Raw genomic sequence first — 57,671 nt, 5'->3', positions numbered from 1 at the left:
TCACCGTCCTGCTCTTCTCGATGCTCTTCTGCGCCGCGAGGAGCGAGGCGTACATCTCCTTCTTCGGGACGACGAAGCCCATCGTCCACCGCTCCTTGGCCACGCGCGCGTCCGGCCCGGCCCAGCCGTTCACCGGCGCGAGCCGCTGGAGGGCGATGATGTACGTCTCGCCCGATATCACCATCTCCCGGTAGTCGACTTTATCATCGTTCGGAAGGACGATGCCAGACACCCCCGAGTCCTCGCTGTCCTTGAAGAACCGCTGCAGCATGCCGACGCCGGAGTTCTGACCGGCGCCCGCGTCCGTGCGCAGCCGCAGCGTCTTTGCGCCGAGCTCGTTGACCGCGAAGACGTTCCCGTCCGCCTGCGCCAGGAAGGCGAAGCCCGCGGTGGCCAGCTTGACGTCCTTGATCGAGGCGATGAGCTGCGCGAGCGTAAGGTCGAGCCCGACCGACCCCACCAAAGCTTTGCGGTCCTTCGCCCAGAGCGGATGGAACGCCGTCATCACGATGCCGCCGCCCGCCGCGTCGTCGTACGGCGCCGTGACCGTGGTCTGATCCGGGTGCGCGCTCAGCCCGGCGGGGTCCTTCGCCCACTCGTTCCAGCTCTCGGCCATGCCGGGGAAGAAGAACTTGTACCACCCCTGGTCGTTGTGCCCCGGATACAGCTTGTCGAAGGTCGACGCCATGTCCGTGTACGGCGTCAGCCGCACATACGGCTTGTCCTCAGGACCGATGTAATAGATCTGAAGCTTGTCGGCGCCGTACTTGCCGAACGAAGGCAGGATGAGATCCAGAAACGCGGTCTCGTTGACGGCCCGCTGGACCTCGGGCAGGATCGTCCCGTCCTTCCCCAGGTAGCCCCAGACGCTGACGACGCTCGGCTCGCTCGGATCGTTCTGGTACCAGTTCCCCTTCGGGTTGAACTTCATCTGATCGCGGAAATACGGGAAGTCGGCGGCCGTCCGCAGGAACGGGGCGACGTCCTCCTCGCGATCGATCACGGTCTGCAAGACGCCGGCGAGGGTCTGGAGGTCCCTGTACGCCTCGCCGAGCCTGAGGTTGACGTGAGTGGCCTTGTCCTCCAGGTGATTGGTGAGGTACTCGCGGTTCGCCGAGTTGAGGCCGGCCTCGATCTCCGCGGCGGCCTCGCTGCTCAGCCGGTGGATGCCTTGCCGCCCGACGACGACGTTCCACACGGCACCGAGCAGGACGCTCACGCCCGTCACGAAGATGATCTTGGTGCTGAACTTCCTGAACCTGAAGAGCAGGCTTTGAGGCCGCTGTTCGCCAGAGTTCCGAGGTTGAACGCTCACGGCTGGCAATCTCCTAACGGCACGGCCCTGGGCCACTCGATCGGCATCACGACGCGGCGGAGCATGACGACCCGGCCTCCCCTCACATGACCCGCATCGGCTTGCGGCCCGAGCCGGCGTAGATCGGCCACGAGGCGAGGCCGTGCGGGTGCGTGATGGCCGCCATGTGAGCGCGCAGCCCGGTGCTCAGCTCGGCGTGGTAGTCCGGCGGGGCGCCGGCGGTCCGGGCCATGTTGGCGGTCACCGAGATCCAGCACTCGACGACGCGCGCGAAGTCGAAGCAGTCCGTGTTCATGTTGTTGATGTCGATCAGGTTGACGCGGATGTCCTCGAGGCCGGCCTCCCCCAGGATCTGCCGCGTCTTTATCCCCGTATCGAGATCCATCCCGATCGACCTGCCGAGCTCGACGAACCGCTTGTAGGTCGCACGGATGAGGTCCTGCTCCGGATAGCCGTACGCGCACGACAGGAGCTCGTTCGTGATGTAGATCCGGCCGCCCGGCTTGCAGATGCGGTAGAGCTCCTGCATGATGCGCTCGGGCTGCGGAAAGACCTGGAGAGACAGACGGCAAGACACGAAGTCGAACGAGTTGTCCGGCAGGAGCAGCGCCGCGGCGTCCCCGTACTGATACTCGACGTTCTCCAGCCCGAGCCGCCGTATGTGGTCCTGCGCGTAGCGGAGCGCGGGCCGGGAGTGATCGACCCCGGTGACGTGCTCCGGCTTGAACTCCTTCTGGAGCAAGATCGCGAAGTCGCCGAAGCCGCACGCGATATCGGCGATCTTCATCCCCGGGTAGAGGCCGTGGTTCATCAGCCCCGTCTTCTCGTGCTCCCAGATGATGCGCTCCTGGAGGCGGAGGACGTCGATGAACTCGGCATCTTCGAGCATTCCCTGGCTCGGGTAGAACGCGACGTCGTAGATCTCGACGGAGACGCTCGAGTAGATCTCCGCGATGACCTGAAACTTGCGGATCGCCCAGGGGATGACGCTGGAGATGATCAGCCTGATCTTGAGGTTGGGACGCGCCTCGACGGCCCAACGGACAAACCTGTTGATCTCCAGGAATGCCACGTTGTTCATGTACTTGAGCCGCTTGAAGTCCAGGCAGAGCTCGCCGCTCGCGTTCTTGGCCGCGGTCTCCAGCGTGCCGCGGATGGCCCTCATCTGATCGGCACCGAACGGCCGCAGCATGCCCGAGAGCGCAACCTCCTGGTCGGTCTGGTCGACGCGCATGCTGAAGGTCACCTGCGAGCGCCACGAAGGGAGGCCGCTCGCAGACGAGGGCGGTACGGCGGATTCGCGACCGATCGGAGCTGTCATAGTTCTTCTACCTCAGTGAACGGGAACTGAATCGCCAGAAGGAGCCAGTCCCCGCTCGTGGGTTCGGAGATACTGAGCTTCGAGCCGTAGACGACCGCGAGTTCGAGCAGCCCGAGCGCCTGAGCGTCATCATCCGGAACGTCGTGCTCGAGCTGCTCTCGATACCAGGCCATCGGGTCCGGCTGATTGGCCAGCTGGACGGCGTGGTTGTAGAACTTGGCGCTCTGCTCGTTGATCGGGACCTCCGCCTCGACGAGGATATGGTTCTGCTTCTTGCGGAACCGCATCTTGATCTCGCCGGTGGAGCCGTGATTCCGGTATATCGCTTCCAGCAATTCGTTGAAGAACGTCGAGAGCAAGGTCGCGTGGCGCTCGGGGTCATCCTCATTGGCGCTCGCGTACCTCGCGAGGAAATTGGCTAGCTGATGACAGTGGTTCCACCGTTTACTGAAGCCACCGACCGAGAAGTTCGCGGAAATGACCATGCCGTCCGCCGGTAACGCGGGCGGCGGTCGCAAGGTCGGAGCTATGTCGGCCTGCTTGGAAACGGACATCAAAGCCTCGGGGGTTGGTTGACAAGTGAGGCACGAACGAGGTTACCCGGGTTCGGGGTGCCCCGTCGAGTGCATCGCGAGGTTTCCAGCGAGCGCCATCCGGGCCTTCACGCGGCAGAAACGTCAGCGACCGCCCGGGCGGTTGCACCAGGCATGCCACCGCGCGGTAGACTTTCTGTAATACAGCTCGCATTTATCGAAGATCACTGGTCTCATGACCAGGTGAACCGATGTAGGGCGCCGGCTGCTGGCCGACGGCTCCGTTCGGTCGTTTCGCGCATATCCGGGTGAAACGGGCTCCGCTTGCCTCAGCACGCGATGTTCGTGGGTCACCACGACAGGCAGACATTTTGTCCACAGAGCACCCGCGCCGGCGGCGCCATTTGTAATTCGCTACACATGTGCTCCCCGCTCGCCTCGGCGGGGCGCACAGTCGTTGACCATCAGACCATTTGGAGCAGCAGAAGAGAGGTAATCGAAAGTGCGTCGCTGCTGTCAACCCCTTCCTGCGCGCGGCGGAGGTGCGCTCAGGCATCGTGTGGTCCAGCGAGTCGCCGCGGGAGTGCGAGGAGATCCGTGCGCCCACCTACCACGTGGCCCATCGCGCGCCGGAGCCGAGTGCGTCTCTCGGGCGCGGATTCGGTATGCGGCCCTCTCGCGCGGGAGTCGGCGTCTCGAGGCAGCGCCGCGACGAGCCCCACGCCGGGCGAGCGCTCGCGGCTGGCGCCGGGTGTCGTCAGGCGTCCGGGAGCGCTTCGCAACATTGATGGTCCCGCAGCCCTCGTCCTGCTGCTGGGCGCCGCTCGACCGAGCGCCCTCACCTTCGCCGCGAGCGGCGCGAGCAGCCCAAAAAGGCGCGCGAGGTCGGACATCGCAACGATTGAGCTTGACAATCATCCATGCAGGCCGCGTGTGTTCACCGTCGCGCTGTCCGGCGCGGCAGCGCGCCGCCTCCCGAGCGCGGCGCGCAGCGCGCGCCTGACCGCTGGCCCGCGCCGCGCAGCGCCGCTGTGGCGCACGCGACCGGCGCCTCGGCGTCACCGCGGCGGAGCGCCGCGCCGCTCGATGGCGTCGAGCTCGTCCATCACCGCCTTCACGCGCGGATCCGTGGGATCGACGGCGCGCGCCTTCTCGTACGCTGCGCGCGCGTCCTTCAGCTGGCCCGACTGCGCAAGGGCGTTGCCCAGGTTGATCCAGGCGCTCCCGAGCTTGTCGTCGAGCTTGAGCGCCTCGCGGTAGAGCGCGGTCGCCTTCTGCAGGTCGCCGCGGAGGTGGTACGCATACCCGAGGTTCGATCGGTAGGTGGCGCGCGCCGGGTCGCGCGCCACAGCCGCCTCGAGGTGCGGAACGGCGCGCGCGGGATCGTTCGCGGCGAGGAGCGCCGTCCCGAGGTCGTTCTGCAGGCGCGCGTCCGCCGGCGAGAGCCTCGCGGCGCGCTCGTAAGCGCGGATCGCGTCGGCCGTCCTCCCCGCGGCCAGGAGCGCTGTCCCGAGGTTCGCCTGCCGCTCCGCGTCCCCGGGGGCGAGCTCCGCCGCCCGCGTCAGCTCACGGACAGCGTCTTGCAGGTTGCCGAGCGCGAGGTGCGCGACGCCGAGCGCGGAGTGCGCCTCGGCGTCGCTCGGGGCGAGCTCCGCGGCACGTGTCAGCTCACCGAGCGCCGCGTCGGCCCGGCCGAGGACAAGGAGTGTGCGGCCGAGCTCGAGGTGCGCGAGCGCGTGGTCAGGCTCGAGCGTCACCGCACGCTTCAGCTCAGGGAGCGCGGCGAGCAGCGTCCTGTCGCCCGGCGCCCCGTTGTAGTCGGTGGACACGCCTGCCCTGGCGATCGCCGCGCGCTGGGCGCCGACGATCGCCGCCGCGTCCTTCTTGTCGAGCTGCGCGGCCGCGCGATAGGCCCTCTCGGCAGCGGCGAAATCGCCGCTCGCATAGGCGGCGTCGCCCTCTTCGAGCTTCCTGTCCGCCGGCGTGCCGGTGCCGCGCGCGACGCGCGGAGGAGGGCTCGCCGCCGCTGCCTCGCTGGTGGACGGCGCGTCGAGCGGGACGCCCGAGCCGACCGGCGCGCCCGGGGCAGCGCCGCTCCCAGGAGGCGGCGCGGGCGCCGCGTGCTCCGTCGGATCGAGCCGGGAAGGCGGCGCAGGGGCCTCGGCCAATGGTCGCGGCGCCGGCGAGCGCGACGCTGGCGCCGCCGGGGCGCAACCGGCGAGCGCGAGCAGGACGCCGAGCCGGCGGATCGCTCCGCAGGCGCTCACAGCTTGTACGGGGTCATCGCGTGCTCCTTGCCGTCGTACCGGAGCAGCACAGGCTTGTTATCCATCTTCGTCGCCACGCCGACCGGCCGCTTCCAGCACCGGACGAGCGCCACGAGCGTCTCGCGCGCGTAGTCGGCGCGGAGGTCGAAGCCGCCGTGCACGTGCTCGAGCAGGAGCTCTCCCCGGTTGCCGTAGTTGGCGTCGACGACACGGATGTACGGGTCGCCGAAGTTCGTCAGCTGGAAGAGGAGCTTCTCCTTCACCTCCTTGAACTCGCGGCTCTCGATCTCGAACCTGTCGTTCCGCCCCGAGAAGCCGAACGTGTACATCTTCTGCTCGATCACGAACTCCGGCGTCAGGAACTCGTCGATGAAGGTCACGTCGTTGTAGAGCGCGCGCACCTGGAAGATCTTCTCGCGGCCGAGGCCGAGCCGCATGTCCCAGGTGCGCTTCGCGTCGAGGTCCGCGCACTCCTCCCACTCGCGGCCGAAGCGGCCCTTGTTCCATCGCTCCTCGATGTAGCGATAGAGCTCCACGCCGACCTTGTAGGGGTTGAAGCGCCCCGGCGCCGTCGCCATGACACCGGCGTTGTTCTCGGCGTAATCGATGATCTCTGACGCATCGAGGACCTTCTCGGTCATCATCTTCGAGTGCCAGTACGAGGCCCACCCCTCGTTCATGATCTTCGTCTGGCGCTGGGGGACGAAGTAGTAGGTCTCCTCGCGGATGATCTCGAGCACGTCGCGCTCCCACCGATCGAGCGGCGCGTGGTCGAGCAGGAACTTGAGCACGTCGCGCTCCGGGCGCTCCGGCACCTTGCGCTCCGGCTTCTTCTGGTCCTGCCGCTTCTTCCGCTGCGCCGCGAGGATCTCCTCCGGGTTGATGAAGGAGTCCATGTACTCCTTGGCCCGGAGCTTGTAGGTGTCCATCGGCTCCTCCGTGGGCTCCTCGTCCTCCTTGGCCACAGGACGGCCGCTGAAGGGGGCCCACGGGTCGATCAGGTTCTCGAGCGAGAGGCAGTGGTCGACGAACGCCTCGACCTTGTTGATGCCATAGCGCTCGATGTGCCGCGACACGCGCGCGCCGTGGTTCGCCATCTTGTCGATCCACTTGCGGTCCGGATCGTAGGCATCGCTCCTCCGCACCGGGTCGAGGATCGGGCCGCGATGGTCGAGATCGGTGGACCGGAAGCAGAAGTTGTTCTTGAAGAAGTCGACGTGCGCGTACACGTGCGCCATGACGAGCTTCTGGTCGGTGAGCGAGTTGCCCTCGAGGAGGTAGGCGTACGAAGGGTTGTTGTTGATGACCATCTCGTAGATCTTCGAGAGGCCATACTCGTAGCTCTTCGAGAGCTGCTCGTACTCCATGCCGAACCGCCAGTGCGGGTAGCGGCTCGGGAAGCCGCCGTACGCGGCGATCTCGTTCATCTGGTCGTACGTCAGCATCTCGAAGATGACGGGGAAGAAGTCGAGCCCGTAGTCCCGGGCGATCTTCTCGATGCGCTCCTTCTCGGTGCGCAGGTAGCGGGGAAGCGCGGTGTTCAGGGCGAACTTGCTCATACCGCTCTACTTCCCCTTCCCCAGGAAATCCTTGATGCTGCCCACGATGGCGTCCTTGTCCCTGATCTCGCTCACCACAACCCGATCGTCGTGCGAGAAGTGCTCTTTCAGATCCTTGATGAACTGGCCCGAGCCGTACGGGCTCTCGACCTGCCCGTAGGCGAACATGTTGACCCGCGGCAGGATCTGGGTCTTGAGCACGTCCACGCAGGAGAGCGTGTCGTCCATCGACCAGTTGTCGCCGTCGGAGAAGTGGAACGGATAGATGTTCCACTCGTCCGGCGGGTAGTCGTTGTCGATGATCTGCGAGCACAGCTTGTAGGCGCTCGAGATCATCGTGCCGCCGGACTCGCGCGTGTGGAAGAACGTGTCCCGGTCGACCTCGCGGGCGATCGCGTCGTGGATGATGAAGCGCGACTCGAGGCCCTTGTACTGGCGGGTCAGCCACGCATCGATCCAGAACGACTCGATGCGCACGATCTCCTTCTGCTCGTCGCCCATCGACCCGGAGACGTCCATCATGTAGATGATGACCGCGTTCGCGACGGGCTCGGTGATCGTCTTCCACGAGCGGTACCGCTTGTCGTCCGGGACGGGGACGACGACGGGCGCCGCCGGGCGGAACGTCCCGCTCGCGATCATCCGCTTCAGCGCCTCGCGGTACGTCCGCTTGAAGTGGCGCAGCGACTCGGGGCCCACCCTGCGGATGCCGGAGTAGCGATCGTGGGCGTTCGAGATCTTGCTCTTTCCCTTGTCCTGGATGTCGGGCAGCTCGAGCTCCTCGCCGAGGATGCCGGCGAGCTCCTCGAGCGTGACGTCGACCTCGAGGAGGTGGTCCCCCTCGCCGCTGCCCGCCTGCCCCTGGCCGGGCTGCTTGTCGTCCGAGCCCCCCACGGGATCGCCGGGGTTGCCGTCGCCCTGCCCCACGCCGCCGCGTTGCTTGTCGCCGAAGCGGAAGCGCGGGATGTCGATCTGAGGGATGGGAATCGAGACGAGGTCCTTCCCCTTTCGTCCGATGAGCTCGCCCTGCGAGATGTACTTGCGCAGGTTCTCGCGGATGCGGCCGCGAACGATCTGACGGAAGCGCCCGTGATCCTGGTCGATCTTCAACGACACGCTCGCGAGTGTAGCATCGGAAGCCGCCTCGGGTCCGCACGTTCGGCGGGCCGCCGAGGTCTCCCGCCCCGGCGGCGCCGCTTCCCCGCTTCCGTTCGACATCTCCATCTCCACTTCCCCACGTCCTCGCCGTTGCCCCACCGCCACGCCCGCCCGTCGTGAACTGCCCCCGTGTTAGCCTCCGCGCCGTGCTTTTCCGAGCGCGCTCCCTCCTCGTGTTCCTCGTGCTCGTGGTCCTCGCGGCGCTGGCCCTCGGGTGTGGCTCCCGAGAGCAGCTCGTCGGGCTGCCCGATCTCGCGGGCGCAGGGGGCGCCCCCGACGCGCCGCCCCCGGACCCGCCGGTGTGCCGGGAGGACGGGCTCCCCTGCCAGGGCGCGGCGGACTGTTGCAGCGCCGCGTGCACGCGGGGGATCTGCGGCGGCGACAGCTGCGCGCGGGACGGCGCGCGGTGCGCCGCCCCGGGCGACTGCTGCGCCGGCCTGTGCACCGGCGGGCTCTGCGGGCAGGGCTGCTCGGCCGACGGGGCGCCGTGCCAGAGCGCGGCGGCGTGCTGCGCCGGGGTCTGCATGGGCGGGGCGTGCAGGCGGGGCTGCTTCCGGGACGGGAGCGCGTGCGAGTCCGCGGGACAGTGCTGCTCGCTGAGCTGCGTGGAGGGCGCATGTCGCGCGCCGTGCATCCCGAACGGCGCGCGCTGCAGCGCGGGCGACGCGTGCTGCAGCGGCGCCTGCGTCGCGGGCGTCTGCGCCGAGGCGTGCGCGCCCGACGGCTCCGTGTGCGGCCAGAGCGCGGACTGCTGCACCGGGCGCTGCAACGCGGGCATCTGCGGCGGGTGCAGCTCGGACGGGGTCGCGTGCGGCTCGGCCGATGCGTGCTGCTCCGGCGTCTGCGCGCAGGGCGTGTGCGGGGGCGCGGCGTGCTCGCACGCGCCCTGCGAGATCGGCGCGCCGCTCGCCGCGGACTGCGGCGGGTGCGCGGCCGAGCTCTGCCGGTTCGACCCGTTCTGCTGCACCACCAGCTGGGACGAGATCTGCGTCGGCGAGGTCCCCAGGCTCTGCGGGCTCGTCTGCGTCGAGTGCGCCGCAGACGGCAGCCGCTGCGCGTCCGGCGAGGCGTGCTGCAGCGGCGCGTGCGAGGACGGCGTCTGCCGGCCCCCGTGCGCGCGCGACGGCCAGCCGTGCGCGGACTCCGGCGAGTGCTGCAACGGCGGCTGCCAGAACGGCCTCTGCGGCGGCCCCGCTTGCCCATCGGACGGGACGGGCTGCGGAGGATGCGTGGCCGAGCGCTGCTGCGCTCAGCTGAGCCAGTGCCTGCTCAGCCCCACCTGCGCGGACGACGTCGCGTGTTTCTTCGGCTGCCTCGACGAGGGCAGCGGCCCCGCCGTCTGCGGGTTCCAGTGCATCCACAGCCCGGAGACGTTGCAGCTGCTGCGCTGCGTGGGCAGGAGCTGCGGCGGCGGCACCTGCTTCTGACGCGCGGCGCGGGGCGCGAGGGCGGCGCGAGCGGAGCGGGTCTCGCGCGGGCGTGCGGCTCGCCGCGCCCGCGGGTCTGGAGCGCGGATTTGCCGAGCGCCTGACGCGCAATAGGCGCTTCCGCCGGGGTTGGCTACAGCGGATCCTGATTTCGATTCCGGTGCTTCCCGCCGACTTTCCGACCGGGAAAGAGGGAAGGCTGTGGCACCATGAGTCCACGAGCGAGCTCATGTCGAGAGAGCTCGGGGGGAGGGCGCAATGCCGAGAGGCGAGACATCGAAGGATACGTCCAAGCAGAGGAAGCGGGTCCAGAGCGGCGAGCGCGAGCAAGCTGCGCCCGCGATATCCCAGGGCGAGGCGGGTCGGAAGGCTCCGCGCAGGCGGACGAAGTCCGCTGCCGGCGCCCGGATGGCCGCTGCGCCGACCCGGCGGGTGACCCGGGCGAAGAAGGGAGCGAGCAAGGCAGGAGCGAGCGCCGCGGCGCGGCCGGGCACGGCGCGGAGCACCGCGGCGGCGGAGAAGAAGACCAGCAGCGCGCCGAGGAAGGCGACCGCCGGACAGACGAGCCGGCAGCAGAGCGGCGCGGCCAAGAGGGCGGCCACGACGAGGAAGCGGACCGCCACCGGTAGCGCGGCGGGGCGCGGCCGGAGCGCGGCCGGCGCGACGCCGGCCGGCGGGCGCAAGACGACGCGCGCCGCGGGCGCGACGCCGGCCGGCGGGCGCAAGACGACGCGCGCCTCGGGCGCGAAGCGCGCGGCGCCGCAGCGCGCAGCAGCGATGAGGAAGCCGTCGGCCAGCGCCCGCGTCGGGCGCGGAGCCGCGCGGCGAACGAAGGCGGCGCAGCCGGGCGCGCAGAGGGCGGGGCAGAAGCGCGCGACCGCCGGCAAGCGGTCGGCGGCCAGCTGAGCTGCAGCGTCGGGCGCGCCGCTCGCCGCGGAGCGCCCAGTCGCACCTTTCCCATCACATCCCATCCCATCCCATCCCAAGAGGGCGCCGGCAGATGCTCGGCCGTCGAGCCTCCGCGCGAGGCCCCCACTTCCTCCGGGCGCAGCGGCACGCCAGCCACCCTCGCGGCCAACGGGAGAGGTGGGCGCGCGCCCGCTCCGCCGCGCTGGCGACGAACGCTCCCGGAGCGCAGCGTCGTGCGCTGCAGCGCGGCTGACGCGCACGACGCCGCGCCCGGGCGCTGCAGCGCGGCTGACGCGCACGACGCCGCGCCCGCGCGCGATCAGGGCGGTGACGGCAAGGGCTCGCCGACCATGAGGACCACCCAGGTGGCGGCCAGGAAGGGATACGGCGCCCCGCCGAGGCCTGGCATCGTCGACCGCGCGCGCCGCGCGCAGAGCGGGCAGCCCGCGTCGCCGCGCCGGCTGAACAGGTCCCGGCGCGAGGACGGCGGCGGCGGCGCAGGACAGACCTGAACTTCATCGCCCTCCATCACCCCGCGCATCCCCCCCATCTCGCCCTGCAGCGGAAGCGCCTCCGTGCGCCCCGTCTCCTGCGACGCCCCGCGCAACCGCGGAGCACGACCGCCCTCGCGAAGCCAACGCTCGATGGTCCGACATGCAGCCGCTGGCTTAGGGCGATGCTGGACCATCGTAGGAATGTTCCTTCTGCCGAGCCGAAGACCAGCGACCCACGCTCCGGATATAACCCCGCACTGCGGGCGAGATTCATCCTAGCAGGATCCCCGGACCATGCATGGATGACATTCCGTATCTGCGTGGTGCTTCCCACCGCGACAGCGTCTTGTCTCGGCTGTCGTCATGATTGTCGTCTTCGTACGCCTCCGTCTGCTCAATCGATATCTCCGAGGCGTACGCTGAGCGCAGCGCGGCGAGATGGTTGCGCAGCGCGGCAGCGTGTCCCGCCGTCGGCGCGCGCGATGGATCACAGAGGCTCCCCGGCTCGTGGTCTCCCGCGATCAGGCGAGGCGGATAGCAACAGGACATCCCGGAGAGGAACGAAGGCGAACCCCGATGGCCCGCGGCGCTCGCCGGATCGAGCGGAGAGGACGCTCTCCGCCCATCATCAAGGATCGTTTGCGGGGCAGCTCGGGATGGAGACGACGTAGTTCAGGAGAATACCGACATGCGTCGTTCAGCGCCGGCGGGGCTCCGGAGCCGGCGCGCGGGCGCCGGCGGCGCGGTCGACGCGAGCGAGGCGGGTCACTGCGGGATGGGGATCGGCGGCGGCTCGTCGTCGGGCACGATGCAGGACGACAGGTCGAACAGCATGAAGAGCAGCGCCTTCTCCTGAGCGCTCAGCTCCTCCGTGGAGCACCCCTCCGGGAAGGGCGGGCCCGTGAGGTCCGCCGCAGAGACATGGATGTCCGTGAATACGAGACGCCCGCACTGCTGATCTTCTGGGACGTCGACGGGCGTGTTGAATGTGAAGTACTGGACCCCGGCCGGCTCGGGCTCGTTGTAATAGATCCACCGGGTCGAGATGTCCTCGGTCACGTCGCTCACCGTATGCTGCGCGCCGTTGATCACGATCTCGCCGGGCACCTCCGACGCGCCGACATTGACGAGCCACTCCGCGAGGGCTTGCCCCTTCGGGAGCGTGGTGTCCACGAGCGCCGTGAGAGGGCTCTCCGGGTCCGTGACGTCGTTGTCCCAGACCGCCGTGTCCGGGAACGGCGCCGGCCCCCGCTTCAGCCAGACGTTGTGCCAGTGGGACGCGAACACGCGCCCGCCGAGCGAGGTATAATCGAACATGGCCTGGCGCGCGGGCCCGGGTTTGTCTTCCACGTACGGGTCGCCCTCGCAGGCGAGGATCACCATGTCGTACTGGCTCAGGGCGTCGACGGTCCCCCAGAGGCTCGTGGCCGGCGTGAACTCCACGCCTTGATTCAGGCGATCCGCATAGCGCGTCGTCACCTCGTGATCGACGTCCCCGCGGCCGGCGAACAGGTTGATCCGCCCGGTTCCGGTCTCCGGCGTGAACTCGCTCTCATCGATCCCGAGTTTGTGCAGCAAGCACTCGAGCGGATCGGCGCCGCCCGTCGTGAGCGCGATCTTCGGTATGTGCCCCTCCGATTGGTTGCGCGGCAACCGGATGATCCCGGCGTCCGTCTCGGTGTCCTCGCATCGCTCGACCACGGGGAGCGTCATCTCGCGGCGCCATTTGCCCACCTGCACGACGAGCGGGATGTTCTCGCCGACCGGCACGTCCTCCAGGACGAACTTTCCTTCCGTATCGGTCAGCGCCGTCACGAGGGGTGAGCCGGAGAGCGTCGCGCTGCACTGATCGCAGGTCGCACCGTCGGGGATGGGCTCAAGCGGCGCATTGGGGACGTAGACGATCACGTTGTAGAGCGGCAGTTTGCCCGAGGGGTCGTACACGGTGCCGCTCACCGTGGTCTTCGCCCCGTTCTCGCATTCGACCTGCTGGCATTCGAGGCCCTCGCAGTCGCCTTCGCCTCCGACACCGCCCCCGCTGGCGATCGCCGGGAAGCCGCCGAAGCCACCGCCAAATCCACCGCCAATTCCACCCCCACCGCCAGGCCCCGCGCCGCCGGATGCTACAGGCGCCGTGCCCCCGGTATCTCCGCAGGAGCAGCCAGCCATGACGCCCGGTGCTACAGCGATCGCAGCCATCAAGACTCCCGCCTTGCCCGACCAAGTCACCATTTCGAGCCTCCCGGCGACGCGAGCAAAGGTGCTCTGCTGCCGCCCAGTCTCTATCGTATGCCAGACTGTAGAAATCGGGAAGTATGTCCAGCAAAGAGCAGGAATGGAGCGATGGGTTATTAGGGCGAGCCCTGATACCTCTGACTACCGCGTCCGCGAAGGACATGCGTGTCGCGCGGTCGGACGGCCTGGACAGTGAATCTCCGTGCGTCCGACATGGTGCGTGACGCAATGACAAGAAGGATTGACGGATCGATGATTCGTGACGAGCGCGTTTCTCTCTGGCGACGCGCTCCGCGCAATTGCGCCGCGAGCGAGGTCCCGCGACGAGCGACGCTCGCGCCTCCGGCTCGCCTGAGCCGACTTCGGGCCGGTCCGGCCGATTACTGCGGATCGACGCGGGTCAGCCCGAACCAGAGCACGGCGTGCCACCGCTCGTGCCACTTCAGCAGCATCGGCCCGATCGCGAGCCCGGCCTCCACGGTCCGCAGCTCGTCCTTGACCGCGCTCACCGGCCAGGGATTGCCGAACGCCTTCTCGCCATACGTCAGCGCGAGCGTCGGCTCGCCGTCGAGCTCCGAAGGGATCAGCTGCGCCTTGAAGCGGCAGATCCGGCTCCCGAAGACCACGTTCGTGCCGGAGTTGCCGCCATGGTCGAACTCGTTCCCTTTCCAGGGCATCCAGCGCGACGCGAGCGCCGTGATCAGCGGGCGCGTCGCCAGGTGGATCCCGGCCGTCGGCTGCAGGGCGAGCAGGCGCCCTCGCGGCAGATCGCCGAGCTCCGCCGGATCCGCCGGCTTCCCTGCCTCGTAGAACTGCCTCAGCGCACCCGGGTGCGCGCCGACGAGGCTATCGAGGGAGGTCGTCCCGGTGACATGACGGTGCCCGACGGACGGGCGTGCGCTCTGCTCGCTCTGGGTGGTCATCGGAACGCCTGGCATTCCACCGCGTCCGACAAGGGTCAACGGCAACCGTCAGCGCTCGTCTTCGCCCAGTTCCCCGGGTTCCCCCGATTCCCCCGCGCTCGCCGTGTTCGCCTCTCGCGCCTCGCTCGCCTCACCGAGAGGCGCCGCGCCGCCCGCGACGATGGCCGCGTACGCCCGGCGTACGCGCTCGGTGATCGCGCCGTAGCGCGCGAGCAGCTCGCGCGCGGCCTCGGCCGCGGTGCGGCCCCGGATGCCCGTCCGACGCGCGAGGGTCGGCACCCCGGGCGCGTCCTCCTCGAGGAGCTGCGACGCGTCCGCGTGCACGATGCGGATCCGCTGCTCCAGCTTGCGCAGGAACGCGTGGCCGTCCCGGAACGTCTCGGCGTGCTCGGCCGAGAGGTGTCCGGCCGCGGCGAGCGCGTCGATCGCCGCGAGCGTCTCGGTGGTCCTGACGCGCGGATCGGCGCCGTGCCGGATCTGCAGGAGCTGCACCGCGAACTCGATGTCCGCGAGGCCGCCCCGCCCGAGCTTGAAGTCGCGGCGGCCGCGGCGCTCGTGCGAGAGCTCGCGCTCCATGCGCAGCCGGAGCCGGTGGATCTCGTCGGCGATCCGATCGAAGTCGTCCGCCTGGAGGTACGCGGCCTCGTGCGCGATGGCGATCGCCTCCGCCCCGAGCTCGGGATCGCCGGCCGACGCGCGCGCCCGGATCAGCGCGAGCCGCTCCCAGATCGCCGCGCGCATGTGCCGCGCGCCCGGCGACGACTCCGGCTCCGTGGGCGCCGGGGAAGCCGCGTCGGCGCGGCGGATGCCGTGGTAGCGAGCGAACGAGTCGGCGGACGTGACGAGCAGCCCCTGGCTGCCCGACGGGCGCAGGCGCGTGTCGAGCTCGTAGCCTGGGCCCGCCGCGTGCGACATGGAGATGAGCCGGATGATCTGCCGCGCGCGCCGCCCGTAGTACGTGCCGGGGTCGGACGCTGCCCCCTGCTCGCCGGGCGGCGCGCACGCCGGGTCGAACAGGAAAAAGACGTCCAGATCCGAGCCGTAGCCGATCTCGCGTCCGCCGAGCTTGCCCATCGCGATCACGGCGAGCCCTCGCACGGGCTCGCCCGGCGGCGTCCCCAGCGCGAAGCGCGTCGCGGCCTCGAGCGACGCGTCGGCCAGATCCGAGAGCGCGAGCGTCGCCTCGCGCGTGCCGACCTCGCCGCTCAGATCGGCGAGGCCGACCTCGATGGTGACGCGCGCCTTGGCGCGCCGGAGCGCCCCGATGAGCGCCTCCTCCGGATCCTCGTCCGGCGACGCCTCGCTGAGGCTGGCCTCGATCGTGTGCCGGATCAGCTCGGCGCTCGGCGCGCCGCGCGCGAACAGGACGGCGTCGACGAGCTCGGGGTACCTCACCATGGCGTCGCCGATGAACGCGCTCGACCCGAGCGCCTCGACGAGCCTGCGGAGCGCGCGCGGCTCATCGCCGAGCATGCGCGCGTAGACGGAGGAGTGCCTGATGCGGGAGAAGCACAGCCGGAGGAAGCGCGCGGCCTGCTCCGGATCGGCGGCGTCGACCACCGCGGCGAGCAGCGTCTCCGCGAGGGACGAGGACGCCTCGCGGCTGCGCGCCCCGAGCAGGCCGTCCGGGTGGCGGGACAGCTCGAAGAGATCGTCGGCGACGTCGCGGAAGCGCGCCGTCAGCGAGGCGTGCGGCTCCGGCGGCGCGGCGAGCCCGGGCGCGGCGCCGTCGGCGGCGGCCGCCGGCTCGCCGCCGAGGACGAGCACGGCGTGCTTCGCCAGCGCCTCGGCGAACGCGTCGCGATCGCCGTGATCGAGCGCGGCCATCGCGTCGATCCACCGCGACGGCCGGGCGCTCCCCTTCGGCAGGAGCGACAGGAGCCGGGCCTTGATGCGCCCCCGGCGCTGCGCGGTGTCGGCCAGGAACGCCGCGGCGTCCTCGAAGCGCAGCGTCCGCGCGAGGCGCGTGATCTCCGCCTCGCTGTCGGGGAGGAGGTGCGTCTGCACGCCGGTGGCGGACTGCACCGCGTGCTCCGCGCGCCGGAGCGCGAGGTAGCCCTCCACGAGCTCCCGCCCCTCCCGGTCGGTCACGTACCCCAGGGTGCGCAGGCGCCGCAGGCCGTCGAGCATGCCCTGCGCGCGCGCGCGGGGCTCGCGCCCGCCCCAGATGAGCTGCAGGGCTTGCACGAAGAACTCCGCCTCGCGGATCCCTCCCGGGCCGAGCTTCAGGTCGCGCGACGCGTCGTGCGGGAGCTCCGCGCGAGCGCGATCGACGAGCTCGATCATGTCGACGGCGAGCTGCGGATCGACCTGGCGCCGCCACACGAACGGGCCGAGCACCTCGAGCGCCTCGGCGCCAAAGTCGAGATCGCCGGCGATCTCGCGGGCGCGGAGCAGCGCGGCGCGCTCCCAGAGGCGGCCGAACGACTCGTAGTAGCGCTCGGCCGCGGCCAGGGAGTTGACGAGCGGACCGCTCCGGCCCTCGGGGCGGAGCCGGAGATCCACGCGCCAGACGAAGCCGTCCTCCGTGACCTCCTCGAGCGTCGACGTGAGGCGGCGCGCGACGCGGGCCCAGAAGTCGTGCAAGGTGACCGAGACGGCGCGGTCGCCGGGCAGGCCCACGTGGCCGTCGTCCGTGTCGTAGAGGTAGATCAGATCCACGTCGGAGCCCGCGTTGAGCTCGTCGCCGCCGAGCTTCCCCATCCCGAGCACGACGAACTTCGAGCGCGCGCCCGTCGCGGTGCGCGGCTCTCCGAACCGCGCGGTCACGGCGGAGACGGCCTCGGCGAGCGCGACCTCGATCGTGGCCTCGGCGAGCGCGGTGAGCTCGCGCGCGGTGACGTCGATGTCCGCGCCGCCCGCCGACGGCGGGAGCAGCTCGCGCAGCGCGACGCGGATCCGCTCCTCGCGCGCCACGCGCCGGAGCTCCCGCCGGACGCGGTCCGTGTCCGAGACGTCGCCGACGCGGCTCCGGATCCGCGCCAGGTACGTGGCGCGATCGCGCGCCGTCTGGTGGCCTTCCGCCGCGAGCCGCTCCACGATGTCCGGATTCGCCTCGATGATCGCGCCGATCGCGGGGTAGGCGGCCGTCAGGAGCGCCGCGATGGCGAAGGCCATCGTCCCGGGACGAAGCCGAGACGACAGCCGCTCCGCGCGGTCCTTCACGCGTTGCTCATCGATCGCGCTCGCGATCTCCAGGAGCCTCGAGACCTGTTGCATGGCGGGAGGCTAGCAAGACCGTGGGGGCGTGAACGGCGGTTCCGCAGGGCCCGACCGCCGGTTTATCGCGACCTGGCCCCACCTCGCGCCTTGGCGGCGTCGCTCTCAGATCCTATGCTCGCCGGGTGCGATTGCTCTGCGTCTCGGATATTCACGGCCACGCCGACGCGCTCGCGGCGGTCCTGGCCACGGCCGAGCGCCGAGGGTACACCCAGCTCCTGGTCGCCGGAGATCTCTGCTTTCCCGGCCCGAAGCCGCTCGAGACGTGGCGCCGGCTCACCCAGGCCAAGGCGGTTTGCGTACAGGGCGTATCGGATCGCGCCCTGGCGACGCTGGACCTCGACAAGGTCAGGGCGCGGAGCGAGCACGAGCGAGCGCGGCTCGATCGCCTGTCCCAGACGCGCACCGAGCTCGGCGAGCTGATCCTTGCGCGGCTGGCGCGGCTCGCCCCGACGTACCGCCTGCCGCTCGAGGACGGCGGCGAGCTCGTCCTGGTCCACGGCTCCCCGGCGGATCCGCTCGAGCCGATCTCTCACGACATGACCGATGAGGAGGTGCTCTCCCTGCTCGGCGACGATCCGGCGGATGTCGTGATCTGTGGTGGCTCCCACGTCCCGTTCGATCGGATGGTGGGCGGCGTGCGCATCATCAACGTCGGCTCGGTGGGTGAAGCGCCGTGCTCGCTGCGGGGCGACGTGCGGGGCACCGTCGATCACGTGCGTGTCGGTGCGCGCGCTCCTGGCGAGCTTGGCGAGTTTGTGCGAAGCGGTGCCGTCTCCGCGTATGGCACGGGGCACGCCGACGCGACGTTCGTCGAGCTCCGAGCGGGCGAGCTCTGGGTCGAGCAGCTCGTGGTGCCGCTCGGCAGGGCTGCGTGAGCGCGCAGGTGCGCGGGAGCGCTCCGTCGGGAGCGCGCGCAAGGGGTGGGAAACGCTCGAGCCGCGCGAAACGCGCGACGCTCCGTCACGCACCCTACCCGACAGGGAACATCGCCTGTGCCATGCCCTCCCGCTTGAACCTATTTCAAGGATTTAGGATCATCCTCAGGGAGCATGGGCAGCTACCTCCCCGACGATGACTTCGAGGCCACGCGGGTGGCCAACGTTGGGGAGCTCCACAAGGAGATCCCGGCGCGCTCGCCGAAGGACCGCGCCTACCTCATCGTGCTCGCTGGCTCGAACGTCGGCGAGATGTACCGGGTCGAGGGCGCCGAGATCGTCATCGGCCGGGCATCCGGGGCGACCATCCGGCTGAACGACGACGGCATCTCGCGGCGCCACGCGCGCCTCCTCCAGATGGACAGCCAGGTGCTGATCGAGGATCTCAACAGCTCGAACGGGACGATGGTGAACGGCGAGCACATCACGCGCGTCGCCCTGCACGACGGCGACAAGATCCGCCTGGGCTCGACGACCATCCTCAAGTTCACCTACCACGACCACCTGGATGAGTCGTTTCAGCAGCAGATGTACGACGCTGCGCTGCGCGACGCCCTCACCAAGGCCTTCAACAAGAAGTACTTCCTGGATCGACTCGAGACCGAGGTCTCCTATGCGCGGCGGCACGGCGCGCACCTGTCGCTGCTCATGTTCGACGTCGATCATTTCAAGAGGATCAACGACACCTTCGGGCACCTCGCCGGCGACTACGTGCTTGCGAGGATCGCCAAGATCGCGAGCCACACGGTGCGGACCGAGGACGTGTTCGCGCGCTACGGCGGTGAAGAGTTCGGCATCCTGTGCCGCGGCGTGGGGCTCGAGAACGCAGGCATCCTCGGCGAGCGGCTGCGCATCCTCATCGAGGGGTCGGTCTTCGAGCACGAGGGCGTTCGCATGCCGACGACGATCAGCGTCGGCGTCGCGGCGCACCCCGAGCTCGCGGTGCAGACCGGCATGGAGCTCATCGCCGCGGCCGATGAGGCGCTCTACGAGGCGAAGCGCACCGGCCGCAACCGCGTGCTCCTGAAGTTCGGCCCGAAGCCGTAGAGCGGGGCGCGGGTTCATCCCAGCGCCGACCCGCACAGCCGCGGCAGGGCGCCGCGCCGCCCGAGTGGCCGGTGAATGGAATCGTGCGCCCGCAGAACGCGGGCGACGGGGCGCGGCCGCCGGCGCGCGCCTCAGTCGATCTTGAGGAGCTCCTTGACCTTGGCGATGACCTGCGGGGCCTGGATCGGCTTCGTGATGTACGCGTTCGCGCCGAGCTGCAACGCGCGCTGACGATCCTCCTGAGACCCCTCGGTGGTGATGATGATGATCGGGGTGTCCTTGTGGACCGGATCCGTGCGCACGCGCTTGACGAGCTTGAGCCCGTCCATGATCGGCATGTTGATGTCGGTGATGATCACGTCGTACTTGGTCGAGGCGAGCTTGCGGAGACCGTCGACGCCATCGTCTGCCTCGGTGACGCGGAGGTTCTTCACGCGCGCCAGCGCGAAGACCAAGAGCTGCCGCATCATGGGCGAGTCTTCAACGATCAGACACGAGTACTCGGCCATGATCAGTCCTCCAGGTCCAGGAATGCCTGGACGCCAGGCACCTTCCGGCCGGCGTCGGTGAAGAGCCGCGCGTTGATGAGGGCGGGGGCGGCCTGGGCCCCGAGGAGCTTGAAGAGCTCGGTGTCCACGTTCACGAACTCCGTCTTTTGCGGGAGCGTGCTGAAGATCGCGATGACACCCACGGTGCGCCCGTTGAAATCGAGCGGGATCACTGCAGCGGGATCCTCGATGCTCCCCTTGGAGACGTCCTTGGTCTCGTCGAAGAAGATTTCCCCCTTCGAGAATGCCTGGCCGACGACGCCTTCGGTCACCGGCATGCGCACGATCTCCTCGACCGCAACGCCTTCGCTCGCGATCGAGACGAGCTCTTTACCATCGGGAGACGCCAGGTACACGGAGAAGGCGCCCGCCCCGAGGAACTGCGCCAGGAGCTCCTTGAGGTTGCGGAGGACATGGCGCACGTTGCGCGCCGCATGCAGCTGCGACAGCGCGACGTACAGGTTCGCGAGGTTCGCGAGCTCTCCCTCCGCCTCCGAGTAGCGGCTGTTGAAGCGGTCCGAGGCCGCCACCATCCGCACCGACTGCGTCACCAGGTCGCGTTTCTCCTGCTCGAGCTCCTCGATCTTGCGGAGCAGATCGCGGATGGCCGAGTCACTCGCGAGGTGCGCGCGGAGCTTGCCGTTCTCCGACTCGAGCTCGGAGATCTTGTCACGAAGGCGCTCGTTCTCGCGGAGGAGCTCCTCGGTCAGCTGCGCCCCCTTGCGGAAGAATTGCTGAATGAAGGCATCGCGCTCCTTCTTCAGGTCCTCGGGGGGACGATCGCTCGGACGCCCTTTTTTCTCCGTCATTTTATCCCGGGGTTCTCCAGAGCTTCGGACCGTATCATGCGGGGCTGACCGGACGGAAGCGTCGAGCGCGCGCCAGAGGCGTGCCCGGCGCCCCCGCCAAGGACAGCGACCGCTGGGCGCCTTGTCGTCCCCGCCGACAACGTCGGTTCGGCCCCGCCGGCCTTACCCCGGGGACCGGACCCCGCCGTCTCGGCCCCCCTACCCCCGTTGCCCCCACCGCCACGACTACGCCCTCTCCATCTGCTTCATCTGCTTCAGCAACCGGGTCCACCTGCGCAGCTCCCGTCCGAGCAGCACGGGTGCCTTCTGGAGCGACGCGACGTCGCGCGCGCCGACGAGCAGCATGACCGCCCGGAGCTCGGCCTCGACGCTCTCGAGGTACCGCACCGCTGCGTCCCGTCCCCCCGAGACGAACGCCTGGAGGACCGGGCGTGCGATCCCGGCCGCATGCGCGCCGAGCGCGAGCGCTCGAGCGACGTCAAGGCCGCTCGTTATGCCCCCGGTCGCGATGATCGTCTTGAAGCGAGGACGGATAGTACGGGCGATGAGCACCGAGGCGGCCGTGGGTACCCCCCACTCGCGCAGCGCCTCACCGAGGGAGCGGGCCGCACCTTCGGCGCGGGCCGCCTCGACGGCGACCCAGGAGGTGCCTCCAGCGCCGGAGACGTCCAGGTCGCGGACGCCCGCCCGGACCAGGCGGTACGCCGTCCCTGGGCCGATCCCGCAGCCGGTCTCCTTCGCGACGACCGGCACGCTGAGGCCGCTCGCGAGCCGGCCCATCGCATCCAGCGCACCGGCGAAGTCCCGGTCGCCGCCCGGCTGGACCAGCTCCATCGCGGGGTTCATGTGGACGCAGAGCGCGTCGGCGCCGACCTGGGCCACGAGCTCGGCGACCGCTTCCGTCGACAGCGATCGCGCCTGCACGGCGCCGATGTTCCCGAGGACGAGGGTGGTCGGAGCGTGCGCGCGGACCTCGTAGGTGGCGGAGACGTCGCCGTTCAGCATCGCCCGCTGGCTCCCTAGCCCGAAGCCGTACCCGCGCTCCTCGGCGATCTGCGAGAGCTCCCGGTTGATCGCACGCGCGCGCTCCGTCCCGCCGGTCATGGCCGCGATCAGGAGCGGGACGCGGAGCCGCTTCCCGAGCAGCAGCACCGAGGTGTCGATCGCGTCGAGGGAGAGCTCCGGCAACGCGTCGTGGATCAGCTCGACCTGCTCCAGCAGCGTGGTCTTGGCGCGGAACCCGACATCGCCGGTCGCGCAGAGCTCGATGTGATCCGCTTTCCTCTCGGAGATGCCCTTCGCCTCTTCCGTCATGGGGGCACAACTTTACGCGGTCGCCGACCGCCGTCGAAAAGGAAGTGGCATGGACAAAAAAACGCCAAAATTCGCGTCCCCGAGCCAGGCCTTGCCGCCCGGCCCGCCTTCCGCTGCCGCTACCTGGGAACTACCGCGCGACCGCCGCGCAGCGGTGGCATACAGTAGCTGGATGGACCTCCCGGACGAACCGCAGATCCGCTGGATCCTTCGTACGACCGCAACGCTCCTCCAGCACGGCGCGGAGCCGGTGCGCGGGCTGGTGCAGCCGACGGCCGAGTTCTTCCCGGACGCGTTCGACGGCTCGCCAAAGACGGTGGCCGCGCTGATGCTGCGGGTCCAGGAGCACGCCGGGCTCCAGGATGTCCCGGTGGAGCTCGCGGTGGTCACCCCCGAGGGGCAGGCCAGCACGGTGAGCTGCTCGAGCGGCGCATGCGGCGGGATGGCGCTGGAGTCGAAGCTGGAGCGCGTCGCCCCGCGCGGCGACGGCGGGTACCGGGTCGCGCTCTCCGCGGGCGAGCTCCGCAACCCCACGGTGCTCACGACGGCGTTCGTGCGCGCCGTGGCGTACATGTTCCTGAGCGAGGCCGGCGCCTTCGACGCGCTCGCGCCGTCGGACCGCGAGCCCGCGGTGGATCTCGCCGCCGTGCTGCTCGGCTTCGGCGTCCTCGCGACGAACGGCTCCTACCTGTACGCGAAGGGCTGCGGCGGCGTGCAGGTGCACTCGGCGACCAAGATGCCGGTCGACGAGCTCGCGCTCGCGCTCGCCGTCTACTGCCGGCTGCACGACGTGCCCGATCGGACCGCCGCGCGGCACCTCGACGTGACGCCGCGCGCCCACTTCGACGAGTCCGCCGTCTGGGTCAGCTCCAACGCCGCGCTCGTCCGGATGCTGCGCGCCGCGCCAGACCGGATCGCCGCGGACGACTATGCGATCGGCGAGTCGAGGAGCTGGTTGGCCCGCGCGCTCGGCCTCGGCAAGCGCCGGCCGGCGCGGACGGCGGAGGACGAGCTGCGCGAGCTCGAGCGAGAGCTCGCGCCCGCGGCCGGCGCGGCGAAGCCGCGACCGCTGGACGAGGGCAAGGCCAAGAAGCTTGCCGAGATCCGTGCTCTCGTGGACGAGAGCCTGGGGAGCTGAATGAGCGTACGACTGTGGGACAAAGGGGGCGCGACCGACGCCCAGATGCTGCGTTACACCTCGCGCGACGACTGGCAGCTCGATCAGCGCCTGCTCGCGTACGACCTGCGGGCCACGATCGCGCACGTCCGCGGGCTCGCGCGGATCGGCGTGCTCAGCGAGGCGGAGCGGGACGCGCTCGTCCGCGAGCTCGAGGTGCTCGCGGCCCAGAACGAGGCCGGCGAGCTGCGGCTCACCGAGGACGACGAGGACGGCCACAGCGCGATCGAGGCCGCGCTGGTCGCCCGCATCGGCGACGCGGGCAAGAAGGTGCACACCGGCCGGAGCCGCAACGATCAGGTGCTCGTCGCCACGCGCCTGTACGAGCGCGACGCGCTGGACGAGCTCGCCGAGAACGCGACGGCCGGCGCCCGCGCGCTGCTCGATCTCGCCAGGCGCGAGGCGGAGACGCCGATGCCCGGCTACACGCACCTGCAGCGGGCGGTGCCGTCGTCCGTCGGCTACTGGGCCGCCTCGTTCGTCGAGGGGCTCACCGACGCGATCGACGTGGTGCGCGCGACGCGGGCGCTCGTCGATCGCTGCCCGCTCGGGGGCGCCGCGGGCTTCGGCGTGAACCTCCCGCTCGATCGCGTCGGCGTCGCGCGCGAGCTCGGGTTCGCCGGCGTGGCGCTGAACCCGCTCGCGTCCCAGACGTCGCGCGGCATCATCGAGGCGCAGATCCTCGCCGCCGCGTGGCAGGTGATGGCCGTGAGCCGCCGGCTCGCGTGGGATCTCAGCCTGTTCGCGATGAGCGAGCTCGCGTTCATCCGCCTCCCGGAGGCGTTCACGACCGGCTCGTCGATCATGCCCCAGAAGCGCAACCCCGACGTCGTCGAGCTCATGCGCGCGGCGTGCTCCGTCGTCCAGGGGGCGCTCGCCGAGGTGCAGTCCATCGTGGCGCTCCCGTCGGGCTACCACCGCGATCTCCAGCTCACGAAGGGCCCCACGATGCGCGGGCTCGACGAGGCGCTCGCGACGTCGCGCCTCTTGCCGCGGCTCGTCGAGGGGCTCGCGTTCGATCGGGAGCGCATGGCCCGCGCGATCACGCCGGAGTGCTTCGCCACGGATCGCGCCGTCGAGCTCGCCGTGGAGGGCGTCCCCTTCCGCGAGGCCTACCGCAAGGTCGCGTCCGAGATCGCGGCGCTCCCGGCCGGCGACGCCGCGGCGAGCCTCCGCGCGCGCGTGTCGCTCGGGGCTCCGGGCAACCTCGCGCTGGACGACCTGGCCCGCAGGCTCGATCGCCACGCGCGCTAGCTCCGCCTGTCAGAGGTCCCGCCATGGGCGGGCGCGCGCCGCGCTGGCGCCGCCCGCCCGAAGGCCGTGTTCCCTGGCCTCGCGTGCCAGCGATCCCCGACGGGATTCGTGACGCGCGGAGCTAGCGCTGACGCGTCAGCTCGCGGACGGCGCCCGGGTCCGCCACCAGCACGAGGGTCGCCATGTCGAGGAACAGCCCCGTGTCGACGACGCCGGGGATCTTGCGGATGCGCGCGTCGACCGCTGCGGGCGCATCCATCGGGCCGAACGCGGTGTCGAGGATCCAGTTGTGGTTGTCGGTCTGGAAGGGATACCCGTCCGCGTTCCTGCGGATCGCCGGCTTGCCCCCGAGCGCGATCAGGTGCCGCGTGGCCGTCGTGCTCGCGAAGGGCACCACCTCGACGGGGATGGGCACGCGCGAGCCGAGCTTCTCGACGAGCTTCTCGGGCGTGACGAGGATGATGAACTGCGCGGCTTCGTAGGCGACCACGCGCTCGCGGAGGAGCGCGCCGCCGAGGCCCTTGATGAGGCCAAGGTCGGGCGCCACCTCGTCCGCGCCGTCGACGGCGACGTGGAGGCGCTCGACCTCCTCGAGCGACACCATCGGGATGTTCTCGCGGCGGGCAAGCGCCTCCGAGCGCTCCGACGTGGCGACGCCCTTGATCTGGAGCCCTCGGCGGACGCGCTCCCCGAGGCGGCGGATGAAGGCCTCGGACGCCCGCCCGGTGCCGAGCCCGAGCAGCATCCCGCTGTCCACGCGCGCGAGCGCGGCGTTGGCGATTCGATCGAGGTCGGAGGGGTCCGGTCCCGCGGTGCTCATGCGCTGCTCATCGGCCATCGGGACCGTCAGCGCAACGGGATTTTGTCGAGCTGGTCGAGCGGCCCCGGGCAGAGCGGCCGGAGCTTGCAGCCCTTGCACTCGGCGCCCGTCCAGATCGCCTCGAACGTCGCCTGCATCTCGTCGAGCAGGAGGTCGTCGTCGGTGAGCACGCCCGCCTCGAAGTTTCGCCGCCCCTCGCCCTTCGCCCCGAGCCCGGCGCCGGTGAGGTTCGCGGAGCCCAGGTAGAGGAGCGCGCCGTCGACGGCGATCATCTTCAGGTGGACCCGCGGACAGCGCCGCATCTCGATCGGCGGCCGGGGCCGCCGGCGGAGCTCGGCGCGGAAGGCGCGCGACGGGACACCGGCGTGCAGCAGGCGCAGCTCGACCCCCCGGGCGGCGAGCGCGTCGAGCAGGTCGAGGAACGACATGTACCGGCCGCGCGCCCGCGCCCTCGATCCGATGGGCGCCTCCACGCGCAGCTCCTTCACGTTGGCCGTCGCGATCCACACGGAGACGCGCGCGTTCGCGACGGCGCCCATCACGAGCGCGTCGTAGTGCGCCCTGTCGCGGAGGAGCGTCAGCTCGACGCGCCGCTTCAGCAGCGATCGCGCCTTCGCCTCAGGTTCGGTCCTCGCGCGTGCCCGCGCCCGCGGGCGCGTCGGCCGCGCGCTCACGCCCGTTGACCAGCGCTGGCGGGCGCCTGCTCGAGCTCGAGGTGAGCGCTGAGCAGCGCCCGGACGTCCTCCGGCATCGGGACCGACACCAGCTGCACGAGGTCGGTGGTCACCACCGTGTGCCGTAGCTCCGCCGACAGGACGCCGTCATGGGCGCGGTGCATGCGGTACCGGAGCGTGGCGCTCCGCCGGCCGATACGGGCGATCGACGTCTCGATCCGGAGCGCCTGGCCGTAACGCACCGGCGCCGCGTAGTCGGCCTCGACCCGCACCGCCGGCAGCCCGATCCGCCGCTCGAGGATGAGCCCGGCGTAGCCTCCGTCGAGCGGCGCGAAGAACCGCTCCATCGCCTCGTGCGCGTAGTTGAGGAAGCGCGCGAAGAAGACGATGTTCGCGGCGTCGACGTCTTCGAACTTGATCGGGCGCTCGAGGGAGACCATCGCGGCTAGGACAGGTCCTCGGCGAGCTTCTCCAGGGTCGCTCTCCCGAGCGGCGCCTTCACCGCGTAGCGCGGGTGCCCGACGACGAGCGATACCGTCGCTTTCTTCGCCTTGATCGCGGCCTGCGCCTCGGCCGGGAGATCCGCCTTGAGGTAATGCACGGCCGTCGTGCGGTCTTCCATCGATCCGTCGCGCTTGCCGAGCGCCCGCGCGGCGACGCCGTCGACCTCGATCGACACGGTGTCCTCGAGGCCCACCAGATCGATGAGCATCCGGTCGCGCAGCGCTCGATCGGGGATCTCGACGAAGAGCGTCAGGCTGAGCTGCCCCGCGCCCGGGATGAGATCGTTGTACGTCTCGATCTCGTGGAGGATGCCGCTCTCGCTCGTGATGCGCTCGGTGCGGAGCATCTCCTGGATCTGGAAGAGCACCGAGTCGCGGTTCTCGAACACCGCGGTCAGGTGGTCTCCGATCCGCACGCGGCGGGGCCGCTTCTCCTCGATGATGCGGCTGCGGAATCGCTCGCGGATCGCCTCGTATTCGCCGATCCCGAGCACCTCGTTGCGATCGATGGGACGCATGACGCTCCTCTCCTTGACGACTTCGGACCGAGGTTCACGGCGTCGGGCCGAGCCCGTACGCGTGGGCGAGCGCCTCGACCGGGTGCAGCACCTTCGCGCCGTTCTCCTTGACCATCCTGAGACCCGCGAGGGTGCAGTCGCTGACGATGACGTCCGCGCCGGCGACGCCGCGCACGAGCTTCGACGCGTACTTGCGCCCGGTCTCGTAGTGGGCCGCCTTCATCCCCCACGTGCCGTCGACCGCCGAGCACTGCTCGATGACGCGCACGTCCGTGTCGGGGACGACGCCGAGCACCCTGGCGCCCGGGAAGCCGATCTTCTGCGCGCGCAGGTGGCACGCGGCGTGGTACGCGATCGTGCCGAGCCCCTTCTTGAACTCGCGGTTGAGCTTCTTCTCGCGGCCGAGCTGGACGAGGAACTCCATCATGTCGACCGTCGCGGCCGCGACCTCGCGCGCCTCCGCCGTCTGCAGGTACTCCGGCCACTCCTTCTTCATCGTGTAGCCGCACGTCGGGCCGATCACGACGATCTTCCTCCCCCTGCGCACGTGCGGCAGCAGGAGCGCGACGTTGTGCTTCACCTTCGCGTTGAAGGCCGCGAGATCGCCGCCGTCGAGGTTCGGCATCCCGCAGCACGTCAGCGCCCCCGCAGGGGTGTCTCGCGGATCGTCCGCCGAGGAGCAGCCAGGGACGTGCACCGCGTAGCCGTTGTGCTCGAGGACGCGGACCGCCGCCTCGGGGACCGCGGGCGTGTTGTACTCGCCGTAGCAGGTCGCGAAGAGCACCACGTCACCTTGCTTGCCGGCGCCGGCCGCGGCGCCGTGCTCCGCGAACCAGGACGAGAACGGCCTGCGCGCCATCTCCGGGAGCGGGAACTCCGACGAGATCCCGGTCACCTTCTCCTGCACCTTGCGCAGCAGGCGGCTCGCCTGCACGAGGTTCGCGAGCGGCGCGGCGGCGCCGGAGCCCAGCTCGCCGATCAGCTGCGGCTCGCCGAGGATCCTGTCCACCAGCGGGATGCCCTCCCGCTGGGCGCGCACCGCGCGCTCTCGCGCGAGCACGCGCGGGAAATCCAGGAGCTCGTACGCGTGCTCGTCGGCCGTGTACGGGCACTTGATGTAGCAGAGCTTGCATTGCCAGCACTCGTCGCCGACAGCCTTGAAGTCATCGTAGGTGAGGGCCTCGGCGCCTTCGGCGACGCCGGCCTCGATGTCCCTGTCGACGCGCGCGAAGAGCTCGGGGAACGAGCCGCAATACCCGACGCACATGCGGCACTCGTGACAGATCTGGAACGTCCGCCGCAGCTCGGCCTCGAGATCGCGGGGCTCGAGATATCGCTCGTCGTTCGGCGAGGTCGCCGGTGGACGGTCTGGTGCACGCCGGATGACGCTCACTGGTCGGTTCCTCTCAACATCGTCAACATGGGGTACGGCGCGAAGGGACGGCTCGCCGCGCGGCCCGGCGCCGGACAGCCTTCGGGGCCGCGATGGCGCGCGCGCCCCGGGTCGAGTCGCCGTCGGTTCGGCGCGCCCCGGAGCGCTCGCGCGCTCGCGTCGGTCGATCTCAGAAGTCGAGCGACTGCAGCGCCTTCGTGAAGCGCCCGGCGTGAGACTTCTCGGCCTTCGCGAGCGTCTCGAACCACTCCGCGATGTCGTCGAAGCCCTCGTCGCGGGCCTCCTTCGCGAAGCCCGGGTACATCGTCTCGTACTCGTGGGTCTCGCCGGCGACGGCGGCCTTCAGGTTCTTCTCCGTGCTGCCGATCGGCAAGCCGGTCGCCGGGTCGCCCGCCTGCTTGAGGTAATCGAGGTGGCCGTGCGCGTGGCCGGTCTCGCCGTCCGCCGTGTCCTTGAAGAGACCGGCGACATCGGGGCGACCTTCGACATCGGCGACCTTTGCGAAGTACAGGTAGCGGCGGTTGGCCTGCGACTCCCCGGCGAACGCGTCCTTCAGGTTCTGGTGCGTCTTCGTGCCCGTAAGCTGCTTGCTTGTCATGGGTTCGCTCTCCTTCCTTCGGTTGAACGGCTGGGATGATGAGTCCTTGGTGCCCGCGCAGGTCGGCTCGGCGGCGCGGTGGATCCGCTAGACACGTCCAGGGCGCCGCGCCCCTCGAGCCTCTGCAGGGCGGAGTCGACTGCTCGCCGCGCTTCGCCGGGCGTCTTGCGCCTTGCCCCGCGCGCCTTCGCCACCCCGGGTGCCCTTCGCGCAGGCAGCGCAGAGCCCCCGGTAGATCCGCTCGACCGCGCGGACCTCGAAGCCGGGCGCGGCCGTGAGGGGCGCGGGGGCGATCTCGTCCGAGCGCCCGGCGGATGGGCCTACCGGCGCGCACGGCACATCGCGGACGAGCCCGCAGCGATCGCAGACCGCGTGATGATGCGCCGCCATGTTCGGGTCGAAGCGCGAGGCGCCCGGCGACAGCGACAGCGCGACGCACAGCCCCGCGGACGCCAGCGCGTCGAGCGTGTTGTAGACGGTGGCGAAGCTCATGGTCGGCAGCGCCGGCCGGAGCCGCTCGAACAGCTCCTGCGCCGTCGGATGCGTCGGATCCGCCGCGAGCTCGCGCACGATCGCCAGGCGCTGCGGCGTCAGCTTGAGCCCCGAGGCTCGCACGCACGCCAGCATCGAGGCGATCCGGGTATCCTCCTCGACCGCGCTGCGCTCGAAGCCGACCGCGCGCCCCCGGACATCGCGGGGCGCGGCCCCCTTTCCAGCAGCTGTCCGCGAGGTGGCCACAGCGAGATGTGTACTTAGAAAGTTTCTCAGGTGCAAGTCCCAATAATTACCGACGGACAGCCGAAAAATCCGGGGCCTGATGCAGATTTCGGCGGAACCTGGCGAGCCAGGCGAGCTTGGCGAGCCTGGCGGAACAGGCGGGGCAGCTGAAACAGGTGGAACAGGTGAAACCACCGAAACAGCCCGGACGTCGCGCCGCGACGTCATGCTCCGCGGCCGTCGGGAGGTCTTGCGAGGCTAGAAGGCCTCTGCCATAGTGCGCGCCCCGCGATGCCGGCCCCCCGCCGGCTTGCATTCTGCCCGCCAACTGGGCCAGTTTTTTTCCCAGCAGAGGACGCTTCGAGACATGCCGACCGACGCCATTCAGTGCAAACCGCTCGAGGTCGCCGTGGGCGACAAGGGTATCGAGCGCGCCATCAAGCATCTCAAGAGGAAGATGGCCGCCGAGGGGATCCTCCGCGAGCTGAAGCGCCGCCGGCACTACATGAAGCCGTCCGTGAAGCGACGGAAGAAGGCCTCGGAGGCCGCTCGCCGCCGTCGGAAGCGGTCGAAGATGGACATGGTCGCATAGAGCGACCGCCCCTCGCGCGAGAGCAGCTGGCCAAGACGCAGAAGACGCACACGGACGCTTGATTCGAGCGTCCGCGGCGTGCTCTGCGTCTTGTCATTTTGTTCGTCCAGCAGTTGCCCCGGTAGCGTGGATGCAACCGCGGCTGCGCGCCGGAGCGACGCGGAGGCGGCGCCCGCGCCGCGTCCAGCCTGGTGAGGTCCCCATGCGCGCCGTGGTGGTCACGACGTCCTATCCGGTCAGCGAAGAGGATCCCTCCGGCCATTTCGTGCGGTCGTCGGCGGAGGCGCTCGCGCGCAGCGGCGCCGAGGTCCACGTGATCGCCGCCGGCGGCTCGATCCTCGATCCACCCTCTCGGGACGGCCGGCTCGTCGTCCATCGGGCAGGCGGGGGCGCGCTGTTCGCGTGGCCCGGCGCCGTGGCGCGCGCGCGCGAGTCGCCGCTCCGGCTGCTCTCCATGGCGCCGTTCGCGGCCGGCGTGCTCGAGCGGCTCCGTGAGATCGGGCCTGTCGGTCGCGCGGTGGCGCACTGGATCATCCCGTGCGCGTGGCCGCTCCTGCTCGCGCTTCCGCGCACGCCGCTCGAGGTGCACGCGCACGGCGCCGACGTCCGGCTCCTGCTCCGCGCGCCGCGCGCGGCTCGCGCCGCGGTGGTGGGCGCGCTCCTCCGGCGCGACGCGCGCTTCGTCTTCGCGGCGCGCGCGCTGCGCGACGCGCTCGCAGGCTCGCTCGCTCCGGAGCAGGCTCGCGCGCTGGACCTCGCCTCGCGCGTCGAGCCCCCCGTGTTCGATCTGCCGCCGGTGGCGGGGCGCGCTGCCGCGCTCCGTCGCGAGATCGTGAAGGGCCCCGGCGAGCGCCTCGCCGTCGTCGCGTGCCGGCTGATCCCGACGAAGCGGGTCGAGCTCGCGATCGAGGCGGTGCGCGCTGCAGGACCCGGGTTGCGCCTCGTCGTCGTCGGAGACGGTCCAGAGCGCGGCGCGCTCGAGCGCCTCGCGAGCCACGGCGACCTCGATGCAGGGAGCTCGCGCGGCGCGGGCATCACGGCGACGAGCGACGGCAACGCGGCGGTGCGCTTCACGGGCACGCTCCCGCGGAGGGAAGCGCTCGCATGGATCGGCGCAGCAGACGTGCTGCTGCACCCTTCATCGCACGAGGCCGCCCCCACGGTGATCCGCGAGGCGCGCGCGCTCGGCGTGCCGGTCATCGCCTGCGACGCGGGCGACGTGGTCGCATGGGCCAGGTGCGACGACGGGATCCTCGTCGCGGACAGCACGGCGCAGGGCCTCGCTGCCGCGCTCCGCAGCATCTGACCGCGCCGCTCGGATCGCGCGCCCGCGACGTCGCGCGGAGAGCCCCGGCGTTTTCGTCGGACGATCCGCGCCCCGCGTCCGGCTGCATCCAGCGCCAAACGCCCCGTCTGGAGCGAGTCTGCGATCCTCGATGCGATGCCCTTGCAATTCCCAAGGCTTCGACTACGGTGCGCCCTCGCTCCGCACCGAAACGTGGCGGCGGAGTGGCTCGGGGCGTAGCGCAGCCTGGTTAGCGCACTTGACTGGGGGTCAAGGGGTCGGTGGTTCGAATCCACTCGCCCCGACTGGTCCGGCGGAGAGGTTCTCCGGCGGACCTTTCGGCTTTGTAGGGCTTCAGCTTTTGTCGACTGTGGACGCGCCGGACAGCGACCGCGCGGCGGCATCATCGAGCTCCGGTGTCGTCCTGGTCAGCCGGCTCCCGGCGTTCGCCGCGTCATCCGGCGAGCGAAGGCGGTGAGACAGGCGTGGCGGGCCGATCGGCCTCGCCGGCGAGCTCGTCCTCGATGGCGATCATGGCGGCCATCACCAGGTGCTCGGTGAAGGGGAAGCCGACCACCTGCACCCCGACGGGCAGGCCCACGCTCTTCGCATCGACCTCGGCGGCCCGCTTCTCCAGCCGGTCGCGCGGCCGCTCGCGGCGCGCCTCCTCGGGCCGCACGCGGGTCACGGGGACGACGCCAGCCGGGAACTGCGTGAGGTTCCACAGCATCGCGGCGCTGCCCGCGAGGACGAAGTCGCGCGACGCGGCGTGCGGCAGGGCCGGCGTGGCGTACGGCGGGCAGAGCAGCAGGTCGAGCGCTTCGGCGCGCATCGCCGACGCGATCGCGGCGCGCGCCTCGCGCAGGGCGTGCGTGGTGCGCCAGAACTCCGAGACCGACTTCGGCCCGGTGACCTCGAGGAGACGCTGGAGCCGCCGCTCGCCCGCGAGACCAGCGACGCGCGCGGCGGCGCGGCGCGCGAACGGCGGGAGCGAGGCCATCGTGCGGAGCGAGCGGAGCGAGACGTCGATGTCCGTCCCCTCGCTGCCGTCCTCGCCGGCGTCGAGGAGCGACAGCGCCGTCGCGCCGCCGTCCGCCGAGAGCGCCGCGAAATACGCGTAGACCGCGTCGGGGATCCCGGGCGGCGTGAACGGCACGACCGTCGCGCCCCGCGCGCGCAGGGCCGACGCCGCCTTCGCGACCGCGCGGGCGACGGCGGTCGAGGGAGGCACCAGCCCGTCGTCGCAGTAGAACCCGACGCGCAGGCGCGCCACCTCGACGCTCGCTGGCTCGACCATCGGGAGCGGCGGCACGCGCACGTCGAGCTCCGCCATCGACGCGGGATCGAGCTCGGACATGACGAGCGCGAGGTCGCGGGCGCTCCTGGCCATCGGCCCGATTTGCGCGCGGATCGCCTCCTGTCCGAGGAGCGCCGTGTTGCTCCCCTTGTTGGTCCAGCGATCGAGCGTGGGCTTGAGGCCGACGATGCCGCAGCAGTGCGCGGGGACGCGGATGCTGCCGCCGATGTCCGTTCCGATGCCGAGCGGCGACATCCCCGCCGCGATGGCGGCCGCCTCGCCGCCGGACGAGCCGCCCGGGCTGTGATCGAGGCTCCACGGGTTCGCCGTCTGCCCGAAGAGCGGGTTGCGCGCCTCGTTGTACAGGAGCAGCTGCGAGACGTTCGTGCGCCCGAGGATCACGGCCCCCGCGCGTCGGAGCAGCGCGGTCACCGTCGCGTCGCTGGTCGCCCGATGCCCCCTGCGGGAGGCGACGCCGAGCGTGGAGGCCATGCCGGCCATGTCGAGCGACTCCTTCACGGTGATCGGGAGCCCGTGGAGCGGGCCGCGGATGTCCCCGCGACGGCGCTCCTCGTCGAGGCCGCGGGCGGCCGCGAGCGCCTCGTCGCGGAGCACCAAGGTGAAGGCGCGGAGCCGCGGCTCGAGCGCCTCGATGCGCGCCAGGTGCGCCCGCGTGAGCTCCTCGGAGCTGATCTCGCGCGCCGCCAGGAGCGTGGCGAGCGCGGTCGCTGAAAGATGGGTCGGATCGGTCGATGCGCTCACGGCAATTCGACGAGTATCACAGGTCCGCGCGCGCCAAGGATTGCTAGGCTCCGCTGCCGCGCGCCCATCGCGCGGAGAGCGCCGAAGCCATGCAGCCGCTGCCGATCGATCCGATCCTCCCCGATCTCTGCGCCGCCCTGCGCGCGCGCCCGAGCGTGGTGCTCGAGGCCCCGCCCGGGGCGGGCAAGACGACGCGCGTGCCGCGCGCGCTGCTCGACGCGGGCTTCGCGGAGCGCGGCGAGATCCTGGTGCTCGAGCCGCGGCGGCTCGCGGCGCGCCTGTCCGCGCGGCGCGTGGCCGAAGAGCTCGGCGAGCGCGTGGGCGAGACCGTGGGCTACACGATGCGCTTCGAGGAGGCGTCCAGCCCGGCCACGCGCGTCCGCTTCGTGACCGAGGGCGTGCTGACGCGGCGGCTCCTCGTCGATCGCGAGCTCCGGGGCGTGAGCGCCGTGGTGCTCGACGAGTTCCACGAGCGGCACCTCGCCGGCGACGTCGCGCTCGCGCTGCTCCGGCGCCTGCAGCGCGGCGCGCGGCCCGATCTCCGCCTCGTGGTGATGTCCGCGACGCTCGACGCCGGGCCGATCGCGGCGTTCCTCGGCGGGCCGGAGGCGCAGCCCGCCCCGGCGGCCGAGGCCGAGCGCGGCCACGAAACCACAGCGGCGGGAGCCTCGGTGGCGCCGACCCTGCGCGCCGAGGGGCGGATGTTCGACGTCGCGATCGAGTACCTGCCGAGCGCCCGGGTGAGCCCGTCGACCCACGCCGCGGGCGACCGCCGCGCCCCGGCGCACTGGGGCGACAGGACGCTCGAGAGCCTTGTCGCGTCGTCGGTGCGGCAGCTCATCGAGGAGGGGCTCGACGGTGACGTGCTTGTGTTCCTGCCCGGCTCCGCGGAGATCAGGCGGGCGATGGAAGCGTGCGCAGCCATCGCGAAGAGCGAGGACCTGCTGCTCCTGCCGCTCCACGGCTCGCTGTCCGCGGCCGAGCAGGACCGCGCGGTGCGCCCCGCGGATCGGCGAAAGATCATCCTCTCGACCAACGTGGCCGAGACCTCCGTGACCATCGATGGTGTCGTCGCGGTCGTCGACAGCGGCCTCGCGCGCGTGGCCGCGCACGCGCCGTGGTCGGGGTTGCCGACGCTCCGCGTCGCGCCCATCGCCCGCGCCTCCGCGGCGCAGCGCGCGGGGCGCGCCGGGCGGACGCGGCCCGGCCGCTGCCTCCGGCTCTACACGCGCGGGGATCTCGCCTCGCGGCCGGAGCACGAGGCGCCCGAGATCCGCCGGCTCGACCTCGCGGAGACGGTGCTCGAGCTCTGCGCCGCCGGGGTCACGGATCTCGAGGCGTTCGGGTGGCTGGAGGCGCCGCCCGCCGCCGGGCTCGCCGCGGCCGAGGCGCTGCTCGTGCGGCTCGGCGCGCTCGACGAGGGGCGGCGCGTGACGCCGACCGGACGGCGTATGCTTCGCTTCCCGGCGCATCCGCGTCAGGCGCGGATGATCGTCGAGGCCGAGCGGCGAGGCGTCGCCGGCGACGGGTGCACGCTCGCGGCGCTCGTCGCGGAGCGCGACCTCGGCGCGCCGTCGGGCGCGCGGGAGCCCCATGGTCGGAGGAGCGACGCGCGGCACAGCTCCGACCTGCTCGCCGCGCTCCAGGCCTTCGAGGAGGCGGATCGCGCGCGGTTCGCGGCGGACCGCCTGCGGTGGCTGGGCGTGGACCCGGCGCGCGCGCTCATCGTGGAGCGGACGCGCAAGCAGCTCTCGCGGCTCGCCGATCACCGGAGCGCCGCGCCGCCGGAGACCGTCGAGGCGCGCGAGCTCGCCCAGCGCATCGCGATCCTCTCCGGATACCCCGACCGGGTCGGGCGCCTCCGCCGGCCGACCAGCGCGACGGGTCGGACCGGACGGGAGGTCGTGCTCGCCGCCGGCGGGACGGCCGCGCTCTCCGAGGCGAGCGTCATCGACGAGGTCGATCTCGTGGTCGCGGTCGACATCGAGGAGCGCAGCGAGGGCCGCTCGGCGCGCACGGTCGTCCGGGCGGCGAGCGCGATCGAGGCCGACTGGCTGCTCGACCTCTTCACGGACGCGATCCGGGACACGACGGAGGCGACGTGGAACGCCGCCGCGGAGCGCGTCGAGGTCGTTCGCCGGCTGTCGTACGACGCCCTCGTGCTCGACGAGGCGCGGCCGGCCGCCGGCGCCAGCGGTCCGCTGGCGGAAGCGGCGGCGCGGGAGCTCGCGGCGCAGGCGAGAGCGAAGGGGTGGCGAGCGTTCGTGAAGGGCGACGCCCTCGATAGCTGGCTCTCGCGGGTCGCGTTCGCGCGCGCGCACTGCCCCGACGCAGCGCTACCCGACGTGGGCGAGGACGCGGTGCTCGCCGCGCTCGAGGCGCTCTGCGACGGGCGCAGGAGCTTCGCCGAGCTCCGCGACGCCGATCTCTCGAGCGCCGTGCAGGCCTCGCTGGGCCCCGCGAAGGCGCGAGCGCTCGCCGAGCTCGCCCCCGAGTCGATCGTCCTGCCCGGCGGCCGGCGGGCGCGCCTCGAGTATGCGGCGGGCGCGCCACCGTCGCTCGCGTCCCGGCTGCAGGACTTCTTCGGCATGGCGGAGGGGCCGCGCGTCGCCGGTGGCCGGGTGCCTGTCGTGCTGCACCTGTGCGCGCCGAACCAGCGCCCCGTGCAGGTCACGACCGATCTGTCGGGGTTCTGGGCGCGCCACTATCCCGCCATCGCGAAGGAGCTCCGCCGCCGCTACCCGAAGCACGCGTGGCCGGACGACCCCGCCCACGCCGCGCCGCCCTCGCGCGCGCCGCTCCGCAAGGCTTGAGTCAGCGCACGAGCGCCACGCTCCGCACCGTGTCGGCGACCGTGCGGAGGAGCATTCGCACGATCCCCTCGCCGAGGGGCAGCGTGAACGCGACGTCGCTCTCGCGCTGCGCGACCTGCATCGGAGGGACCGAGCCGTAGCCGAAGCCCCACGAGGAGAGCAGCGTCGCGATCCTGGCGATCTGCTCGAGGTTGCGAAGCGCGACCGCGCCGTTCGCCGCGCTCTGCGGGTCCGTGTACGTGAGGGCGCCGGCGAAGTTGACCCCGGGCGGCTGGAAGTTGCCGATGACGCGCACGTACTGGAGCCCCGCGAGGAAGGGGAACTGCCCCGCCGCAGACGCGACCGCCGCCTGGCTCGAGAGGTCGCCGGCCACGGCGAACGACGCTCCCTTGGTCCCGAGCAGCTCGACCATCCACGAAGGCACGGAGCGCGTCAGCTTGCCGGAGCGGAGCCGATCGAGGGCCCGCCGCATCCCGGTCTCGTTGCCGGTGAGGATCGTGTGCGGCGTGAGCACGACGAAGCCGACGTTGCCGGCCGTGAAGAGATCGTTGTCCGCGTAGCGCGTCTTCACGAGCGGCGCGCCGATCACGGTGACCGACCTGGCGTCGGCGGAGCGGCGGATCGCGTCGACGTCGAAGTTGCCCTGCATCACGGCGCAGAAATCCGCGCCCTGCATGGCATAGAGACCGCCGTAGACCTTCACGATGTCGCGCGACGGGACGAAGTTCGACTCGGGCCCCAGCGGGAGCAGGCTCGTGACGATCTGGTTGACCTCGCCTCCCAGGCCGGAAGTGAACATGGCCGCCGCGTCGAGGTATCCGAGCATCACCGCGCCGCTCGGAAGGACGGCCAGGGGGTCGCGATCGATCGCCGTCGCGTCGATCTTCTCTCCGCCGACCAGCGCGAGGCTGTCGTCGGCGCCGCCGCAGCCGCCGAGCGCCTGGAGGGCGAGCGCCGCGATCGCGATCGCGCCCGCCGCGCGGCGCAGGGCGGCAGCGCCTCGGGAATGGAACAGCGTCCGCACCATCACGCTCGCCATCAAGCTCGCTCGTGCGGCGGGTCGGGGCGCTCCAGCGGGAAGGAGCCGATGATCTTCAGCATCTTCGTCTCGCGCTTCACGCCCTCGAGCGCCGCGACGAGCGCCCGATCGGTCGTGTGTCCGCTGACCTCCACGTAGAACACGTAGTCCCAGCCCTCGCCGGGCACGGGGCGGGAGTGGACCCGCCGGAGGTTGCAGCTGCGCTCCTTGAAGTGCTGGAGGATGTCGTGGAGCCCGCCGGGCCGATCGTGGACGCTGAAGAGGACCGCCGTGGCGTCGTGGCCCGAGCGCGGCGACGGGAGCCGGGACAGCACCGCGTAGCGGATCCGGAGCTCCCCCTCGTCGCCGACGTTCTCGCGGGCGACCCTGAGCTCCTGCCCGCCCGCGAAGCCGCGGGGGACGATGGCGGCGCTGCCCTCGTTCTCCGCCGCGAGATCCCAGGCGGCCTGCGGGCCCCGCACGTCGAGCACCAGCGCGCGCGGGTGCTGGAGCTCGAGGTAGTTCACGCAGGCCACGTGGTCCTGAGGAGAGGAGTACACCCGCTCGACGTCGGCGAGGTTGCCCGTCCGGTTCACGAGGTCGAGCGCCTGCACCAGCTGGCGCTCGCCGACCACCTTGAGATCGGCGCCGCCGATCGCCTGGATCGTCGGGAAGATCGGCCCTTCCTTGAACGACTCGTACGGGACCACCGCGAAGTCTGCGCGCGAGCGCGCGACCTCCTCGATGGCGGCGAGGGGGCTGTCGGCGCGGACGAACTCGCCTCCGATCCCGAAGTGATCGTGCGCCGCGGTCCAGCCATAGTCGCCCTCGGCCCCCAGGTACGCCACCCGGGGCGCGACCTCGAACGCGCGCGAGGCCGCGTCGATGGCGACGAAGATCGGCCGCACCGCGCGCTGCGGGAACGGCGGCGTCGCGGCGCGCTCGAGCGCCTGCATGTGGGCTGCGTCGGCCGTGGGGGCGAACCGGGCCGTGCCTGTCCTCAACTTGGCAAGCTCGTGCGCGATGCGAGCCCGCCGCTCGATGCTGCGAAGGATTTCTTGATCCAGCTCCGTGAGCTGCCGGCGGAGCTCCTCAAGTCGCTTTCTCTCATCCATCCAGGGCACCCTAGCACCGCGCCCGGCGCCGGTGGGCACGCAGCACTACCGGCGCACCACGACGGCGCCACCGCGCGCTGCGCCGCGCTGGCCACACCCCCGTCGCTGCTCGCCGAGTTGGCGTCAGGCCGCCGCGGAGGCGGACGACGCGCTGGAGTCGCTCTTGGTGTTGCCGCCCGCCGGCGAGGCGCTGCTCGACCCGGAGTCCGAGCTCGCCCCCTCCGACCCTGAGGAGCTGCCCGACCCCCCGTCCGACTTCGCGGGCGGCTTGTTCGACCCCGAGGAGTAGAGGTCGGAGTACCAGCCACTGCCCTTGAGGATGAATCCCGTGCCGCGCGAGATCTGTCGCCGGGCTGTCGCGTTGAGGCACGACGGGCACTCCGAGAGCGCGGCCTCCTTGATGGACTGCTCGGCCTCCCATTCATGCGCGCAAGATGTGCAGGCGTACTCGTAAGTGGGCATGACGTTTCTACTCCTCGGAACAACCCGAGGAGTATGGCCACGTTAGCCACCTGTCAAGGCGGCTGCCAGAAGCACACCTTGCGCTTCGGACATCGCTGCACCAGCGGGATGCGCAAGACCTGGTCCTCGGTGCGCGTGAGGAGCCAGGATTCCGCTCTTGCCGCGCGGCGCCAGCCCACGTAGACCCCGAGACGCCAGTTGTGACGGTACGTGGCGTGCTGTGACGATACGTTTAAGCCCGCCCGGCCGGTCCCGGGGACGTCATGCGCATTCGTAAGCTCGAGATCAGCGGGTTCAAATCGTTCGTCGACCGGACGGTGGTCCATTTCGATACGGACGTGGTGGGCATCGTCGGTCCCAACGGCTGCGGCAAGTCGAACATCGTCGACGCCATCCGGTGGGCGATCGGGGAGCAGAGCGCGAAGCACCTGCGCGGCAAGTCGATGTCGGACGTCATCTTCAACGGCTCCGAGACCCGCGCCCAGCACGGGATGGCCGAGGTGACGCTCACCTTCGACAACAGCGAGCCGACGGCGGCGTCACAGCTGCCGCTGGAGTACCGGGACTACGCGGAGATCGCGGTGACGCGCCGGCTCTTCCGCGACGGGACGAGCGAGTACCTCATCAACAAGACCCAGGTCCGGCTCAAGGACGTGACCGACCTCTTCCTCGGCACCGGCGTCGGCACGAAGGCCTACTCCATCATCGAGCAGGGAAAGATCGGGCTCATCGTCTCGGCGCGCCCCGAGGACCGGCGAATGCTCATCGAGGAGGCCGCCGGCATCACGAAATACAAGGCCAGGAAGAAGCAGGCCGAGCAGAAGATGGACCAGACGCGGCAGAACCTGCTCCGCGTGGGGGACATCGTCTCCGAGATCCAGCGGAACCTCGCGTCCTTGAAGCGCCAGGCGGCCAAGGCCGAGCGGTACGTCAACTACCGCAAGGAGCTGGAGGACCTCGTGCTCCACGAGGCGTCGCACAAGCTCCTCGAGATCACGGTGCTCACGCAGCACGAGTCGCTCGGCAGGGCCGCGCACGCGGAGCGCGAGCAGGCGTCGCGCACCGCGCTCTCGGCGCGCGAGGCCGAGATCGAGGTCACCCGGCTCGAGGCCCTCGCCTGTGAGGAGCGGGCCGAGCGCGCGCAGAACGAGGCGTTCGCGGCCGACAACCAGGTGCGCACCCACGAGGCGGAGATCGCGCGGGCGCGCGACCGCCTGCGGCACCTCGAGGAGCGGCTCGTCACCGCGGCCAAGGAGCAGGGGGAGCTCGAGAAGACGGTCGAGGAGCTCAGCGCAGAGAAGGCGCAGCTCGAGGCGCAGCTCGCCGGCGTCGACGAGGAAGAGGCGCGGGAGAGCGAGCTCGCGCTCGAGCAGCACGAGCGGCTCGAGGAGCTGCGCCACGGAGAGCGGACCGCCGAGCACGAGGTCGCCGCCCTGCGCCGACGGGCCGCCGAGGCCACCGCGGCGGTCGCGGCCGCCGAGGCGTCGCTCGCCGGCTTCGATCGGCGCATGACGGAGATGAGCCAGCGGCGGGCGAAGCTCGAGGACGAGCTCGGGCGGCTGATGTACGAGTCGGAGGAGCTCGAGCGGCGGCGCTCGTCGCTGACGCGCAACGTGGCGGAGCTCGCCGACGGGAAGCGGATCTCGGCGGAGGAGCGGACGCGGCTCGACGCAGAGATGAAGGCGCTGCGCGAGCAGGCGGTATCGAGCGACCGCGCCGTGGAGCACGCAAAGAACGAGCTCGGGCAGCGGCGCAACCGGCTCCGCGCGCTCGAGGAGCTGCACGCGCGGCTGGAGGGCGTCGGCGCCGGGGTGAAGAACCTCCTCAAGACCAAGGACCCGGCGCTGCTCGGGCTCGTGGCCGACCGGATCGAGGCGCCGGCCGAGCTGACCGCGGCCTTCGCGGGGCTGCTCGGGGACCGGCTGCAGTGCGCGGTCGTGAGCGACGTCGAGCGCGGGATCGCGCTGCTCGCGGATCTGTCGAAGAACAACCGCGGGCGGGCGAGCGTGATCGCGGCGCGGCCCTCGTTCGTGGCCGGCGCGGCGCGGCGGCCGCCGCGCGGGGAGGGCGTGCTCGGGCCGCTCGTGGACCGGCTCGTCTTCGCCCCCGAGGACGAGGCGCTGGCGCGCGCGCTCGTGGGGGACGCGGTGGTCGTCGCCTCCGCCGAGGTCGCGGCGCGGCTCGCGGCGGAGGGCGCGGGGTGCACGCTCGTGACGCTCGACGGCACCGTCCTCCGCGAGGACGGCGTGGTGAGCGGCGGCTCGGGCGACGCGGTCGCGGCCGGCATGATCGAGCAGAAGCGGGAGATGCGCGCGCTGCACGAGTTCGTCGCGACCAAGTCGGAGGAGGTGACGGCGCTGCTCGACGCGCAGCAGAAGCTCCGCCTGCGCATCACCGAGGTGGGGACGGCGCTGGAGCGGGCGCGGAGCGAGGCGCACGAGGGAGAGCTCGCCCTCGTGACGGCCGAGAAGGATCTCCGCCGGGCGGAGGAGCAGCTCGCCGCGGCGCAGAAGCGCGAGGGCGTGGTGCGCTCCGAGCTCGAGGACCTCGCCGACAACCTCGACGCCGGCGGGAGCGAGCAGCAAGCGGCTCGCGACAAGCTCGAGGCGGGGCGAGCGGCGCGCGAGGCGGCGGCGGCCGGCCTCGAGCACGCCGAGCAGGTCGCGGCCGAGTGGCGCGAGCGGGTGCTCGGGCAGCAGTCGGTCGTGACCGAGCGCAAGGTGAAGCTCGCGCGCGTGCGCGAGCGCGCCGCGGCGGCGCGGGGCACGGTCGAGCGGCTCACGCGGTCATGCAACGAGCTCCGGGGCCGGATCGCCCGGCTCGACCAGGAGCGGACGGAGAGCGCCGTGGGCGCGGGGAAGGCCGCGGCGACGATCATGATCGCGCGCGAGGCGCTGGTCCGCGCCGTCGCCGAGGCGCACGCGGCGCAGGCCGCGCTGACCGAGGCGCGGCGCTCGCTGGACGAGGCGCGGCAGGCGCACGGGGTGCGCGAGGCCGACCTGCGCGGGCTGCGGCAGGAGCTGGCCGAGGTGTCGGAGCGGCTCCGCAAGCACGAGCTCGCGCTGGAGCGGCTGCGGGTCGAGCACGACCACCTCATCGAGGGGGTGCGCGAGCGCTTCCGCGGGCTGGAGCTCGCCCGCGTGGTCGGCGACTACCACAAGCGGCCGCCCGCCGACGCCTCGCACCGCGCGCGCATCCAGGAGCTGACGGAGCTGCTCGACCGCATGGGCCCCGTCAACCTCGACGCCGTGCGCGAGCACGCCGAGGCCGAGGAGCGGTACACGTACTACTCGAGCCAGAAGGCCGATCTCGAGAAGGCGCTCGACGACCTCGAGAAGGCGATCGCCCAGATGAACCGCGAGTCGAAGCGGCTCTTCAAGACGACGTACGACGGCATCAACGCGCGCTTCAAGGCGCTGTTCCCCAAGATGTTCCGCGGAGGGCAGGCGGAGCTCAGGCTGACGAACCCCGACGACATGCTGGAGACGGGGATCGAGATCCTCGCGCAGCCGCCGGGCAAGAAGCTCGGGAACATCGAGCTCATGAGCGGCGGCGAGAAGGCGCTCACCGCGGTGTCGCTCATCTTCGCGATCTTCCAGTTCAAGCCGTCGCCGTTCTGCATCCTCGACGAGGTCGACGCGCCGCTCGATGAGGCGAACGTGGCCCGCTACAACGAGGGGATCCGGAGCATGACGAGCCACTCGCAGTTCATCCTCATCACGCACATCAAGCGCACGATGCAGTCGGTCGACGTGCTCTACGGCGTGACGATGCAGGAGCCCGGCGTCTCGAAGCTCGTCAGCGTGAAGATCAACGAGACGGCGAAGCGCCCGGAGCGCGAGGCGGCGCCGGCGGCGGCGGTGGCGTGAGCGCGGACGGGGGGGCCGGGCGGCGCCTGTCGCGCGGCGCCTCGGGGCTCCGGCACCTCCGCTGGGCCCGGGAGGTGCTGGCGACGCTCGAGGCCCACGTCGAGCACAACCCGGCGCTCTCCGGCGCCGATCGCGAGGCGCTCCAGAGCGAGGCGAGCGCGCTCGCGGCGGCGGTGCAGGCGCTCAGCGGGGCGGTGAAGCCGTACCGGGATTTCCTCGAGCGGATGCGGGTCCGCTACCGCGGGCGCGTGCGCGTCGCGGAGTATCTGGTCCGAGAACCCGAGGCGGGCGAGGCGGGCGGTGCGGCGCGCGCGCACCTTGAGGAAGCGCTTGTGGAGCTCGCCTGGATGGAACAGGCGCAGCGCCAGCCGCTCAAGGCAGCGCTCTCGGCCGAGATCGATCGGCTGCGCGAGGCGCTGGCGCGGATGGATGCACACCTCGCGGGGCGGCTCTCCGGGAAGTTCGTCGAGAGCCTGTACCCGCCGCTCACGGACGGCGCGACGAGGGTCGCCGATGACGGCGATCCGGACGACGACGCGACGGCCAGCCCTCGATAGCCACGCGAAGCGGGCGAGCCGACTGGCTGGCGCGCGGCTCGAAGGAGACCGGCGAGGCGCCTGGCAGGCGCAGCGGAACGGATCACCATGCCTGCACGCCGGGATGGAGATGCGGTAAAGGATCTTCGAAGGACTCCTGAAACGGGTCTTCGAAGGACAGCTGAGAGGACGTCGATGGGCTGCGCGGAGCCGGCCGCCATCCTGCTCCTCCGCGGGCGCGCCGCGGCGAGCGAGCGATTCGAAGCGCTGATCCGACGTCACGTGCCGGACGTCGGCGTCACCTCCGATCCCGCGCGCGCCCTGGAGCGGTGCCTGGGCGAGGCGCCGCCGGTGCTCGCCGTCGACTGGAGCGAGCCCGCCAGCGCCGCCGCGTTCTGCGGCCGCGTGCGGGCGCAGCCCGGCGGCGATGCGGTGTTCGTCCTCGCGATCACCGAGCGCGACGGGGACATCGACGGCATCCTCGCGGCCGGCGCGAGCGATTTCCTGCTCGCGGGCGGCGACGGCGCGGGCCCCCGGGCGCGGCTCTCCGTCGTCCGCGAGCGCGCCGCGCGCGACGCCGCCTCGCGCCAGGCGCTCGCGCAGACGCAGGCCCGCCTCGTCGGCGCCGGCCGCATGGCGAGCGTCGGCACGCTGGCCGCCGGCGTCGCCCATGAGATCAACAACCCCCTCGCGTTCGTCATCACGAACGTCGACGCGGCCATCCGGCGCATCGGCTCGCTCGATCGCCGGAATAGCGCAGCGCGCGGCGGTCCCTGGGCGCGCTCTCACGGCGACGGCCGCGCTCCATCGAGCGAGCTCTCCGACGTGCTGAGCCTGCTGGAGGACGCGCGCGAGGGCGCCGAGCGGGTGCGGCTCATCGTGCGCGATCTCCACAGCTTCTCGCGCGCCGAGGAGGACCGACGCGGGCCGGTCGACCCCCGGCGGGTGCTCGACTCCTGCGTCCACATGGCGATGAACGAGATCCGGCACCGCGCCCGCGTCGTCCGGAGCTTCCAGGAGGTGCCGCCCGTCCAGGCGAACGAGCCGCGGCTCGCGCAGGCCTTCCTGAACCTCATCGTGAACGCCGCGCAGGCCATCCCCGAGGGGCTCGCCGAGCAGAACGAGATCGAGCTCTCGACCCGCTGCGACGCCGAGGGGTCGGTCGTCGTCGAGGTGCGCGACACGGGCGCCGGGATCGTGCCCGAGTCGCTCGAGCGGATCTTCGAGCCGTTCTACACGAGCAAGGAAGCTGGCGAAGGGCTCGGGTTGGGGCTCGCGATCTGCCACTCCATCGTCACGGCGCTGGGGGGTCGGATCGAGGTGGACAGCCGCCCCGGCAAGGGGAGCACGTTCCGCCTCGTCCTCCCCGCCGCCACGGCCGGCGAGGCGCCCGCCTCCGCTGCGCCCGGCTCGTGCGCGTCGAGGTGGCCGTGCGAGAACGGCAGCCTCGACACGCTCACGCCGGAGGCGGCGCAGCGGCAGCGGGTCCTCATCATCGACGATGAGCCGCTGCTCACGCGGGCGATCGCGGGGACGCTCGAGCCACGGCACGAGACGATCGCGACCGCGAGCGCGCGCGACGCGCTCAGCCGGATCCGCGCCGGAGAGCGCTACGACGCCATCCTGTGCGACCTCATGATGCCCGATATGACGGGAATGGATTTCTACACTTCGCTTGCCGAGCACGCGCCCGAGCAGCAGCGCCGTGTCGTGTTCCTGACCGGAGGCGCCTTCACGGAGCGCAGCAAGGCGTTCCTGCAGCAGGTCAACGCCCGGCTGCTCCTGAAGCCGTTCGACGCGGCGACGCTGCTCTCGCTGGTCGACGAGGTCGTCGCCGCCCGCTGACGAGCGCGCTCGCGTCGACGAGGTCGTCGCCGCCCCTCTGACGAGCGCGCGAGCTCTCCTCACGCGCCGCCGATCGCCCTGCGGTCCGGGAGCGCGACGTCGGCGCGCCCTCAGCGGTAGTCGCGCGATTTGAGCGCGATCTCCTCGCCGCTGGGCAGCTCCAGCCGATCGAGCTCGCGCGCGAGCACGTGGATCACCTGGCCCTGCCGCTCGATCCGCCCGGCGACGAGCAAGAGCGCCGCGTTCCTCGCCACGTGCTCGTACTCTGCGAAGACCTGCCGCTGGACGATGACGTTGACCACGCCGGTCTCGTCCTCGAGCGTCATGAACGTCACGCCGCTCGCGGTCGCCGGCCGCTGGCGTCCGACCACCATCCCGGCGACCCGCACGCTCTCCCCGTCGCGCGCCGCCTTGATCTCCTCGGCGGTCCGCACGCGCCCGGCACCGCGCCGCCGCTTGAGCGCCCGCCGCACGTGCCGCATCGGGTGGTCGTGCAGCGACAGACCCACGCGCCCGTAGTCCAGCGCGAGCTGCTCCAGCGGCCTGAGCGGAGGGAGCCCGACGTCCCGGTCCTGCTCGATCGGAACGCCCTCGAACAACCCCTCCACGCGGGGGGCGCGCGCGCGCCAGAGCGCCTCTCTCCGGGCAGGCACCAGCGCGGCGAGCGCGCCCGCTTCTGCGAGCGCCTCCACCTCGTTCTTCTTCAGCTCCGTGCGCCTCACGAGATCCGGGAGGCTCGTGAACGGCGCCTCCTCGCGCGCCGCCACGATCGCCGCCACGGCCGCCTCGCCGAGCCCCTTCACGAGCCGCATGCCGAGCCGCAGCGCCGGGCCCGCCGAGGGCTCGGCGGAAGGCTCCAGGGTCGCGTCCCACGCGCTCTGCACCACGCACACAGGCCGCACCTCCACGCCGTGCCGCTGCGCGTCCTGCACCAGCGCCGACGGGCTGTAGAACCCCATCGGCTGCGCGTTGAGCAGCGCGCAGGTGAACGCCGCCTGGTGGTGGACCTTGAGCCAGGCCGACGCGTACACGAGGAGCGCGAAGCTCGCCGCGTGCGACTCCGGAAAGCCGTACTCCCCGAAGCCCTGGATCTGCTGGTAGAGCATCTCCCCGAACTTCGCCGAGATCCCCTGCTCGGCGAAGCCCTGGATGAGCCGCCCGCGGTGCCGCTCCAGGCGCCCGTGCTTCTTCCACGCCGCCATGTCGCGGCGCAGCTGGTCGGCCTCGCCCGGCGTGTAGCCCGCGCCGACCATCGCGATCTGCATCACCTGCTCCTGGAAGAGCGGAACGCCGAGCGTGCGCTCCAGGATGGGATCCAGGCACGGGTGCGGGGACACCGGCGGCTCCTGCCCCGTCCGCCGGCGCAGGTAGGGGTGCACCATCCCGCCCTGGATGGGCCCGGGGCGCACGATCGCCACCTCGATCACCAGATCGTAGAACTTGTTCGGCTTCAGCCGCGGGAGCATCGCCATCTGCGCGCGGCTCTCGATCTGGAACACCCCCACCGTGTCGGCCCGGCCGATCGCCTCGTAGACAGCCGGGTCCTCCGGCGGGATCTGCGCGAGCGCCGCGATCGGATCGAACGCGGCGCCTCGGCCCGCGTGGAGCGAGACCGCCGCGGGCGCAGGATCCCCTGCCGCGTCGACCAAGGGACCCGCGGACGCGGGGTCCCGTGCCGCGTGGACCAAGGGATCCGCGAGCCCGGCGTACCGGTCCGAGTGGATCATACCGAGCGCCTTGCGGATCGCCGTCAGCATGCCGAGCGCCAGGACGTCGATCTTGAAGAAGCCGAGATCGTCGAGATCGTCCTTGTCCCACGGGATCACCGTGCGGCCCTCCATCCGCGCAGGCTCGACCGGAGCCACCTGGTGCAGCGGCTCCGACGACAGCACGAAGCCGCCCACGTGGATCGAGAGGTGGCGCGGGAAGCCCTCGAGCGCGCTCGCCATCATGACGGCCTGCCGGACGCGCACGTCATCCGGATCGAGGCCCGCCTCGCTGACCCGCTGCTCGGTGATGTCCGCCTCGTGGTGAAGCACGAGGCCGCTCAGCCGATCGACCTGATCCGTCGAGAAACCGAACGCCTTGCCCACCTCGCGGAGCGCGCTCTTGCCGCGGTAGGCGATCACCTCCGAGACCATCGCCGCCCGGTCGCGCCCGTACATCTCGTAGATCGCCTGGATCACCTCCTCCCGGCGCTCGTGCTCGAAATCGACGTCGATGTCCGGAGGCTCGTGGCGCTCCTCTGACAGGAAGCGCTCGAAGAGCAGGCTCGACCGGGCCGGGTCCACCGCCGTCACGCCGAGCACGAAGCACACAGCGCTGTTCGCCGCGCTCCCGCGGCCCTGGCAGAGGATCTGCCGCGCGCGCGCGATCTTCACGACCTGCTGCACGCTGAGGAAATAGGGCGCCACGCCGAGCTTCGCGATCAAGGCGAGCTCCTTCTCGATCTGCGCGCGCACCGGAGGCGGCGCCCCCTCCGGGTAACGGTCGCGGCAGCCCTCCTCGGTGAGGCGGCGCAGCGCCTGATCCGACGTCTCCCCTGGCATGCAGAGGGCGTCGCTCGGGAAGCTGTAGCGGAGCTCGGACAGCGAGAAGCGGCAGCGGGACGCGACCTCCACCGTGCGCGCGACCCAGGCCGGATGATCGCGGAACAGCGCCGCCATCTGCGCGCCGGACCGCACGTACGCCTCCGCGTTCGGCGCGATCCGCGTCCCCGCTTGATCGAGCGTGGTCTTGGTCCGGATGCACGCGAGCACGTCCGCGAGCGGCTTGCGCGACGGGTGATGATAGAGCGGGCGCGCCGTCGCCACCACGCAGGGGCCGTAGCGGCGCTCCGCCGCGAGGGCCGCCGCGACGCGCTCGCCGTCCCGGCGGTCGAGGTGCTTCCAGGTCGCGACGAGCGCGCGCTCGCCGAACGCGTCGCGCAGCGTGCCGAGGAGCGCGCCGGAGACGCCCGCGGGCACGAGAGGATCGAGCGGCACGATCGCGGAGAGGCCCCGCTGCGCCGCCGCGATCGCCTCCGCCGAGATGCTCGCCATCCCCTTCTCGCACTCCGCGTGCGCGATCGTGAGCAGGCGGCAGAGGTTCGCGTAACCCTCGCTGTCCTCGACCAGGAGGACCACCGACGGCCGGACCTCCGGCGCGCGCTCGGCGCCCCCGCGCGGCGCGCCCAGCGTCAGCTCGGCCCCGACGATCACCCGCTGCTCGACCTTCTTCGCCGCCGTGTGCGCGCGCACGCTGCCGTAGATCCCGTCGCGATCGCAGAGCGCGAGCCCCTCGAGGCCGAGCTCCTTGGCGCGGTGCACGAGCTCCTCGGGGTGCGAGGCGCCCTCCAGGAAAGAGAAGCAGGAGCGGCCGCAGAGCTCCACGAACGGGACCGACGCGCCGGCGCTCACTCGCACCACCCCTGCAGGAAGGCCTCGCCCGTCGCGCGGTCGACGTAGATCCACGCTTCGCCGCAGGAGCTCGCGCTCGCGCCGTCTCGAGGAGGGCGCAGCTCGCCGAGGCGCGCCGGGGCGGCCTTGCCGGACGGAGAGCCCGAGACGAGCCAGGCGCGCGCGTAATCGCGCGACGCCGGCGTGGGCGTCCACCACTCCACCGCGTCGATCCGCATCACGAAGGAGAGCCGCTCGATCGCGTAAAGATGCCGGTCGACGGCCACGATCGCCCCGCGCCCCACCCGACCCAGCGGGATCGGCTGCGCGAGGAGCCGCGCGGGCTCCAGCGCCGGCGCGTCGGCGCCGCCCGCCTGCTCCGCCGCACCCCGATCCGCCGCGGCGCGCGCGCGGGCCGCGGCGGACGCGCGCGTCATGGCCGCCTCGCCTGAGGCCGGCACGAGCCGCGAGCGCGCCTCGGGGCGGTGCGCGTCGGCGATCTCCAGGATGCCCACCCGCTCCTGGCCGATCTCCGCCGAGAGCTCAGCCAGGAGCGCCGGCAGGCTGTCGGGATCGGCCGACCGGTCGCGCGACAGATCGAGCTGCACCCGGCGGGCCCGCGCGATGCGCGAGGCGATGACGTGGACCCCCACCGCGGGCGCCGCGAGCTCGATCCGCTCGAGCCTCGCCTTCAGCGGGCGGAGCAGATCGCCCGCGTCCGAGAGGGGCACCGGCATGTCGACGTGGAAGCGCAGCGAAGGGCCGCGCCCGTCGTCTTCCAGGAGCGCCGCGGCGGCGCCGTCGTCCTCGCGCTCGCCGAGGCGGAGCCGCGCGATCGAGCGATCGTAGGCGATCGCCACGTTGAGCCGCCCGCACGCCTCCCCGCGCGCGGCGAGCCGCGACGCGATCCGCGACGTCATGCCGCGCAGCACGAACAGGAGCGACTCGGCGCTCTCGATCGGCTCGTCGAAGAGCACCTCCTCCTCGAGCAGCCGGGGCACCTCGAACGGCAGGAGCGGCACGGGATCGCGGCCGGCGAGGAGCTCCATGACGTCGGCCGTCCGCGGACCCAGCCGCGCCGCCACCTGCGCCCGCGGAAGGCGCGCGAGATCCTCGACGCGGAGCACGCCGAGCCGGACGAGGAAGCTCGCCACCTCGCGCTCGACCGGGAGCGCCTGCACCGGCAAGGGCCCGATCGCCTGCGCCCCCTTGCCCGGCGGCGCGATCGGGGCCTCCGCCCCTCCCCCGCCGTCCGCGTGCGCGCCGAAGCGCGCGAGCGCCTGCGCGAGCCGCGGCCCGTCGGCGATCGCGAGCCGCGCCCGGTGGCCGAGCGCCGCGACGCGCTCGCCGAGCTCGCCGAGCAGCGCCTCCTCGCCGCCGACGAGGTGCGACGCCCCGGTGATGTCCAGCCACACCGTGTCGTACGGGCCGTCGCCCCAGGGGCTCCGCGCCTCGCTCGCGGCGCGCTCGGGAGCGCGGCTCGCCCGCGCCGCGCCGGCGCGCGGGGCGCCCTGCTCGCCGAGCTGGATCGCCGCCGTCGCCCCGAGCCCGAGCGCCACCTCGGCGACCCGGCCGAGCGCCGCGTCGATCTCGGCGAACGTCACCCGGTGGATCGCGAGGTGGGCGACCAGCGCCGCCGCCTCGACGACCTTCTGCCCCGGCCTCACCCCGTACCGCCTCGCCTCGTCGTCGACCACGTCGATCACCGCCGCCGGCGCCTGCGGCTCGCGCTCGGGCCGCGGGGCGAGCGCCGCGCGGCGGTCCTCCTCGCCGCCGAGGATCACCGCGAGCGGCGCCTTCCCGCTCGGCGAGACCGGCCCGCGCTGCTTCACCAGCTCGCACGCGAGCTGCGGGAGCACGATCGCCACAATGCGCCTCACCGCCATCGCCTCTCCTCCCTCACGCCCGCGACAGCGCGGGCCGCGGCTCGCCGCCCGCCGTCCGCTCTGCCTTGTCCCCGAGCCGCTCCCCGAGCACCACAGGCGTCGGCGAGGTCACGCGCCCTCGGCGGTCCTTGGCGACGCGGACCATCAACCGGTTCTCGGCGACCTGCTCGAGCTCCAGCCGCATCGCGACCGGCAAGGGCATCGGCCGCGCCGCCTGGCGATCGGTGAGGAGCAGGATCGTCCCGTCGCTCCCCTCGATCGCCAGGGCGAGCTTGCGCACCACGTTGACCCAGCGCGCGAGGTCCTCCTCGCGGCGCCCCGCCCCGGGCGCGCTCCGCTCCCCCTTCCCCGCGCCCTGGCCGAAGGCCCCCGGGACCCCGGCCACGTCGATCACGAGCACCGCGAACGCCCGGCTCATCGCCATCCGGACCGCGACCTTCGCGAGCACCTCCGGCGGGGGCCGCACCACGAGCAGCCGGCTCAGATCGACCTGCGCACGCGCGACCGCCGGCGCGAAGAGCGAGCCGCTCGGGTCGATCCACGCGCACCACGCCCCCGCCGTCGCGCTCGTCCCGCGCAGCCGCGCCTCCGCTTGCGCCGACGCGCACGCGGAGAGGGCGAGCGAGGTGGACCGCCCCAGCCCCCGCGGCGCGGCGAGCTCCACCACCCCCCCGCGCGGCAGCCCCCCTTCCGGGAGCGCGTCGTTGATTTCCCGCAGACCGAGCGGGAGCGTCTTGGCGCGCGCTTCGAACTCGGGGAGGGTATGGCGCAGGAGGTCCCGGGCAAGCGGAGCGGCAAGAGCGGCGGACGACATACTGAACACGATAACAGTGCCCCGCGAGGCTGCCAACTTTGCAGGACGAACAACGTCCTACCTGCGCCCGGCGCGTTCTCCTTTTATCCTTCCAGGGCTGTGGAACGGCTTCTCCGGCAATTTCTGTGCGGATAGGATGGCAGGACGGCGTGGATGAAGCGAATGCCGCCACGGGCTCTTCAATAAGTCCGACCTGGGCAGGTCGACCTCATGGCCGGCGACGACCAGCGCTCCTGCCAGCAGCCTCGCCGCGCACGCGGCGGGCCCGACGCCTCAATGCGGCGGAGCTGCCGCTCCGGGGACGCCCCCGACGTAGCGTGAGCTCGGGCGAATGAGCCGCCCCGCGCGCCGTTGCTCGTCGATGTGCGCGCACCAGCCCGCGACCCTGCCCACCGCGAAGGTCGGCGCGAAGAGCGCGCGTGGCAGCCCGAGCGCGTCGAGCAGCACCGCCGTGTAGAACTCGACGTTCGCGCGCAGCGGGCGCTCCGGGTGCCGCGCGCGGAGCGCGGCCTCGGCCGCCCGCTCGACCTCACGCGCCAGCGCGAGCCGGGCGCTCCGCGCGCCGCCTGCCGTCCGCTCGAGCCGCTCGATCGCCCGCTCGAGCACCGCCGCCCGCGGATCCCTCACCCGGTAGATCCGGTGGCCCATGCCCATGATCCGCCGGCCCGCCGCGAGCTCGGCCTGGATCCAGCGCTCGGCGCAGCCCGGGGGCGGCGCGCCGCCCTCGCCCGCCTTCGCCGCGATCGCGTCCAGCATGTCGAGGACTGGTCCGGGCGCGCCGCCGTGGAGCGGCCCCTTCAGCGCGCCGATCGCCGCGACCACCGACGAGATCGCGTCCGACCCCGTCGAGGTGACCACGCGCGCGGTGAAGGTGGACGCGTTCATGCCGTGATCCGAGACCGTCACGAGGTACGTGTCGAGCTCGCGCGCCTCGGCCTCGCTCGCCGCAGCCCCCCGCGCCATGCGCAGGTAGTCGGCCGAGAGCCGGAGCGCCGGATCGGGCGCGACCGGCGCCTCCCCCGCGCAGCGCCGCGCCCACGCCGCCGCGAACGTCGCGACCGCCCCGGCGATCGCCGCGGGCGGGACGTCGCCCGAGAGGTGCGCGACCGCGGCGCGGAGCGCATCCATCCCGTCGCCCGCCTGGAGCGCGTCCCCGAGCCGCCCGAGCAGCGCGAAGGCCCTCGTCCGCCCCTCGGCGATCGCTCGCCGGATCGACTCCCGCTCCGCCGCCCCGGGCAACGCGCCGCCCCAGAGCAGCCCGCACGCGTCCTCGAAGGTCACCCCGCCGCCGCCGGCGAGCGCCTCGACGTCATGGCCCGCCAGGGTGAGCCTCCCCCGCTCTCCGTCCACCTCCGAGAGCCGCGTCTCCGCCACCACCACGCCCTCCAGGCCGCTCGCGAGCGGCGCCGCCACATCCCTCATTCCGATCACCTCCGCTGACGACATCTTGGGCACCGCACGAGGTTGATCAACCTTGATTGTACAATCAACCATGCACGGTCTCGAAGCGCGTCGAGGAAGAATCCCGGAGGAAGCCGAGGAGGGCGGTGTTAAGAGGGACGGGTGTCGCCGGCGCGCGCGACGCTGGCGCCTCGTGCATCGGAAGACAGGATGGATGCAACGTTGATGGGCGCTCATGGTGGATCTACCTGACTCGGGGCAGCGGCCCTCGGCGTACGTGACCGGCGCCGAGGCGGCGGAGCTGCTCGGCGTGAAGCGGGAGACGCTCTACGCGTACGCGAGCCGGGGCGTGCTCCGGGGGGTGCCCGGCGGGCGAGGGCGCGCGCGGCTCTATCTCCGGGCGGACATCGAGCGGCTCAAGGCGCGGCACGACGCGCGCGCCGGCCACGGCCCGGTCGCCGCCGAGGCGCTCCGGTGGGGCGAGCCGGTGCTCGAGTCGGCGCTCACCGCGATCGGCCCGCGCGGGCCCGTCTACCGGGGCAAGGAGGCGGTCGCGCTGGCGCTCGACGACGTGCCCTTCGAGGCGGTCGCCGAGCTGCTCTGGACCGGCGAGCTGCCGGCGGAGGGCGCGCCGACGGCGCGGCCAGGCCGGCTGAGCGTCCGCCCGGCCAAGCTCGCGGCGCTCCTGCCGGAGGGCGCGCCGCCGTTCGTCGCGCTCGCGCTCGTGGTGCCCGCGCTCGGCGCGCACGACGCGACCCGCCACGTGGGCGCGCCCTCGGGCGACGGGCGCATCCCCACGGGCGACGCGGAGCGCGCGCGGGCGCGGGCCCTCGTGCGATCGCTCGCGGCGCTCGTGGGCCTCGGGCGGGACGCGCGCAGGGCGACCGACGCCATCGAGGCCGACGGGGCGGCGCGGCGGCTGCTCATCGCCCTCGGCGCGAACCCCTCGAAGAAGGCCGAGCGCGCCGTGAACCGCGCGCTCCTGGTCTCGGCCGATCACGAGCTGAACGCCTCGACGTTCGCGGTCCGGGTGGCCGCCTCCACCGGCGCCGACCTCTACGCCTGCGTCAGCGCGGGGCTCGCCGCGCTCTCCGGCCCGAGGCACGGCGGCATGACCGACCGGGTGGAGGCCCTGGTCGCCGAGGCAGGCCGGCCCGAGCGCGCCGCCGCCGCGGTCCACGAGCGGCTGCGCCGCGGCGAGCCCATCGCCGGCGTCGGGCACAGGCTCTACCCCGAGGGCGACCCCCGCGCCCAGCTGCTGCTCGACACGGCCCGCGCGCTCGCCCCGCAGAGCGCGGCCTTGCGCACGGTGCTCGCGCTCGTCGACGCGCTGCGCGACGCCGGCCTCGATCCGCCGTCGCTCGACCTGGGCCTCGTCGCGATCGCGGCCGCGCTCGGCCTGCCGGCCGGCACGGCGGCGGCGCTCTTCGCGGTGGGGCGCGCCGCCGGCTGGATCGCCCACGCGTTCGAGCAGCGGGAGGCGGGGTACATGCTCCGGCCGCGCGCACGGTACACGGGGCCCTGAGCCCCGCGCCCACCCCTAAAAATCGACCTGCATTCCGAGCTCGACCACGCGGTTCGGCGGCAGACCGAAGTACGCCGTCGCTGGCCGCGCGTTCCGCGAGATGAAGGCGAACAGCCCCTTGCGCCACCGGGACATCTTCGAGCGCCCGGTCGTCAGCAGCGTCTCCCTGCCGAGGTAGTAGCTCGTCCTCCCGAGATCGATGTCGAGCCCGTGCCGCTTGCACCCCTCGAGCACCGACGGCGCGTTCGGCGTCTGCATGAAGCCGTAACACGCCGTGACCTGGTAGATCCCCTCCCCCCGCGGGATCACCGTCGTGCGCCGCTCCGCCGGCACCTCCGGCACGTTCGTCACCTGGATCGAGAGGAGCACCACCTGCTCGTGCAGCACCTGGTTGTGCTTCACGTGGTGCAGCAGGATCGGCGGCGTGCCCTCCGGGCTCGACGCCATGAAGACCGCCGTCCCGCGCACCCGGTGCGGCTTCACGCGCTTCACGTCCTCGAGGAACATGTCGAGCGGCAAGATCGCCGACTTGATCGCCGCGGCGAGGTGCTTGCGCCCCGTCTTCCAGGTCGTCATCACCGTGAAGATCGCCGCGCCCATCACGATGGGCACCCAGCCCCCGTGGAAGAACTTGGCGCTGTTCGCCGCGAAGAACGCGAGATCGATCACCAGGAAGAGCCCGGCCAGCGGGAGCGACTTCCAGAGCGGCCAACCCCACGTCTCTCGGGTGACCACGTAATAGACCACCGTGGTGATCCCCATCGTCCCCGTGACGGCGATGCCGTAGGCAGCCGCGAGCGCGCTCGAGTTCTTGAAGGTGAGGACCAGCACGATGCACGAGATCAGGAGCCCGCTGTTCACCTCGGGGATGTAGATCTGCCCCGCCTCGTCCTTCGACGTGTGGACCACCGTGACACGCGGGAAATACCCGAGCTGCACCGCTTGCTGGGTCAGCGAGAAGGCCCCGGAGATGAGCGCCTGGGACGCGACGACCGTCGCCGCGGTGGCGATCGCCACCGTGGGGTAGAGCGCCCACGACGGGACGAGCGCATAGAACGGGTTCGCCGCCGCGGTGGGGTCCGCGAGGAGCTTGGCGCCCTGGCCGAAATAATTGATGAGCAGCCCGGGCCAGACGATCGTGTACCAGGTGTATTTGATCGGCACGCGGCCGAAATGCCCCATGTCGGCGTACAGCGCCTCGCCGCCCGTGATGCAGAGGACGACCGCGCCGAGGATCAGGAAGCCATGCAGTTGGTTCTCGACAAAGAAGCTCACCGCGTAGGTCGGTGAGACGGCCCGGAGCACTCCGGGGCTGCGGATGAGCTCCTTGGCCCCGAGCAGCACGAGCGTGACAAACCACACGAGCGTCACCGGCCCGAAGATCGACCCGACCCCGGCCGTGCCGCGCTTCTGCACGAGGAACACGGCGAGCAGCACACCGCAGGTGATGATCGGCACGACGGCAGGGTCCAGCTTCGGGATCGCGACCTCGAGGCCCTCCACGGCCGAGAGCACCGAGATCGCAGGCGTGATCACGCCGTCGCCATAAAGGAGCGCCGCGCCGACGAGGACGAGGAGCACGAGGAGGCCGCGGCCCTCGCCCTTGCGATCGCCGCTCGGGACGAGCGCGAGCAGCGCGAGGATGCCGCCCGCGCCCTCGTTGTCGGCCCGCGTGATGAACGTCACGTACTTGACGGTCACCACCATCATCAACGACCAGAACATCAGCGAGAGCACCCCGAGCACGTTCTCGGGCGTCGGAGCGACGTGGTGCGGGCTGCTGGGGCTGAAGCACTCCTTCATCGCGTAGAGCGGGCTCGTCCCGATGTCGCCGTAGACGACCCCGAGCGCCGCCAGCATCAGCGGCCACATCTTCTTCGAGCTCCCCAGGTGGGCGCGCTCGGCCATCGGAGAGGACGCGGGGCGCTCTGCGGAAGGGACCGGTCGTGGGCTCATCGTCATCGCGGGCGAATCCTACTCCATCGAGAGCGCGCCTCGCGAGGAGGCGGCGCGCGCCGGCTCAGCCGAGCGCGCGCGCCGCCACGGTGAGATCCTCGATGAAGCGGGAGAGCTCGGCTCGCCTCGTCGCTTCGTCCGGCATGCGGAGGATCGACGCGGGGTGCACGGTCGCCAGCACGCGCGGCGCGAGCGGCGAGGCGACGATCCTGCCGCGCTCGCGCGTGACCCGGAACGAGCCGCCGAGCAGCGCCTGCGCCGCCGTCGCGCCGAGGCATACCACGATCGCCGGCTGCACCACCGCGATCTCCGCGGCGAGCCACGGCAGGCACGCGCGGATCTCGCGCGCGTCCGGCTTCATGTGGATGCGGCGCTTGCCGCGCGGCTCCCACTTGAAGTGCTTCACCACGTTGGTCACGTACGCCCGGCGCCGCTCGATCCCCGCCGCCTCGAGCGCGCGATCGAGCAGCTGCCCCGCCGGGCCCACGAACGGCTTGCCGGCCAGATCCTCCTTGTCGCCCGGCTGTTCGCCGACGAGGAGCACGTCCGATCGCGCCGCGCCCTCGCCGAACACCGTCTGCGTCCCACGCTCCCAGAGCGGGCACGCCCGGCACCGCGCGGCGGCCTCGCGCAGGCTCGGCAACGAAGGAGGGCTGGGGACGAGAGCCGCCGCCGTCGCCTCGCCGACGCCACGCCCTGCTGCATTTCGTCTCGCCACGGTCGCCATGACCGCCTCCGCAGCATCGCTCGTGCCATGGGCGACGCGGCGCGGTCGAACGCGCCGCGTCGCGAGGAGCGCGGCCGACGAGCGCCTTGACGGCTTCCGGCAGCCTTCCCATAGTGCCACGGTCCTCCGACGTTGACCGACCAGTCAGAATGCCCCGCCTTGCCGATCGCCGCGCCAGGATCGAGCTGCTCCGCGCCGCCGAGGCTGCCTTCACCGAGCGCGGCCTGGCCGCGGCGAGGGTCGAGGACATCACCGAGCGCGCAGGCGTCTCGAAGGGCGCGTTCTACCTGCACTTCCAGAGCAAGGACGACTGCTTCAAGCAGATCGTCGAGACCTTCATCGCGCGCCTCGCCGACTGCGTGGAGCCGCCGCCCATCGTCTTCGAGGCCGAGCGAGCGTCGGTGAACGAGTACTTCAAGCGGGTCCTCGCCCACGACCTCGAGGTGCTCGAGTTCTGCTGGCAGAACCGGGCGCTCCTCAGGATGATGCTGGCGGGAGGCGGTGGGACCCCGTACGCCTACCTGATCGACGAGTTCGCCCAGCGCGTCGCGCGGCAGGTGGAGGGCCGCCTCCGGTACGCGATCGACATCGGCCTCTACCGGCGCGATCTGGAGCCCAGCGTCATCGCCGCGCTCATCTCCGGCGCCTTCGATCGCCTGGTGCGCAAGCTCATCGACGCGCCGTCCAGGCCAGACATCGCCGCCTGGGCCGCGCAGGTGCT

Annotated in this window: 44 protein-coding genes and 1 tRNA gene (2 of these 45 only partly in view); 16 read left to right on the top strand and 29 right to left on the bottom strand. The window is 71.8% G+C overall.

Features of this window, described 5'->3' with window-relative positions:
* From WMF39_RS09555 to WMF39_RS09530, 6 genes are all read right to left on the bottom strand, one after another.
* Positions 1 to 1,315, bottom strand: partial view of a PP2C family protein-serine/threonine phosphatase gene (locus WMF39_RS09555; RefSeq protein WP_437745226.1) — the 5' portion only. The gene continues 1,070 nt to the left of window position 1, outside the view; only the first 1,315 of its 2,385 coding nucleotides appear in the window; it begins with the start codon at positions 1,313 to 1,315; the stop codon falls past the left edge of the window.
* Positions 1,316 to 1,397: 82 nt separating this feature from the next.
* Entirely contained in the window at positions 1,398 to 2,561 is a 1,164-nt protein-coding gene (locus WMF39_RS09550) for a methyltransferase domain-containing protein (RefSeq protein WP_437745225.1), read from the bottom strand.
* A gap of 71 nt (positions 2,562 to 2,632) precedes the next feature.
* The gene (locus WMF39_RS09545) at positions 2,633 to 3,190 is read right to left on the bottom strand and encodes a hypothetical protein (RefSeq protein ID WP_437534412.1); all 558 of its coding nucleotides are present in this window, start codon (positions 3,188 to 3,190) and stop codon (positions 2,633 to 2,635) included.
* Between the two features lie 1,037 nt (positions 3,191 to 4,227).
* On the bottom strand, positions 4,228 to 5,436 hold the full coding sequence (locus WMF39_RS09540; protein WP_437745224.1) for a tetratricopeptide repeat protein: 1,209 nt from the start codon (positions 5,434 to 5,436) through the stop codon (positions 4,228 to 4,230).
* On the bottom strand, positions 5,433 to 6,995 hold the full coding sequence (locus WMF39_RS09535; RefSeq protein ID WP_437745223.1) for a SpoVR family protein: 1,563 nt from the start codon (positions 6,993 to 6,995) through the stop codon (positions 5,433 to 5,435). Before WMF39_RS09535 ends, WMF39_RS09540 begins: the two co-directional genes overlap by 4 nt.
* Before the next feature lie 6 nt (positions 6,996 to 7,001).
* Positions 7,002 to 8,111, bottom strand: coding sequence for a DUF444 family protein (locus WMF39_RS09530; protein WP_437745222.1), 1,110 nt, complete (start codon positions 8,109 to 8,111; stop codon positions 7,002 to 7,004).
* A gap of 188 nt (positions 8,112 to 8,299) precedes the next feature.
* Here WMF39_RS09530 and WMF39_RS09525 point away from each other — a divergent pair, with 188 nt between their 5' ends.
* From WMF39_RS09525 to WMF39_RS09515, 3 genes are all read left to right on the top strand, one after another.
* On the top strand, positions 8,300 to 9,580 hold the full coding sequence (locus tag WMF39_RS09525; protein WP_437745221.1) for a hypothetical protein: 1,281 nt from the start codon (positions 8,300 to 8,302) through the stop codon (positions 9,578 to 9,580).
* A 258-nt stretch (positions 9,581 to 9,838) separates the two neighbouring features.
* Positions 9,839 to 10,486, top strand: coding sequence for a hypothetical protein (locus WMF39_RS09520; RefSeq protein ID WP_437745220.1), 648 nt, complete (start codon positions 9,839 to 9,841; stop codon positions 10,484 to 10,486).
* A 236-nt stretch (positions 10,487 to 10,722) separates the two neighbouring features.
* On the top strand, positions 10,723 to 11,001 hold the full coding sequence (locus WMF39_RS09515) for a hypothetical protein (RefSeq protein ID WP_437745219.1): 279 nt from the start codon (positions 10,723 to 10,725) through the stop codon (positions 10,999 to 11,001).
* Between the two features lie 747 nt (positions 11,002 to 11,748).
* On the opposite strand, the gene WMF39_RS09510 is transcribed toward WMF39_RS09515, so the two are convergent.
* The 3 genes from WMF39_RS09510 to glnE all read right to left on the bottom strand — a co-directional run bounded on the left by WMF39_RS09510 (position 11,749) and on the right by glnE (position 17,360).
* Positions 11,749 to 13,152, bottom strand: a complete 1,404-nt coding sequence (locus WMF39_RS09510) for a carboxypeptidase-like regulatory domain-containing protein (protein ID WP_437745218.1) — start codon at positions 13,150 to 13,152, stop codon at positions 11,749 to 11,751.
* Positions 13,153 to 13,598: 446 nt separating this feature from the next.
* Positions 13,599 to 14,141 (bottom strand): hypothetical protein, encoded by a 543-nt coding sequence (locus WMF39_RS09505; protein WP_437745217.1) that lies wholly within the window; start codon positions 14,139 to 14,141, stop codon positions 13,599 to 13,601.
* A 48-nt stretch (positions 14,142 to 14,189) separates the two neighbouring features.
* The gene (gene glnE, locus WMF39_RS09500) at positions 14,190 to 17,360 is read right to left on the bottom strand and encodes a bifunctional [glutamate--ammonia ligase]-adenylyl-L-tyrosine phosphorylase/[glutamate--ammonia-ligase] adenylyltransferase (RefSeq protein WP_437745216.1); all 3,171 of its coding nucleotides are present in this window, start codon (positions 17,358 to 17,360) and stop codon (positions 14,190 to 14,192) included.
* Between the two features lie 125 nt (positions 17,361 to 17,485).
* On the opposite strand from glnE, the gene WMF39_RS09495 reads away from it, so the two are divergent.
* Together WMF39_RS09495 and WMF39_RS09490 are read left to right on the top strand one after the other, a co-directional pair.
* A complete protein-coding gene (locus WMF39_RS09495; protein WP_437745215.1) occupies positions 17,486 to 18,238 on the top strand; it encodes a metallophosphoesterase family protein in 753 nt (250 codons plus the stop codon).
* Positions 18,239 to 18,412: 174 nt separating this feature from the next.
* Entirely contained in the window at positions 18,413 to 19,345 is a 933-nt protein-coding gene (locus WMF39_RS09490) for a diguanylate cyclase (RefSeq protein ID WP_437745214.1), read from the top strand.
* Between the two features lie 131 nt (positions 19,346 to 19,476).
* On the opposite strand, the gene WMF39_RS09485 is transcribed toward WMF39_RS09490, so the two are convergent.
* The 3 genes from WMF39_RS09485 to fni all read right to left on the bottom strand — a co-directional run bounded on the left by WMF39_RS09485 (position 19,477) and on the right by fni (position 22,016).
* A complete protein-coding gene (locus WMF39_RS09485) occupies positions 19,477 to 19,854 on the bottom strand; it encodes a response regulator (protein WP_012234398.1) in 378 nt (125 codons plus the stop codon).
* Positions 19,855 to 19,856: 2 nt separating this feature from the next.
* Positions 19,857 to 20,702, bottom strand: coding sequence for a GAF domain-containing protein (locus WMF39_RS09480; protein WP_272101442.1), 846 nt, complete (start codon positions 20,700 to 20,702; stop codon positions 19,857 to 19,859).
* A gap of 225 nt (positions 20,703 to 20,927) precedes the next feature.
* Positions 20,928 to 22,016 carry a type 2 isopentenyl-diphosphate Delta-isomerase gene (gene fni / locus WMF39_RS09475; protein ID WP_437745213.1) on the bottom strand — a complete coding sequence of 363 codons (1,089 nt, stop codon included), beginning with the start codon at positions 22,014 to 22,016 and terminating at the stop codon, positions 20,928 to 20,930.
* A 172-nt stretch (positions 22,017 to 22,188) separates the two neighbouring features.
* Here fni and WMF39_RS09470 point away from each other — a divergent pair, with 172 nt between their 5' ends.
* Together WMF39_RS09470 and argH are read left to right on the top strand one after the other, a co-directional pair.
* Positions 22,189 to 23,154 (top strand): hypothetical protein, encoded by a 966-nt coding sequence (locus WMF39_RS09470; RefSeq protein ID WP_437745212.1) that lies wholly within the window; start codon positions 22,189 to 22,191, stop codon positions 23,152 to 23,154.
* Entirely contained in the window at positions 23,155 to 24,447 is a 1,293-nt protein-coding gene (gene argH / locus WMF39_RS09465) for an argininosuccinate lyase (RefSeq protein WP_437745211.1), read from the top strand. It abuts the gene before it with no gap.
* A 121-nt stretch (positions 24,448 to 24,568) separates the two neighbouring features.
* Here the strand turns inward: argH and rpiA are convergent, their stop codons facing one another.
* The 7 genes from rpiA to WMF39_RS09430 form a co-directional block, all read right to left on the bottom strand.
* Positions 24,569 to 25,267, bottom strand: a complete 699-nt coding sequence (gene rpiA, locus WMF39_RS09460) for a ribose-5-phosphate isomerase RpiA (protein ID WP_437745210.1) — start codon at positions 25,265 to 25,267, stop codon at positions 24,569 to 24,571.
* A gap of 26 nt (positions 25,268 to 25,293) precedes the next feature.
* Positions 25,294 to 25,941: a phospholipase D family protein gene (locus WMF39_RS09455; protein ID WP_437745209.1), complete on the bottom strand. Its 648-nt coding sequence runs from the start codon at positions 25,939 to 25,941 to the stop codon at positions 25,294 to 25,296.
* Positions 25,938 to 26,381, bottom strand: coding sequence for an acyl-CoA thioesterase (locus tag WMF39_RS09450; RefSeq protein ID WP_437745208.1), 444 nt, complete (start codon positions 26,379 to 26,381; stop codon positions 25,938 to 25,940). Before WMF39_RS09450 ends, WMF39_RS09455 begins: the two co-directional genes overlap by 4 nt.
* 5 nt (positions 26,382 to 26,386) lie before the next feature.
* The gene (locus tag WMF39_RS09445; RefSeq protein ID WP_437745207.1) at positions 26,387 to 26,962 is read right to left on the bottom strand and encodes a DUF3501 family protein; all 576 of its coding nucleotides are present in this window, start codon (positions 26,960 to 26,962) and stop codon (positions 26,387 to 26,389) included.
* 34 nt (positions 26,963 to 26,996) lie between these two features.
* Positions 26,997 to 28,355: a hypothetical protein gene (locus WMF39_RS09440; protein ID WP_437745206.1), complete on the bottom strand. Its 1,359-nt coding sequence runs from the start codon at positions 28,353 to 28,355 to the stop codon at positions 26,997 to 26,999.
* A gap of 169 nt (positions 28,356 to 28,524) precedes the next feature.
* Positions 28,525 to 28,953 carry a rubrerythrin family protein gene (locus WMF39_RS09435; protein WP_437745205.1) on the bottom strand — a complete coding sequence of 143 codons (429 nt, stop codon included), beginning with the start codon at positions 28,951 to 28,953 and terminating at the stop codon, positions 28,525 to 28,527.
* An 87-nt stretch (positions 28,954 to 29,040) separates the two neighbouring features.
* Positions 29,041 to 29,691, bottom strand: a complete 651-nt coding sequence (locus WMF39_RS09430) for a Fur family transcriptional regulator (RefSeq protein ID WP_437745204.1) — start codon at positions 29,689 to 29,691, stop codon at positions 29,041 to 29,043.
* A gap of 346 nt (positions 29,692 to 30,037) precedes the next feature.
* On the opposite strand from WMF39_RS09430, the gene rpsU reads away from it, so the two are divergent.
* The 3 genes from rpsU to WMF39_RS09415 all read left to right on the top strand — a co-directional run bounded on the left by rpsU (position 30,038) and on the right by WMF39_RS09415 (position 31,852).
* Positions 30,038 to 30,262: a 30S ribosomal protein S21 gene (rpsU, locus tag WMF39_RS09425; protein ID WP_012234386.1), complete on the top strand. Its 225-nt coding sequence runs from the start codon at positions 30,038 to 30,040 to the stop codon at positions 30,260 to 30,262.
* A gap of 202 nt (positions 30,263 to 30,464) precedes the next feature.
* A complete protein-coding gene (locus WMF39_RS09420; RefSeq protein ID WP_437745203.1) occupies positions 30,465 to 31,568 on the top strand; it encodes a glycosyltransferase in 1,104 nt (367 codons plus the stop codon).
* A 209-nt stretch (positions 31,569 to 31,777) separates the two neighbouring features.
* Positions 31,778 to 31,852: transfer RNA gene (locus WMF39_RS09415), tRNA-Pro, on the top strand.
* A gap of 149 nt (positions 31,853 to 32,001) precedes the next feature.
* On the opposite strand, the gene WMF39_RS09410 is transcribed toward WMF39_RS09415, so the two are convergent.
* Entirely contained in the window at positions 32,002 to 33,606 is a 1,605-nt protein-coding gene (locus tag WMF39_RS09410; protein ID WP_437745202.1) for an amidase family protein, read from the bottom strand.
* A gap of 89 nt (positions 33,607 to 33,695) precedes the next feature.
* Here WMF39_RS09410 and WMF39_RS09405 point away from each other — a divergent pair, with 89 nt between their 5' ends.
* Positions 33,696 to 36,419, top strand: a complete 2,724-nt coding sequence (locus WMF39_RS09405; protein WP_437745201.1) for an ATP-dependent RNA helicase — start codon at positions 33,696 to 33,698, stop codon at positions 36,417 to 36,419.
* A 1-nt stretch (position 36,420) separates the two neighbouring features.
* On the opposite strand, the gene WMF39_RS09400 is transcribed toward WMF39_RS09405, so the two are convergent.
* The 3 genes from WMF39_RS09400 to WMF39_RS09390 all read right to left on the bottom strand — a co-directional run bounded on the left by WMF39_RS09400 (position 36,421) and on the right by WMF39_RS09390 (position 39,014).
* Positions 36,421 to 37,458 carry a hypothetical protein gene (locus WMF39_RS09400; RefSeq protein ID WP_437745200.1) on the bottom strand — a complete coding sequence of 346 codons (1,038 nt, stop codon included), beginning with the start codon at positions 37,456 to 37,458 and terminating at the stop codon, positions 36,421 to 36,423.
* A complete protein-coding gene (locus WMF39_RS09395; RefSeq protein ID WP_437745199.1) occupies positions 37,458 to 38,552 on the bottom strand; it encodes a bifunctional chorismate mutase/prephenate dehydratase in 1,095 nt (364 codons plus the stop codon). Before WMF39_RS09395 ends, WMF39_RS09400 begins: the two co-directional genes overlap by 1 nt.
* A gap of 123 nt (positions 38,553 to 38,675) precedes the next feature.
* On the bottom strand, positions 38,676 to 39,014 hold the full coding sequence (locus tag WMF39_RS09390; protein ID WP_437745198.1) for an FmdB family zinc ribbon protein: 339 nt from the start codon (positions 39,012 to 39,014) through the stop codon (positions 38,676 to 38,678).
* A gap of 263 nt (positions 39,015 to 39,277) precedes the next feature.
* Between WMF39_RS09390 and smc the strand changes: the two genes are divergently transcribed.
* The 3 genes from smc (at position 39,278) to WMF39_RS09375 (ending at position 45,264) form a co-directional block, all read left to right on the top strand.
* Entirely contained in the window at positions 39,278 to 42,883 is a 3,606-nt protein-coding gene (gene smc / locus WMF39_RS09385; RefSeq protein ID WP_437745197.1) for a chromosome segregation protein SMC, read from the top strand.
* On the top strand, positions 42,880 to 43,440 hold the full coding sequence (locus WMF39_RS09380; protein ID WP_437745196.1) for a hypothetical protein: 561 nt from the start codon (positions 42,880 to 42,882) through the stop codon (positions 43,438 to 43,440). Before smc ends, WMF39_RS09380 begins: the two co-directional genes overlap by 4 nt.
* Positions 43,441 to 43,614: 174 nt before the next feature.
* A complete protein-coding gene (locus tag WMF39_RS09375; protein WP_437745195.1) occupies positions 43,615 to 45,264 on the top strand; it encodes an ATP-binding protein in 1,650 nt (549 codons plus the stop codon).
* 110 nt (positions 45,265 to 45,374) lie between these two features.
* On the opposite strand, the gene WMF39_RS09370 is transcribed toward WMF39_RS09375, so the two are convergent.
* The 4 genes from WMF39_RS09370 to WMF39_RS09355 all read right to left on the bottom strand — a co-directional run bounded on the left by WMF39_RS09370 (position 45,375) and on the right by WMF39_RS09355 (position 52,763).
* The gene (locus tag WMF39_RS09370; RefSeq protein WP_437745194.1) at positions 45,375 to 48,662 is read right to left on the bottom strand and encodes an error-prone DNA polymerase; all 3,288 of its coding nucleotides are present in this window, start codon (positions 48,660 to 48,662) and stop codon (positions 45,375 to 45,377) included.
* Positions 48,659 to 50,527 (bottom strand): DinB/UmuC family translesion DNA polymerase, encoded by a 1,869-nt coding sequence (locus WMF39_RS09365; protein WP_437745193.1) that lies wholly within the window; start codon positions 50,525 to 50,527, stop codon positions 48,659 to 48,661. Before WMF39_RS09365 ends, WMF39_RS09370 begins: the two co-directional genes overlap by 4 nt.
* Before the next feature lie 13 nt (positions 50,528 to 50,540).
* On the bottom strand, positions 50,541 to 51,341 hold the full coding sequence (locus WMF39_RS09360; RefSeq protein ID WP_437745192.1) for a recombinase A: 801 nt from the start codon (positions 51,339 to 51,341) through the stop codon (positions 50,541 to 50,543).
* A gap of 273 nt (positions 51,342 to 51,614) precedes the next feature.
* Positions 51,615 to 52,763 carry a citrate synthase gene (locus tag WMF39_RS09355; RefSeq protein WP_437745191.1) on the bottom strand — a complete coding sequence of 383 codons (1,149 nt, stop codon included), beginning with the start codon at positions 52,761 to 52,763 and terminating at the stop codon, positions 51,615 to 51,617.
* A gap of 214 nt (positions 52,764 to 52,977) precedes the next feature.
* Here WMF39_RS09355 and WMF39_RS09350 point away from each other — a divergent pair, with 214 nt between their 5' ends.
* Positions 52,978 to 54,267, top strand: coding sequence for a citrate synthase family protein (locus WMF39_RS09350; protein WP_437745190.1), 1,290 nt, complete (start codon positions 52,978 to 52,980; stop codon positions 54,265 to 54,267).
* Between the two features lie 15 nt (positions 54,268 to 54,282).
* Here WMF39_RS09350 and WMF39_RS09345 read toward each other — a convergent pair whose 3' ends face one another.
* A complete protein-coding gene (locus WMF39_RS09345) occupies positions 54,283 to 56,229 on the bottom strand; it encodes a potassium transporter Kup (protein WP_437745189.1) in 1,947 nt (648 codons plus the stop codon).
* A gap of 58 nt (positions 56,230 to 56,287) precedes the next feature.
* Complete coding sequence (locus tag WMF39_RS09340; protein WP_437745188.1) at positions 56,288 to 56,950, bottom strand: UdgX family uracil-DNA binding protein; 663 nt, start codon at positions 56,948 to 56,950, stop codon at positions 56,288 to 56,290.
* A 149-nt stretch (positions 56,951 to 57,099) separates the two neighbouring features.
* Here WMF39_RS09340 and WMF39_RS09335 point away from each other — a divergent pair, with 149 nt between their 5' ends.
* On the top strand, positions 57,100 to 57,671 hold the 5' portion of the coding sequence (locus tag WMF39_RS09335) for a TetR/AcrR family transcriptional regulator (protein WP_437745187.1). It continues 160 nt past the right edge of the window; 572 of the gene's 732 nt are visible here — the first part of the coding sequence; the start codon lies at positions 57,100 to 57,102; the stop codon falls past the right edge of the window.

Origin of the sequence: Sorangium sp. So ce1504 (genome assembly GCF_051521635.1) — a bacterium.
Taxonomy (GTDB): Bacteria; Myxococcota_A; Polyangia; order Polyangiales; family Polyangiaceae; genus Sorangium; species Sorangium cellulosum_B.
Note: the sequence above shows the minus strand (reverse complement) of the source record. Positions and strands in the feature narration are given on the sequence as shown.

Excerpts from the sequence above, each read along its gene's own strand:
- WMF39_RS09405 (WP_437745201.1), top strand. The coding sequence starts at position 33,696 with ATGCAGCCGCTGCCGATCGATCCGATCCTCCCCGATCTCTGCGCCGCC.
- WMF39_RS09505 (WP_437745217.1), bottom strand. The coding sequence starts at position 14,141 with ATGACCACCCAGAGCGAGCAGAGCGCACGCCCGTCCGTCGGGCACCGT.
- WMF39_RS09535 (WP_437745223.1), bottom strand. The coding sequence starts at position 6,995 with ATGAGCAAGTTCGCCCTGAACACCGCGCTTCCCCGCTACCTGCGCACC.
- WMF39_RS09365 (WP_437745193.1), bottom strand. The coding sequence starts at position 50,527 with ATGGCGGTGAGGCGCATTGTGGCGATCGTGCTCCCGCAGCTCGCGTGC.
- WMF39_RS09350 (WP_437745190.1), top strand. The coding sequence starts at position 52,978 with ATGGTGGATCTACCTGACTCGGGGCAGCGGCCCTCGGCGTACGTGACC.
- WMF39_RS09340 (WP_437745188.1), bottom strand. The coding sequence starts at position 56,950 with ATGGCGACCGTGGCGAGACGAAATGCAGCAGGGCGTGGCGTCGGCGAG.
- smc (WP_437745197.1), top strand. The coding sequence starts at position 39,278 with ATGCGCATTCGTAAGCTCGAGATCAGCGGGTTCAAATCGTTCGTCGAC.
- WMF39_RS09545 (WP_437534412.1), bottom strand. The coding sequence starts at position 3,190 with ATGTCCGTTTCCAAGCAGGCCGACATAGCTCCGACCTTGCGACCGCCG.
- WMF39_RS09485 (WP_012234398.1), bottom strand. The coding sequence starts at position 19,854 with ATGGCCGAGTACTCGTGTCTGATCGTTGAAGACTCGCCCATGATGCGG.
- fni (WP_437745213.1), bottom strand. The coding sequence starts at position 22,016 with ATGACGGAAGAGGCGAAGGGCATCTCCGAGAGGAAAGCGGATCACATC.
- rpsU (WP_012234386.1), top strand. The coding sequence starts at position 30,038 with ATGCCGACCGACGCCATTCAGTGCAAACCGCTCGAGGTCGCCGTGGGC.
- WMF39_RS09390 (WP_437745198.1), bottom strand. The coding sequence starts at position 39,014 with ATGCCCACTTACGAGTACGCCTGCACATCTTGCGCGCATGAATGGGAG.
- argH (WP_437745211.1), top strand. The coding sequence starts at position 23,155 with ATGAGCGTACGACTGTGGGACAAAGGGGGCGCGACCGACGCCCAGATG.
- WMF39_RS09355 (WP_437745191.1), bottom strand. The coding sequence starts at position 52,763 with ATGAGGGATGTGGCGGCGCCGCTCGCGAGCGGCCTGGAGGGCGTGGTG.
- glnE (WP_437745216.1), bottom strand. The coding sequence starts at position 17,360 with ATGCAACAGGTCTCGAGGCTCCTGGAGATCGCGAGCGCGATCGATGAG.
- WMF39_RS09490 (WP_437745214.1), top strand. The coding sequence starts at position 18,413 with ATGGGCAGCTACCTCCCCGACGATGACTTCGAGGCCACGCGGGTGGCC.
- WMF39_RS09445 (WP_437745207.1), bottom strand. The coding sequence starts at position 26,962 with ATGCGTCCCATCGATCGCAACGAGGTGCTCGGGATCGGCGAATACGAG.
- WMF39_RS09510 (WP_437745218.1), bottom strand. The coding sequence starts at position 13,152 with ATGGCTGGCTGCTCCTGCGGAGATACCGGGGGCACGGCGCCTGTAGCA.
- WMF39_RS09450 (WP_437745208.1), bottom strand. The coding sequence starts at position 26,381 with ATGGTCTCCCTCGAGCGCCCGATCAAGTTCGAAGACGTCGACGCCGCG.
- WMF39_RS09400 (WP_437745200.1), bottom strand. The coding sequence starts at position 37,458 with ATGGCGAGCGTGATGGTGCGGACGCTGTTCCATTCCCGAGGCGCTGCC.
- rpiA (WP_437745210.1), bottom strand. The coding sequence starts at position 25,267 with ATGAGCACCGCGGGACCGGACCCCTCCGACCTCGATCGAATCGCCAAC.
- WMF39_RS09360 (WP_437745192.1), bottom strand. The coding sequence starts at position 51,341 with ATGTCGTCCGCCGCTCTTGCCGCTCCGCTTGCCCGGGACCTCCTGCGC.
- WMF39_RS09345 (WP_437745189.1), bottom strand. The coding sequence starts at position 56,229 with ATGACGATGAGCCCACGACCGGTCCCTTCCGCAGAGCGCCCCGCGTCC.
- WMF39_RS09375 (WP_437745195.1), top strand. The coding sequence starts at position 43,615 with ATGGGCTGCGCGGAGCCGGCCGCCATCCTGCTCCTCCGCGGGCGCGCC.
- WMF39_RS09480 (WP_272101442.1), bottom strand. The coding sequence starts at position 20,702 with ATGACGGAGAAAAAAGGGCGTCCGAGCGATCGTCCCCCCGAGGACCTG.
- WMF39_RS09470 (WP_437745212.1), top strand. The coding sequence starts at position 22,189 with ATGGACCTCCCGGACGAACCGCAGATCCGCTGGATCCTTCGTACGACC.
- WMF39_RS09420 (WP_437745203.1), top strand. The coding sequence starts at position 30,465 with ATGCGCGCCGTGGTGGTCACGACGTCCTATCCGGTCAGCGAAGAGGAT.
- WMF39_RS09435 (WP_437745205.1), bottom strand. The coding sequence starts at position 28,953 with ATGACAAGCAAGCAGCTTACGGGCACGAAGACGCACCAGAACCTGAAG.
- WMF39_RS09395 (WP_437745199.1), bottom strand. The coding sequence starts at position 38,552 with ATGGATGAGAGAAAGCGACTTGAGGAGCTCCGCCGGCAGCTCACGGAG.
- WMF39_RS09520 (WP_437745220.1), top strand. The coding sequence starts at position 9,839 with ATGCCGAGAGGCGAGACATCGAAGGATACGTCCAAGCAGAGGAAGCGG.